This is a genomic window from Aeromonas sp. 102P, assembly GCF_051920345.1.
In the GTDB taxonomy this organism is placed as follows: domain Bacteria; phylum Pseudomonadota; class Gammaproteobacteria; order Enterobacterales; family Aeromonadaceae; genus Aeromonas; species Aeromonas veronii.
In genome coordinates this window covers 1,188,420-1,244,307 of record NZ_JBQBCZ010000001.1, presented here as the reverse complement: position 1 = coordinate 1,244,307, position 55,888 = coordinate 1,188,420, and the positions used below count along the sequence as shown (strand labels likewise).

Sequence of the window (55,888 nt, the reverse complement as noted above, 5' to 3'; positions counted from 1 at the left end):
AATTTCACCTGCCGCACACGCCTTGGCGATATGGCCAAGGGTGTTGGCGCCCACATCTCCGAACTTGTCGGCGTCGGCAGCTGCGCCAATACCGAAAGAGTCCATCATCAGAATAAAGGTACGTTTCATGGGTCTTCCCCTTGTTACAAATCGGCCAGGGTGATACGGCGGTACACTTCAGGCAGTGCCTCCGGCCGCTCGCCACCAATCCGGACAGCCGCCTGCACCATGCTGGCAGCCTGAGCATATTGCTCTTCAGTCTGAGCGTGGATCATCGCGATCGGCTTGTCAGCATCAACACTTTGACCCAGGCGGATAAAGTCGGTCAGACCGACCGCATAATCAAGTTTGTCACCGGCAGCGCGGCGACCACCGCCCATCGCCACCACGGCCAGACCCAGCTCGCGGGTATCCATGGCGGTCACAAAACCGCTGTTGGCCGCGAAGACCGGGCGTACGATGGCGGCCTTGGGCAGGTAAGCGTCGTAACGCTCCATAAAATCGGCCGGGCCACCGAGACCAGTCACCATGCGACCGAAGATCTCGGCCGCCTTGCCGTTATCCAGCACCGCCTGCAGCTTGGTGCGGGCATCGCGCTCGTCGCTGGCCAAGCCTGCAGAGATAAGCATCTCGGCGCACAGCGCCATGGTCACTTCGTGGATCCGCGGGTTGCGGTATTCACCGGTCAGGTAGCGCACCGCTTCACGCACTTCCACCGCGTTACCGGCGCTGGAGGCCAGCACCTGGTTCATATCGGTCAAGAGCGCAGAGGTGCGGCAACCGGCACCGTTGGCCACGGCCACAATGCTCTTGGCCAGCTCTTCGGACGCTTCGAAGGTCGGCATAAAGGCGCCGGAGCCCACTTTCACATCCATCACCAGCGCTTCCAGCCCGGAGGCGAGCTTCTTGGAGAGGATGGAGCCGGTGATCATCGCGACAGATTCGACGGTGGCGGTGATGTCCCGTACTGCATAGATACGCTTGTCAGCCGGGGCGAGATCGCCGGTCTGGCCGATGATGGCGACACCCGCCTCTTTCACCACTTTCAGGAAGCGGTCGTTGTCGACCGAGGTCTGGTAGCCGGGAATGGCGTCCAGTTTGTCGAGGGTGCCGCCGGTGTGGCCCAGACCACGGCCGGAGATCATCGGCACGAAACCGCCGCAGGCTGCGACCATCGGGCCAAGCATCAGGGAGACAACATCACCCACACCACCGGTGGAGTGCTTGTCGACAATCGGGCCACCCAGATTGAGGTGATCCCAGGTCAATACCATGCCGGAGTCGCGCATGGCGCAGGTCAGGGCAACCCGCTCATCCATGGTCATGTCTTTGAAGTAGACCGCCATCGCCAGGGCGGCAATCTGCCCCTCACCGATGGTGTTGTTGGTAATGCCCTGAACGAAGAATTGAATTTCTTGGGTACTGAGCGCTTCACCGTTGCGCTTCTTGCGAATAATTTCTTGAGGCAAAAACATCTTTCATTCCCTCCGCCATTGCTGGCGTTACACAAGCCTGAATCCTTGCCCACACACCGCATGGTGGGGGCTAATAGGGCGGACAGCCGTCCGCCCTCTCATCAACCTATTAGTAACCGCTGGTGTTGGCCGGCTTGTCGCCATGCCCCAGAGTGGCCAGCAGACTGGCCAGCAGGCTGGATGCACCAAAGCGGAAGGTACGGGCGGATACCCAGTCGTTGCCGAGGATCTCTTCGGCCATGGCCAGGTACTGACCGGCAACGGCGGCATCTTTCACGCCACCAGCTGGCTTGAAGCCGACTTTCGGATTCTTGGCCTTGATCACTTCCATCATGATGCGTGCCGCTTCCGGGGTCGCATTGACCGGCACCTTGCCGGTGGAGGTCTTGATGAAGTCGGCACCGGCATCGATACAGATTTCGGAAGCGCGACGGATCAGCGCCTCTTCTTTCAGCTCGCCGGTCTCGATGATCACTTTCAGCAGCACGTTGGCACCGCAGGCCTCTTTACAGGCTTTGACCAGATCAAAACCGATCTGTTCATTGCCAGCCATGAAGGCGCGATACGGGAACACCACGTCCACTTCGTCAGCACCGTAGGCGACAGCGGCACGGGTCTCGGCCACGGCGATCTCGATGTCGTCGTTGCCGTGCGGGAAGTTGGTCACGGTCGCAATGCGTACGTCGGCTGCGCCGATCTCACGCAGGGTTTTGCGAGCGATAGGGATAAAACGGGGGTAGATGCAGACAGCGGCGGTCAGGCCAGCCGGTGACTTGGCCTTATGGCACAGGTCGATCACCTTCTGATCGGTGTCGTCATCGTTCAGGGTGGTCAGGTCCATCAGGTTCAGGGCGCGCTGAGCGGCCACTTTCAGATCAGTCATTCTGTTCTCCAAAGTCTCGATTTAATCCAGATAACCGGGCACCACCATACCATCCAGCGATGGATGCACAGGCAGTAATCCCCAGCTATACGGGAATGGAATTACAGTGCGAAGGCACCGGCACTATCGGGATGCTATTCAAAACACCCTGCAGGCACTGCGACTGTAAATAAGGCAAGAGCCCTGTCACTTTCTTACAAAAGTGCGGACTTGGTTCCATGAAGACTTGAGAAAGGCCGACAACATCTGACCTGACTTCCCAATCAATTCCATTTGACCGCCAACACCCGATTTCATCGAGTATTAGTCATTGCCAGCACCCTGCTGGCAACGCCTATTTCAGCCGAGATACCCCCTGTTTGCAAGCCGGATTTGCCAATTTCAGAGGTACCTCACATCTGGCAAATCCAGGTCTAAAAAAGCCTTACGAAAAGAAACGGGTCAGGATCCAGGAATAGGCCAATCCCCCCAGATAGACCCCGACGATCCCCATTACCCCGGACAAAACGGGAGGCGCCGGGATCGGCAATTTGAGGAAAGAAAACAACAAACCAACTATAAAGCCGGCCACCATCGCCAGTAGCACTTCATTCATATAACCTCCGATTTGACTCATTTTATTATTAGTTTAGATAGGAAAACGGTTGTCACCGCTCCATACGCGAACGCCACGGCAGATGCCGTGGCGTTCGTGTTTATACCCTGTCAGTCAGGCGGCGATTACATGCCGGACAGTGCCAGGAAGAAGCCTGCGATAGTGGCAGACATCAGGTTGGACAGAGAGCCAGCCAGTACGGCTTTCAGACCAAAGCGTGCAATGGTGCCGCGGCGGTTCGGCGCCATGGACCCCAGACCACCCAGCAGGATGGCAACAGAGGATAGGTTGGCAAAACCACACAGCGCGAAGGAGATGATCGCCTTGGTGTGATCGGACATGGCCACACCGTTGATCAGCACTTCGTCTTTCAGGTACGGAGCGAAGTTCAGGTAAGCCACGAACTCGTTCACTACCAGCTTCTGACCGATGAAGGAACCAGCAACCACTGCTTCATTCCAGGGCACACCGATCAGGAAGGCCAGCGGGGAGAAGATCCAGCCCAGCAGCAGTTCCAGAGAGAGTTGCGGATAACCGAACCAGCCACCCACACCGGAGAAGATGCCGTTGATCATGGCGATCAGACCGATGAAGGCCAGCAGCATGGCGCCGACGTTCAGGGCCAGTTGCATACCGGCAGAAGCGCCAGCAGCAGCAGCGTCAATGACGTTGGCAGGCTTGTCATCCAGCTCGGCATCGGCAGAGCTCTCGTCGTAGTTCGGGGTCTCGGTCTCGGGAACCAGCAGCTTGGCGAACAGCAGACCACCCGGTGCAGCCATGAAGGAGGCAGCAATCAGGTACTCCATCTTCACGCCCATGGAGGCGTAACCGGCCAGTACGGAACCGGCAACGGAAGCCAGACCACCACACATGACGGCGAACAGCTCGGAGTCAGTCATCTTGGCGATGTAAGGACGAACCACCAGCGGCGCTTCGGTCTGACCGACGAAGATGTTGGCAGTTGCAGAGAGGGATTCGGTGCGGGAAGTACCCAATACTTTCTGCAGACCGCCGCCCAGCAACTTGATGACCATCTGCATGATGCCCAGGTAATAGAGCACTGCAATCAGGGAAGAGAAGAAGATGATGACCGGCAGAACACGGAAGGCAAAGACAAAGCCGCCGCCACCGAACACTTCAAACATCTTGTTGCTGACCAGACCGCCAAACAGGAAGTCGATCCCGTTCTGGCCGTAGCTGATCACGCTGGATACCGCGTCGGACACGCCGACCAGGATATCGCGACCAACCGGAACATAGAGAACAAATGCCCCCAGACCGGCTTGAATTGCGAACGCACCGACAACGGTACGGACGTTGATTGCCTTGCGATTGCTGGAGAACAGCACCGCGATAAGGACGAGCGTCGCCATCCCTACCAGACCCATGAACAAATTCATTATTATCTTCCTCTAGTAGCACCTGACTTGTTAGCGAGTTGTTATTAAACCCAACTAATCAAGGGGAGCGCATTATACTAATTAAAGTCCGATAAAATAGAATGCTGGTCACATTTTATCGTTATCAAAATGTCCAAGTGTCACAAAATTAGACAGCAAACGATTTTTACGCTCATTTTTTTTCCTGACAACTAAATCAGGTGTTGCGAATTTGTTTCATGGCTATTGGTCGTGATGGAAAATATGCCGGGCAGTTTCAAATAACACCTCGGCAACATCTGCCGATGGTTCATCCCGCAAGGTCATCAATATTTCCGCTATTTTCGGCAGCGCTTCCGGGGTATTCCGGGTGCCTTGTGCGCCTTGCAACGGCATATCGGGCGAATCGGTTTCCAGCACCAGAGCCTCGAGCGGCATGGCCCGAAATACCTCTCGCGTCTTGTTCGCCCGTTCAAAACTGATAACCCCGCCCACCCCGAGTCGAAAGCCCAGTTGCCAGAAGGCCTCCGCCTGCTGCAACGAACCGCTGAAAGCATGGATCACCCCGCCACGAGGCGGCTTGAAGCGGCGCAACAGCTTGGCCACAGTGTCATTGGCACGCACCGAGTGGATCATCAGGGGGAGCCCGGCCTCTGCAGCCAGCCGGATCTGAGCCTCAAACAGCGCAAGCTGCCCCTCCTGCGGCACGTGAGAGCGCAGGTCCAGCCCACACTCGCCTATGGCCACCAGCCCGGCAGGCTGGCTCATTACCAGCGTTCGCAACCGCTCCATCACCCCCTCCCGCTGTTCACCTGCATACCAAGGATGAATGCCCAGACCATAAAAGAGGCCGTCATGCTGATCTGCCAGTGCCATCACACGAGTCCAGTTATCCTCTGCGATGGCAGGAATGATATACTCCGTCACCCCCAATGCCCGACAACGGGCCAGCAGTGCCTCCCTGTCCTGGTCGAACACCGGAAAGTCGAGATGGCAATGGGTATCTATCAGCTGCATATCACTCACACCTGTTTGCGGTATTTAATGGGTCATTGAACATGATGAACAACAGAAACAACGGCTTTACCCTGATTGAACTGGTGCTGGTGATCATAGTGCTGGGGATCCTGGCCGTCACCGCCCTGCCCCGCTTTATCAATATCAAGGATGATGCCCTGAAAAGCACGGTCTCGGCGACCGCAGGCAGCTTTGCCAGTGCGGTACAGCTTGCTCATGCTGGCTGGGCGGTGAAGGCGAAGGGGGAGCCGCTGGCACTCTATAACTTTAGCGGCATGGGCAAGCAGGATCTCGACATCAACAGCTACGGCTGGCCGGTGGGCACCAAGGAGGATCAGAATGGTCAGGGGCCTGATGTCATATTTCCCGGTGGCGACAGCGATAAGATCTCCGTCAACAGCCGGGATGACTGCGAGAGCCTGTTCGGCGCCCTGCTCGACACCGATCTGACGGCGGTCGATGAACTCCATACCGATTCAAAGAGTGATTACATCTCCCGACTCATCCAGGCAAACGGGCAGGCTGATGGCACGCTTCGCCACGATAACTGCCGCTACATCCTGCGCGACTCAATCAACCGCTTCCAGACCAACCCGGATTATCGAAACGGCCTCGGCTTCGAGTACAACAGCGTTACCGGTGCCGTGACCCGCAATTTTGATTGAGCTCAGCCTCTTCTGTGCAAGCTCGCTCTTTGCTTGAATCATCATCATAACGAACCGGCGTGCAGCAGCGCCGGTTCTCCTGAGTGAGTCCCCACTCCTCGCACCATGCATCGTAACGGGCCAGCCAACGCAGCAATATCCCTTTCATCGTCACACCTACGCCAACGGATTCGGTTCAAAAACCATCCTAATCAGAGTCGGCAAGGGGAGCAAGTCATCCCCATAATCGCGATCGGGCGGAATAATAAAGAGCCGGTCAGCATGGCTGACCGGCTCTTTTAACATTCCCTGAAGAGGTTATCCGATGAGCGACAGCTCATCAGCCTCACAGACTCTTCAGCTTCTCTTCCGGCAGGGCCAGCTCGTCGTTGTGGTTAACGCCGACACCGCGCTCCAGCACATGACGGGCGATGGCGTGCGCCTCTTCCAGCGAGTGCATGCTGTAGGTGCCGCACTGATACTCGTTCAGCTCGGGGATCTTGGCCTGATCCTGCACGGTCAGCACGTCGCTCATGGCCGCCTGCCAAGCTGCACCAACACGGGCTTCGTCCGGCGCGCCGATCAGGCTCATGTAGAAGCCGGTACGGCAACCCATAGGAGAGATATCGATGATCTCCACGCCATTGCCGTTCAGGTGATCACGCATAAAACCGGCGAACAGGTGCTCCAGCGTATGGATACCGCGCTCGGAGAGGATCTCCTGATTCGGTACGCAGAAACGCAGGTCGAACACGGTAATAGTGTCCTTGTTCGGGGTCTGCATGGTCTTGGCCACACGCACCGCTGGCGCTTCCATACGGGTGTGGTCAACGGTAAAACTGTCCAATAGCGGCATTTCTGACTCCTGATTTGGTTACCAGAACCAGCCCCCACGGGAGAGCTGATCCTTGCATTGACGGTACTGGGCGCCGTAGCGCTGGGCGCGAGCCTCTACCTTGCGAGAGGTCTTCATCAACCACCCCTTGCTGCGATAGCTGCCACGCCGGTAGCCACCCCACCCTTCGTGATAGTTGAGGTACTGGCCATAGGCATCCCACTTGGAGGTGCCATTGAGCCGCTGGGCTTTGTTAGTGTACCAACCCATAAAATCGATGGCGTCGGCAAAATCATCGCGGTCACTCCAGCTGTTGCCGGTTTCTCGCTGGTAATCCGCCCAGGTTTCATCTTTGACCTGAGCATAACCATAAGCCGAACTAGCCCGCCCGGTCGGGATGAAGAGGAAATACTGCATCGGCGGCTGGGCATCATGTACGTAAGAGGACTCCTGATACATCATGGCCATCACCACATGGATCGGCGTCCCCCACTTCTCGTTCATCTTGAGCGCGGCCTTGTGCCAGTCCGGCTTCTCGCGAAAGATCTGGCACAGATTCTCCGGCTGGGCCGGTGGACGGGTACTGCAAGCAGTCAGGCCCGCCAACAGGCTGGCCACGACCACAAAACGCATCCACCCCATCAAATGAGGTCGCGCTTCACGCCGCTGGTCAGGTAAAGAGATAGCCAAGGTCAGATCGCGTCTTCGTTCTCTTCGCCGGTACGGATACGAATGACACGCTCCACCTCGCAGACGAAGATCTTGCCATCACCAATCTTGCCGGTACGGGCGGTGTTCTGGATCGCTTCCAGACAGGCATCGAGATCCTCGTCCTGCACCACCAGCTCCACCTTCACTTTCGGCAGGAAGTCGACCATATATTCGGCACCGCGATAGAGCTCGGTATGGCCCTTCTGGCGGCCGAAGCCTTTGACTTCGGATACGGTCATGCCGTTGATGCCGATCTCGGCCAGGGCCTCGCGCACATCGTCCAGCTTGAACGGTTTGATGATGGCTTCAATCTTCTTCATGGTGACTCCTTACCAGTTCTGTTTACCGAACCCGGATGTAATGGGGTAACGGCGATCCTTACCAAAGTTGCGAGCCGTAATGCGGGGCCCGACCGCCGCCTGACGGCGCTTGTATTCGTTGAGATCCACCAAGCGGATCACCTTGCGCACCACCGCTTCCTCGAAGCCTTCTGCCACCATGTCGGCGACCGAGGCATCCTCTTCCACGTAACACTTGAGGATGGCATCCAGGATGTCGTATGGCGGCAGGCTGTCCTGATCCACCTGATCCGGTGCCAGCTCTGCTGAAGGGGGGCGGTCAATAACCCGCTGCGGGATCACATAGTCGACCGAGTTGCGATATTCGCACAGTTTGAAGACCAGCGTCTTGGGCACATCTTTCAACACATCGAAGCCACCGGCCATGTCGCCGTACAGGGTGGCATAACCGACCGCCATCTCACTCTTGTTGCCGGTAGTCAACACGATGCGGCGACGCTTGTTGGAGAGCGCCATCAGCAGTACACCGCGGCAGCGGGCCTGCAGGTTCTCTTCGGTGGTATCGCGGGCGGTGCCTTCAAAAAGCGGCGCCAGCTGGGTCATAAATCCTTCGAACATCGGCTCGATGGAGATGATGTTGAACTCAACCCCCATCCGCTCGGCCTGCTCCTTGGCATCTTCCACACTCATCTGGGCGGTGTAGCGGAACGGCATCATCACCGCCTGCACCTTGTCGGCCCCGATGGCATCGGCCGCGATGGCCAATGTCAGCGCCGAGTCGATCCCACCGGAGAGACCCAGCACCGCGCCGTGAAAGCCGTTCTTGGTGACATAGTCGCGCACTGCCAGCACCAGCGCCTGATAGGTCTCGGCCAACGGCTCCAGCAGCGCAGCGGGTTCCCGCTCCTTCACCGGCTGGCCATCAGCAAAACGTACCAGCGCCAGCTCTTCGGCAAACGGGGCCAGCTTGTGAGTCAACTCACCCTGGCTGCTGAACACCTTGGAGCAGCCGTCGAAAATCAGCTCATCCTGACCGCACACCTGATTGAGGTAGACCAGCGGCAGACCGGTCTGATCGCAGCGCTCCGCCATCAGCTCGCGGCGGATCCAGGGTTTCTCCTGATCGTAGGGCGACGCATTGATGGTGAGCAGCAGCTCGGCACCTGCCGCCTTGGCGGCCAGCGCCGGACCCGGCTGCCACAGGTCTTCACAGATGAGCAGCCCCAGCTGGTGACCACGGAACGGCACCACGCAGGTCTCGGTTGCCGCGGTGAAGTAGCGCTTCTCATCAAACACGCCGTAGTTGGGCAAGTCCTGCTTGAAGTAACGGGCAATCAGCTTGCCCTGCTCATAGAGTGACGCCGCGTTGTAGAGCGCATCTCCTTCACGCCAGGGATGCCCTACCAAAATGGCACAGTTGCCCTGCCATTCGGCAACACGAGCCAACGCGGCTTCGACCCGCATCATCAGATCGGCGCGCAGCAGCAGATCTTCCGGTGGATAGCCGGTCAGGGCCAGTTCGGAGCAGACCAGCAGATCGGCACCTTGCTGCTCGGCCTGAGCTGCCGCAGCGAGCACTTTGTCAGTGTTATCTTCGATGGCGCCTACCGTCAGATTCAACTGGGCAAGCATCAGAGAGAGGGCTTTTGCCATGGCGATGCATCTTGAATTCGAAAATGATGGGGAATGATAAAGAAAAGGGGGGCAATCTGCCAGTTCAAGACAGGCGTAACCGTGTGACAGCAACCAGTGAGAAGGATAAGCTGTAGATAGTCACGGAACGACAGGCCTTCGCAGATATGAAAAACGCCGGATTTACCCTGATGGAGTTGATGATAGCCATTGCGCTAGGCGTCATTCTGTTGGGGATTGGTATTCCTTCCCTCTCTAACCTGCTTGGCAGTAATAATTTGGCGACCCAAGAAAAAAGCCTTCTAAACCACTTAAACTATGCCAGACAACAGGCTATCTCTAACCAGCAAACGGTTACTCTCTGCCTGACCACTATCAATAATTCTGTAGAAGAGTGCGTTACTGCCAATCAAAATGGAGCGACCCGGCAGATCGCTTTTATCGATACTAATAACGATCAGAAGCTCAATGGCAGCGAAACAACTCTGACGGCAAGTCCCGAGTTTCCTGCAGAACTGGCCATTTCTGCAGATGCACAGGCGCTTCACTTCACCCCTGATGGCACCATTACGTCTGATAGCGAGGTCATCTTTTCACTCTGTGTAAGCGGTGAAAAGGGCATTGAGATTGCAGTTATGCCTGCCGGGCGTGCCCATAGCCAGGCAAGTGGTGCTGTATGTCCATGACCTGCGCTAACTACCGCGAAACACACACGAGCACAAAAGGATCCATTTCAATCCAATAGCTATGCTTAGAGTCTCCTTTGAACAAGGACTCATACGCTATGGCACGAAATGGATTTACCCTGCTTGAGTTTTTAATATCTGCAAGCCTGACAACCATCCTGCTGACCTTGGGACTGCCGTCATTGGCAAATCTGCTGACATCTACCGACAGCGACATCTACACAAGAAACCTGCAGGACCACCTGATCTTCGGCCAACGGCAAGCTATCACACAGCAGCAACCCGTCACAGCCTGTCTTGCCATGCCTGTCATAAACTCCACAAAAGAAGGCTGTGTACTCGCAAATCAAACCGGCGCCCAGCGCATGCTTGTCTTTATCGACATCAATCAGGATCGCCAATTCGATATTGCAAGTGGCGATATCTTGTTATCAGCAACAGAACCCTTTCTTGAAAAACATACCGTGACGGCCAATCGACAATTTGTGCGATTCAGTCCAGATGGCACTGCGATTGGCACCAACATGACACTCCGGTTTTGTATCGACCAGGCCCCCCGAGTCGATATCATCGTTTCCCCATCCGGCAGAAGCAGAAGCGAAAAAAAGGGGCTGAGTTGTTCTTAGCCCCTTTACCCTACTCAATAACCAACGTTATCTGGGTTGGATTTCATCTTGTTTTTTTGCATCAGCCAGCGAAAAGGTGGCCGCCAAAGGAACGCACTCGATTACCTCTGTGACAAGATGCACCACCCCATCAATCTCATAACCTTTCTGTTTAAACACCCTGACCAGATTTGCCTTGCTCGTATCAGTTACCGGTTGCTGCAACACCATCTGCACACCACCTTCCAGAGTGACATAACATTTTATGTCTTCCGTTTGGGCATGAACCAACAAGGGCAAGCCCACACACCAGAGCAGCATGCGTTTCATCCCTGTTCTCCTTCATAGAGATAGATTTTCTTGGGAGACATATCCATTTTTGCCTCTTCCGCACCTTGTGAGCATTCTCCTTCACCGGTACAGCGCTCAGGCTCTCCCTTCCCATCATCTTTGAGGATGACCTCCTTGCCCGGAGCACCACCTATAATCCTGATCCGGCCATCATCCCCACCATGAATAACCAGATCATCAGCAACCTTATTTTGCACCTCTACGTAACGCTGAATAACTTCCTGATTGTTGCTATCCAGTACATATTTGAAAGAAGTGCCATAGTGCATATCAATCATATATTGGCGCATGGCACCGATGGATTGGATGGTACACTGCTGGAAGTCCTGAACCTGAGGCAGGAAAGAGGTGAAATAAAGCTTGCCTTGCAACACCAAACCAGCCCCCATTGATTTTTCACCGCTTTCATTGAGCCAGAATTTCCATCCCAACTTGCTGGTCAACGCCTTGGTGGTGTTTACAATCTGCTCTTCATTCAAACCCGTAAAGGGATCGCTGGTCACATCGTAGAGATCGTTCAGTGTGATACTTGATGGCACCGCTGGTTCAGACGTTGCCCCAAACAAGGTTGGATTAACATTGTAGTCACGTAGCATCACATACAAATTTTGGGTTGTCGCCTCCGAGGAGGGGCGGTTTCTATCACCACTGCCTATCAATACGGCATCAAACGGACGCTCGCTGTAAAGATAATTTGTCCCATCATACTTCCAACCTTTATTGATGGTGCGCACCAATACGGGCTGGGTAAAGAAACGGCGATCATCTTCCAGCTTCTTGGCAGTTCCACTTAAATGTGCATTTCCCAAACTGGCAAACTTGATGGCCGTCCATTTGGATTTTTCTGTCCCCTTCATGTCGATGCGCCAGATCTGACCGCCGGTATCACCCGCATAAACCCGGTCAGATACACCATCTCCATCGCTGTCTAGCACAGAGACTGCGCCTGGCATGCTATAAACCATGCCTGCAACCTGCTTGTTGGTTGTACTGGTCGCATCCGGGGTAAAGCTGAACAACAGAGTGCCGGCCTCTGCATCCACGATATAAATGCCTAACCCTTCGCTGTCTTCAGCCCCCTGCCCCAAATAGCTCTTGGCCTGGTCATAACCACCAGAGAATATCAGGACAGGTTTATAGGTTTTTTTACCAGCGGTTTCTGTGTAATAACCGGGAATAAACGCAACCTCGGGGATCGACCAGGTTTCGCCCAGGTTGCTGAAACCGGCGCTGTTTTTATCCAACCGCCACACAAGCGAAGGGGAGTCCGGATCGGATATATTCAACGCATAATAGGCCTTGCCACCACCGCGCAACCCGGTAAATAACCACACTTTGTCACCTTGTGACGGCTTGATATGACCATCTTTGACTTGCTCATTGACCAGCACAGTGGGCGATGAATCTACACCATATAGATGAGCCGATGAATCCAGGTTTTCTCGCAGCGCTTTCTGATTGGCAATAAATTGATAGGGCATAACGGCCCAGCTTTCATCAACCGTGGTGCCGCTGTCTTTAAACATATGCAAGAAGCCGGCATTACTTCCCATCACAATGCGCAAGTCAGGTGTACATGTAGTCCGCGAATTCAACTTCGAAGTGCGACACTCGCCTATGCCGCCTGACGGTACTCTTCGAATACCTTGACAGGCTGCCTGAATCCGAGACATTTCCGAGGTCGTAGGTTGAGCCACTGCTCCGCTCTCCTGACATCCTCGTCCGTGACCTCTCTCAGGTCTGTTCCCTTTGGGATAAACTGCCTCAACAGCCCATTGCTGTTCTCGTTCAGACCGCGCTCCCACGAAGAGTAAGGGTGCGCAAAGTAAGTCTCGGCACCCAGCGCTTCCTCTATCGCCTTGTGTTCGGCAAACTCGCCGCCGTTGTCAAAGGTGATGGTATGCACCTGCTCGATGTAGGGCGTTAACATCTCGATTATCGCATCCCGCACCACCCCAGCCTGTTTGCTCGCGACCCGCTTGACCAGATAGAGCCGGCTCTTGCGCTCCACCAGGGTGACCAGTGCACCTGTGCCTTGCTTGCCCAGCACCGTGTCCGCCTCCCAATCACCGAGCCGCTCCCGGCTATCGACGATAGCCGGCCGTTCATCAATAGAGCGGGCTTCCTTGATGGGAGAACGCAGGCTGCTCGCCCCCTTGCGGTAGCGCTTGTGGCCCTGGCGCAGATGGCGGTACAACTGGCCACCCCGGGCTTTGTCGGCGGCCACATGGCGGTATATCCACTCGTGACTCACCATGAGGCCTATCTGCTTGCCCACCGCGCTTATCTGCTCCGGGCTCCACCACCAGGCGAGTGTCAGCTCGACAAACTGGATGACATCGGCAGATAGCCGAGATTTGGCCGCACTGGCCCGTCGGTGGGTGGCGTGCTGATGCGCATTGTCTGGCTGGTAGCCCTGCGGCCCGGCGTTACGACGCAGCTCCCGGTAGAGGGTGGAGCGATGAACGCCAATGGCGCGTGCGGTGGCAAGGATGGACATCCCCTGTGCGCGAAGCACCGATAACTGGTATCGTTGCCCCTCGGTCAACTGCTGATAGCTCATGGTGATACTGCTTTTACTTTGGCGAGCAGAAGGGTACCACCAATCAGCAGTTGGCCACCTCTCGCCATTCATCCATGAGTGTCGCACTTATTATCTGAATTCCCGGTCTGTCCTGTCGACTTTGTACAACCGTAGTTGATCACTAATGGCCGTGAATGCAACGGGTCACCAAGAATATGCTCCCGATTATCTGTTCTATCACCATCTTGATTCTCATCAAACGCATCAATACCCTTGGTCCAATTAAGCAGGTCATCCATGCTATCAGCACTATCAAGTTTCATGACAGTGCGTAGCTGCGTCGCCCCGCCTGCCATACCCTCAAGAGCAGACTTGCTAAAGGGAGTTAATGTATTAGTGGAAGGGGGAATAATATAAAGATTGCGATTGGTTTTAGCTGCCAGCATCTCCTGTACCCCACCCTCGGCAACCTTGTTACCATCAGTGGTGGATGACCAATAGGTTTTTGCTGACTCAAGAATTGTTCCGTCACTGGAAATCGCAGGTAATCCTATCTGAGGTTCTCCATTCTCATCTTCATATAGAGTACTGTCTACCACATAACCTTTCTCAGGTGCCAGCACCAGCTTTTTCAAATTTCCCTTCCATCGCGGGCCAGCTCCCGGTTCAAACATGGCGTAGTAGATATTATTAAGGCTGCGAGTTCGGTCAAAGTTATTGGTGGCAATGGCGGGAGAGACCAGCGAGGTATTCATTTTCAAAATAGCCAGCAATGATGACTTTAACGCTTCGTTAAGTTGGGTAGCATCAGTTGCTGGATAATATTTTCCGCCACCGCGACGGGCAGTTTCAGCCAATAGTACACCTGCCCCCTTAATTGCATCATCACCAAACCCAACGGTAAAGGTAGTGACCGTCTGCTTACCAGCAGCAGATGTATTGACATCATTGTTTTTCATATAACCAGCAAGTGCAGCAAGGTAACTTTTATCTTTTCCCGTCCCATAACCGACCGTGTCACTATAACTAGGCTTATTAGGATCTTTTGAGCTATTGAGCAATCCCGCTACCAAACTATCCGCAGCAGCATCATACGTTGGAGCACCATCAGTCATATAAATGACATAGCCATTATTAGAGCACTTATCATATGGAGACTTATACTTATTAGCTGTAGGAATTTCGGCATTAGGGTCTCGCTGAGGATTGCGACTCGCATCATCATCACCAAAGTAGATATCAAGCCCGCCAAAATAACGGTAGGCCTCATACAAGGTTTCGCACAAAGGCGTCCATGTCTCCGCCGCCAGACTATTTGATTTATCAATAAGATCCTGAGCGCCGGTTTTACCGCCAGCCAAGATGGCGTCATTACCCATGATGTGCCTAATGATACGACCACCATTTTTATTGGTACTGCCGTTACCATCATTTTGGTTAAACACCGCAAGGCCAAAGTCTACCGCTGGCGTAGAGCGAACCAACTCCCTCAGCGCCTGTTTGGCTACATTTAGTCTCGATGTAGTAATAGTGGAAGGTGCATGATACCAACGCAAATAGTTGGCGGTATATATGGTCAGCACTTCTGCCCCACCCGTATTCGGGGCGATAGGTGTAGCACTATCAACCCATGGAATACTAATGTTAGTATTGTTAGACCTATTTACTGGATAACCCTTGGTTGCTCCAGAGACAGACTGATACGAACCTGTAAAACCGCTGTTATCAACATTTTTTGCTGAAATATCCTGTTGACAATCCACTATATTGGTTGTGTTGGATGCATAGTTTTTTAATGGTTTCCACTCCCCTTTTCTGTTTTTGCCCGAACCAGATACCTCATAATTCCAATAGACAGATGAAAATAGTCCAATTTGGTTAAGAGGCTCCCGAGATGTGGCACAAGCATTTTTACTCGTTGAGAACCGTCTGGTATTGTTACTATCTAACGTTTGAGGGGGAGTTCCATTTGTTGAGTAATAGAGAAAACTGTTACTCCCATCATCATATGCTAACCTTGGATAAGGAAATTCAGGGTCATACTCTTCCTTTCCTAGCAAAGTTGTTTCGCCCATACTGCCTGAGTTATCGAATATAAATAGAACCTTTGGCCTAAAATCCCCGGCTTTGGCAAAGTCATAAATAAACAACTCGGTATCATCAGAATAGCCAGTCCCTACCGCTAAAGATGTGCCGGATATTCCGCTACACAATACCAGCAAGCTTGTTAATAAACAGTTCCTTATGTTCATTACTGGCTCCCTAATTGGCACTTAACAGGGGCTGTTCGACCCCGGCAGTAAAGGTCATTTGGCTATTCACCTTGCCATAAGCACTGGATGTAGTGGCTTCAGCATAACGACAAGCTGGCGTTACATTCTGGCTACTGGCTTCAAATTTTCGTTTGCATACACTTTCTGTATTGACTGTCAGGGTAGTAGCAGGAGTGGTAGTGCCTATTGCCGCCGAAGTACCAATTGCCTGCGTTGCAATTTGTGTTGAGAGAGAAGTATCGCTCAATGCAGACTCCAGAGTACCTTCAACTTCGTGTTCTGCCCGTTGCAAACTGGCACTAGAACCCGCCATCTTCAGACTCATACCACTGGATTGCATGACGACTACCGCAATCAAAGTCAAAGGAACCAGAATAACCAGTGCGACTATCAGTGCAATCCCTTGCTGTTGTTGAAACGATCTCATGTGCCACTCCGGGTAACAATTTGCGGGTTACGCAATGCGATGCTGCTTTCCAGCAATAGGCGGCGATAGCCATCGCCATTGCCTTTTATCGGGGGCAGATTGCCAAGTTGATAGGTGTTATTATTTTTGTAACGTGCAGACTCTTTCGCCGCTCTGATTAATAAAAACAACCGAACTCCCAATACTCGACCTTCATTCCAGAGCTGGGTGGTCATCTGGTCTGCTGAGAGATATCTGTCGATCCGCCCATCAGGGATAACAGAGTCATCGACACCGAACATCAGCACCATATTCTCTACCCCTTCAGCCATAGCGCCTCCAATCTCGAAAGAGCCACTATTAGCCGTCAAGTAACGTTTGCGCAGAACCGGAATACCATTATCTTGTGACAGGTAATAGATATAGTGCTGATATTCCCAAAGCTGACTTTCATTATTGGCCCCAAAGATCGGTCTGGTATTGCTACCCTTAATACCGCGAATAACTCTCGCCTCTTGGCTATTGGTCGCCATATAAAAACGATTTTCATCCAAATTTTCGGTCTCAGGAATAGGTCGCCCAACCAGCCGCTTTATACTGATCACGTCCGAATTAGCTACTCGGTCAGCCTCTTTAATACAGGTGAGTCCCTCTAGCGATTTGGTGGCCGAGACCCGACTCACCCATAGTCCCCTGATGGGCGCTTTATTTGATGGTAAGCTGCCAACGTCACGTTCATCCAAGCAGTCATCATCGTCATCAATTACAATGTCATTTCTTAAAGAAGGGCCAATCTGTACAGGCTGGCCGGTATAAGCTCCAAAAAAGCCAGCCCATTTGATATCCTGGCTGATCAACCGAATGGCCAATCGACCATTTTCCTGTAATTCACTTTGATCAAAGGCATCTTCAGAGCTGGAGCGAGACATCACAAAAACTGTGAATACCCCCGCTAACAAAAATAGACCGAGCAGCATAGCGACTAGCCACTCTACCAGCGTGAAACCGCGAGAATTCATAAAGTCGTCGTCAGAATAAACTGGCGCCTCGAAAGATTATTTGCTGTCGAGAGTTGACACTCATTGATCAGCGTTGCTGCGGCGGCAGCAGCCCCCCCATCAGATATCTCTTGCTTGCCAGCCCAGAATATCCCGACAGCCAATACATTATTGGCCCGCCGCACCACGCAACCTATCGGTGAATTCAAGGAAGATGCAGCCCCCGACACACTGGCCCCAAGCAAGGCTTGTTGCCAGTAGTGAAGGTCGGCGTTACGTAAATCTGCAGCACTGCACGCGCTAATTGTGCCATCTGCTGCGGCGCATGTCGGGCGTGGCAAGTTGGCAGCAAGATTAACGGTCACTGCACCGGATGCGGTCCAGCTATCGCGATTTATCCGTACTCGTTCGACCATATCGTTAGCCAGCCAGCTGGCAATAGTGCGCTGGCGAGCTTCATAACTGGCAAATTTTGAATGGGTTTGCAAAGCAACCAGACCAAGCAGCCCCAGCGACAGGATGACTGCGGTGATCATCACCTCCAACAGGCTGAATCCCCTCTCATGTGATGAAACATGAATGGCCATGACTATTCCCAACAGCTATTGCTAGCTGCACCAGAGGCACTTTTGACACCCAACTGATTAATGGAAAACACTGTGCAATCGGTATCGTTGGCTTGGGCCGTCGCCGCGCCAGCACTGGCTGACAAGGTGTAGGTGTTACCTGATACGGCAATGGATAATTGATACAGGCCATTCTCAGATGCACTACTGATACCAAGAGCAGCAGCAGAGGATGCATACTGATTGAAATCCATAAAATAGGTTTCTTGCCGATTGGCTGCATTGAGCAGCATGGCCTTGGCTTCGACACGATGACTGGTCAGCACATATTGCTGATAGGCGGGATAAGCGATGGTGCCAAGAATCGCCACGATGGCGATGACAATCATCAACTCAATAAGAGAAAAACCACGAAAGTATCCAATCATATCCCATCCTTGGTGACAGACTGCTTCATAAGTTTAACGCCGAGCCTGTCTCTTGAACAAACCCGGCGTCATTATCAACACACTTTATTCTTAAGCCTTCCTGGCTGCACTCAAATTATTCTAAGTTCGGGAGGAACCTCAAAGACTACGTTCTCTTCACGGCCAGGATGCTCGGCGACCACCTTGCCACCCAGCTCCCGCAGGCGGGCAATCACGTTTTGCACCAGCACCTCGGGGGCGGATGCACCTGCAGTGACGCCGATCGCCTTCACCCCTTCCAGCCAGCTCTCCTCGATCATCGACGCATCGTCGATAAGATAGGCTCTGGCACCCACCTTCTCGGCCAGCTCGCGCAGACGGTTGGAGTTGGAAGAGTTACGAGATCCCACCACCAGCATGGCGTCCACCAGCCCCGCCATCTCCCGCACCGCATCCTGACGGTTTTGGGTGGCGTAGCAGATATCGTCCTTGCGCGGCCCCTGGATCTTGGGGAAGTGCTTGCGCAGCGCATCGATCACGTCAGAGGTCTCATCCACGCTCAGGGTGGTCTGGGTGACGAAGCAGAGGTCATCCGGATTCTTCACCTTGAGCTTGGCCACATCTTCCGGCGTCTCCACCAGATACATGCCACCCTCACGATTCTCGTACTGCCCCATGGTCCCGATCACCTCGGGGTGACCGGCGTGGCCGATGAGCACCGCCTCGGAGCCCTTGCGGCTGGCGCGATGAACCTCCATATGCACCTTGGTCACCAGCGGACAGGTGGCATCGAATACCTTGAGGGCGCGGGACTTGGCCATCTCGCGCACTGTCTTGGCCACGCCGTGAGCAGAGAAGATGACGATGCTGTCATCCGGCACCTCATCGAGCTCCTCGACGAAGACCGCCCCCGCCTCCTTCAGCTTGTTCACCACATAGCGGTTATGTACCACTTCGTGGCGGACATAGATGGGGGCACCGAACTTCTCCAGCGCGCTCTCGACAATACTGATGGCGCGATCGACACCGGCGCAAAAACCGCGAGGGTTAGCGAGCAGAATATCCATTAATGCACCTTCTCCTCATCATCAACGCCCAGGATCTCCACCTCGAAGGTGACGGTATGACCGGCCAGCGGGTGGTTGAAATCGACCGTGACCGACATCCCGGCTACCGCCCGGATGATGCCCGGCAGCTCGCTGCCGTTGGGCTGATCGAACAGGATGATGGTGCCGACTTTTGGCTCCACATCGGCGCCAAACTTGGCACGGTCGAGATGGTAGATGTTGTCGGGGTTGGAGAGGCCAAAGGCCTCTTCCGGCGCCAGAGTAAAACTCTTGCTCTCCCCTTCGCACAGGCCCAGCAGACACTGTTCGAAGGTGGGGGTCAGGCTGCCATCGCCCATCCGCAGGCGGGCCGGTTTGCCGTGCAGCGCCGTGCTGTCGGCAACCGAGCCATCTTCCAGCTTGATGGAGAAGTGGAACAGCACGCTGCTGTTAGCGGTGATCTGCTGGCTCATGCCTGCTCCTTTTTCTCACCACGGAAACCGTCCAGCACAATCATGGCGGCCCCGATAAAGATAAAGCTGTCGGCCAGATTGAATGCCGGCCAATGCGCACGCTGCCAGTAGAAGTCGAGAAAATCGACCACATGGCCCAGCACCAGTCGATCAAAGACGTTGCCGAGGGCGCCACCGATGATGAGTGAATAGGCGATACCGCTCCAACGCTGGGTCACCGACTGCTTGCGCAGCCAGTGGATCAGCAATCCACAGATGGCAAAAGCCAGCACCGCGAAGAACCAGCGCTGCCAGCCCCCCTGATCAGCCAGGAAGCTGAATGCGGCGCCCTTGTTGTAGACGTGAACCAGATTGAAGAAGGGGGTGATCTCCACCCCCGGGTAACCAAATGGCAGCAACTTGACCACGGCAAGCTTGCTCGCCTGGTCTAGTACAAAGGCCAGCACTGCCAGCCACAGCCAACGCAGGCCGCTTTTATGTTGAGTCATGTTCATCAAGCAAATTGACGCGTTTCGCCGTCACCCTCAACGTTGGTCACACAGCGACCACAGATCTCTTCGTGACCCGCGATGGTGCCCACATCTTCTACATGGTGCCAGCAGCGGTCGCACTTGGCGGCAGCAGACTGGGCCACGCTCAGCCACAGGTCATCACGCTCGGTCGCCACAGAGCCTTCCGGCGCAGTGTCAGCCTCAACAACCTTGGCTTTGGAGGTGAGCAGCACGAAGCGCAGCTCATCGGCCAGGGCATTCAGGCGTGCAGCCAGCTCCGGCTTGGCGAACAGGGTCAGTTCGGCCTGCAGGGAACCGCCGATACGCTTCTCGCCACGGGCCACTTCCAGCGCCTTGTTCACTTCACCGCGCACGGTGAGGATCTCGGCCCAGAACTCGTCGTTGAGGGTTTCACCCGCTTCCAGCCCGAACAGGCCGTCGTACCACTCTTCGGTGAAGACGAACTCGCCGCGCTCACCCGGCAGCAGCGCCCAGATTTCATCAGCGGTGAAGCTCATGATCGGCGCCATCCAGCGCACCATGGCCTCGGCGATGTGATAGAGGGCGGTCTGGCAGGAGCGACGGGCCAGGCTGTCAGCCTTGGCGGTGTACTGGCGATCCTTGATGACATCCAGATAGAAGGAGCCCATCTCGATGGAGCAGAACTGCATCAGCTTCTGGGTTACGCCGTGGAAGTTGTACTCGTCGAATGCCGCCATGATCTCGGCCTGTACCGCTTTGGCACGACCCACGGCCCAGCGATCCACCACCACCATGTCGGCAGGCGTCACCATGTCGGTCGCCGGATTGAAGCCGTTCAGGTTGGCCAGCAGGAAGCGGGCGGTGTTGCGAATACGACGATAAGCATCGGCGGAGCGCTTGAGGATCTCGTCGGAGACAGTCATCTCGCCGGTGTAGTCAGTGCTCGCTACCCACAGACGCAGGATGTCTGCCCCCAGCTTGTTCATTACGTCCTGCGGGCTCACCACGTTGCCGATGGACTTGGACATCTTGCGACCCTGACCATCAACAGTGAAACCGTGAGTCAGCACCTGGTTGTACGGAGCCTTGTCTTTCATGGCCACGCCGATCATCAGGGAGGACATGAACCAGCCACGGTGCTGGTCAGAACCTTCCAGATACATGTCGGCCGGCTTGCCGTTGAACTCGGGACGGGCATCAACCACGGAAGCGTGGGTAGAACCGGAGTCAAACCAGACGTCCAGAGTGTCAGGCACCTTGTCATACATGTCGGCATCGCTACCCAGCAGCTCGGCCTTGTCCAGATCCCACCATGCCTGAATGCCGGACTGCTCGACCCGCTTGGCTACTTCATGCATCAGACGCACGGATTCCGGATGCAGTTCCTGGGTCTCTTTATGGACGAACAGGGAGATGGGCACACCCCAGGTACGCTGACGGGAGATGCACCAGTCAGGACGGTTCTCGACCATCGCCTGAATGCGGTTTTTACCCCAGGTCGGTACCCAGCCGCTCTGGCCTTGCTGGGCAATACCGTCTTTCTCGATGCGCTCGATCTCTTCCAGCGCGCGCTTGCGCAGACCCTTCTGCTCCATGCTGATGAACCACTGCGGGGTGGCACGGAAGATGATCGGGGTCTTGTGACGCCAGCAGTGCGGATAGGAGTGGTTGAACACCTTGTGGTGCAGCAGGGCGCCGCGCTCGGTCAGCACTTCGATCACGGAGGCATTGGCCTTGAACACATGCTGACCGGCAAACAGTTCGGTATCCGGCAGGTAAACGCCGTTGCTGCCAACCGGGTTGGCCACTTCCAGACCGTATTTCTGGCCGACCACGAAGTCTTCCTGACCGTGGCCAGGGGCGGTGTGAACGGCACCGGTACCGGCATCCAGGGTGACGTGATCACCCAGTACCACAGGCACGTCGAAGCTGTAGAAGGGGTGGTTGAAGCGCAGCAGCTCGAGCGCGGCGCCCTTGGCGTAACCCAGATTGTGGAACTTCTCGATACCGGCGCGATCCATGACGTCCTTGACCAGCTCGGCGGCCAGGATCAGACGCTCGGGGTGCTCACCTTCAACCTGCACCAGTGCGTAATCCAGATCGGCGTGCATGGCGATGGCGCGGTTGGCTGGCAGGGTCCACGGAGTGGTGGTCCAGATCACCGCAGAGATCGGGCCCTTGCCGGTGTGGCCTTCGGCGCAGTCAAACTTGGCGGCAACAGATGCCTCATCAACGGCCTTGAAGCGCACGTCGATGGAGGGGGAGTTCTTGTCGTAGTACTCCACTTCGGCTTCAGCCAGCGCTGAGCCACAATCGGTACACCAGTGCACCGGTTTGGAACCTTTGTGCAGGTGGCCGTTTTCAACGATCTTGGCCATGGAGCGGATGATGTTGGCTTCGGTGCCAAAATCCATGGTCAAGTAGGGGTGTTCCCAGTCACCCAGCACGCCCAGACGGATGAAGTCGGTCTTCTGCGCTTCGATCTGGGTCTTGGCGTACTTGCGGCACTCGGCGCGGAATTCGGCAGCGGAGACCTTCTCGCCCGGCTTGCCGACCATGCCTTCCACTTTCAGTTCGATAGGCAGACCGTGGCAATCCCAGCCCGGCACATAGGGGGAATCGAAACCGGAGAGGCCCTTGGACTTGATGATGATGTCTTTGAGGATCTTGTTGACCGAGTGACCGATGTGAATGTTGCCGTTCGCATAGGGGGGGCCATCATGCAGAATGAAAGAAGGCTTGCCCGCTTTGGCGCGGCGAATAGCGCCGTAGAGATCCTGATCATACCAACGCTTCAGCATGTTGGGTTCGCGCTTGGCCAGATCGCCACGCATCGGAAACTCGGTTTCCGGAAGATTCAGGGTGTGTTTATAGTCGCTCATCAGTCCTGGGTTCCCTTCTTTTCTAAAAGAGTGCTGGGTAAATTGAATTGTGGCAGCCCGAACCAGGCTCGGGCCGCCAGGGCATCTCGTTCGATCTGCTCTTTCAAGGCAGTGAAAGAGGCAAACTTCTGCTCTTCGCGCAGCTTGTGGCGAAGCAGCACCTTGACCTGCTGACCATATAGATCACCAGAAAAATCAAATAGATGTACTTCCAATCTGGCTTGTGTACCGCTCAAGGTCGGCCGTACACCCACATTGGCTACACCGGGGAAGGTCTTGCCGGAACATATCACTTCCACCGCAAACACGCCACCGACCGGGATCACCTGGCGCTTGAGGGCCAGATTGGCGGTGGGAAAACCTATGGTGCGCCCCAGCTTGTCGCCGTGAGCCACCCGGCCGCTGATGGTATAGGGGCGGCCGAGCATCAGCTCAACCTCCGCCATCCGGCCCGCTTTCAGGGCCTCGCGTACGAGTGTGCTGCTGACCCGCTGCCGTTCGAGCTGGAAGCTCTGGGTACTGATCACCTCGAAGCCGAAGCGATGGCCCGCCTCCTCCAGCAGGCGGAAGTCCCCTTCCCGCCCCTTGCCGAAGCGAAAATCGTCGCCGACCACCAGATAGCGCACCCCGAGCTTCTCCACCAGTAACTGCTTGATGAAGGTCGAGGCCGCCTGCTCGGCAAAGCGGTGACTGAAGCGCACGCAGAGCATGCGGTCGATCTGCAGACCCTTGAGCGCTTCATACTTCTCCCGCAACCGGCTCAGCCGGGCGGGCGCAGCTGTGCCGGCAAACAGCTCCAGCGGCTGCGGCTCAAACAGCATGACGCAGGCGGGCAATCCCAGCTGGGCCGCTTTCTCCTTGAGACGTGCCAATACCGCATGGTGACCCTGATGAACCCCATCAAAGTTGCCAATGGTTAATACACATCCCCGGTGACGGGGCTTGAGATTGTGAATGCCGCGAATAAGCTCCATCAGTGCCTTGTGCGTTGCTGCCATGGAAATCGGCGGATTATATATCAGGCAGCAGGCAGGGTCAGCCCTCATAGCCTGATTTCAACTATCCGGGCCCAATCCCGCCCCTTGGCGGCGCCATGAGACACTATCCCCATGACGCCGCAGGATCACGGCTACTGCTGCCCCGATTTAAGGTGACGCGGCCGAATGCCCAACAGCAGCAACACCACGGCATAGACCGCAGCCCCCAGCGACAACAGCATGGTCAGTTGCAAACTGGCCTTGCCCATGCTCCATGCGCCCCACTGGGCCAAATCTGGCGACAGATAGGCGAGCACGCCCCCCATCAGCACGCTGGCGACCAGCAGCTTGAGGCAGAACACGCCAGTATGGCGGGAGGGACGATAGACGCTCTGCTGGTACAACCCCTTGAACAGCAAAGCCGCATTCAGAGTGCCCGAGCAGGCAGTCGAGAGCGCCAGCCCCACGTAACCGAGCGGGTAGATGAAGATGAGGTTGCAAGCCATGTTGGCAATCATCGACATCACCCCGATCCGCACCGGAGTCTTGGTATCCTGACGGGCGTAATAACCGGGGGCCAGCACCTTGATCAGCATCAGGGAGAGCAGACCGGTAGTGGAGGCCAGCAGGCTGGCGCTCGACATGCTCACTTCATGCAGGCCAAATTCGCCGCGCATGAACAGCACTCGCAAAATGGGCTCGCGCATGACCGCAATGCCTATCATGGCGGGCAGGCCGAGCAGCATCACCATCCGCACCCCCCAATCCATAGTGCGGGAGAAGTCCGCCGGATCGGCATCCACATGCTTCTTGGCCAGCGCTGGCAGGATCACGGTACTGATGGCCACCGCAAACAGCCCGAGGGGGAACTCCAGCAGGCGATCCGAGTAGTAGAGATAGCTGATGGCACCAGTCGCCAGGAAGGAAGCCAGCATGGTGTTGACCAGCAGGTTGATCTGGCTGACCGAGACCCCGAACAGGGCCGGGATCATCAGTGTGCGGATCTTCACTACCCCAGGGTGATTCCATCCCCACTTGGGCCATACCAGCATGTTGATTTGGCGCAAAAAGGGGTATTGGAACAAAAACTGCACCAAACCGCCCAAAAAGACACCAATCGCCAGCGAGATCTCAGGTTTGTCCATCAGTGGCGCAATCCACCAGGCCGCCGCAATCATGGTGATGTTGAGAAACACCGGCGTAAACGACGAGACCGCAAAGCGGCCGAAGGTGTTGAGGATAGCCCCCGCCATGGCGGTAAAGGTGATGAACCAGAGGTAAGGGAAGGTGATTTTGAGCATCAGACTGGCGAGCTCGAACTTCTCGGCCGCAGGGCCGTCATGCAGCCAGTCCCAGAACCAGCCCCAGCCAAACAGCGCGGTCAGCACACCCGACCCCAGCACACCGAGCAGGGTGACCACAGTCACTATGCCCCCCAACGTACCCGCCACCGCAGCCAGCAATTCACGCACTTCCCCCTCGTCGCCATTTTTCTTGTACTCCGTCATCACGGGAACAAAGGCCTGGTTGAAGGCACCTTCGGCGAACAGGCGACGCAGAAAGTTGGGAATGCGATTGGCAAAAAAGAAGACGTCGGCGGCCACCCCGGCACCAAGCAGATTTGCGATGACCACATCGCGAACCAAGCCCATTACGCGGGATGCCAGCGTCATTCCGGACACTATCATACCGGATTTGATCAATTTCTTACTCAAGACGAGGCCTCTGGAACTGTCAGAATGAAAAGAATGCTGCTAGAATCGGCCGACAGTTTAACCGTCTCCCTACTGACACACCACCGGGAGGCGGTGTTTATTTGCACAAATCATTTGACAATATGTGGTTGGAAGGGCATATTTCCGGGCCTTTTCAATACACTCGCTAAGACAGTTTTAGGAGTTTTACCTTGGCTAACATCAAATCTGCTAAGAAGCGCGCTCTTCAGTCAGAAAAACGCCGTCAGCACAACGCCAGCCGTCGTTCCATGACCCGTACCTACCTGAAGAAAGTCATTGCTGCTATCGCCTCTGGCGACAAAGCTGCTGCGACTGCCGCTTTCGCTGTTGCTCAGCCGATCATGGATCGTATGGCGACCAAAGGCCTGATCCACAAGAACAAAGCTGCTCGTCACAAGAGCCGCCTGTCTGCCCAGATCAAAGCTATGGCTTAATCAGCTTCTGCTGATCAAAGCTGAAAAAACCGGCCTTAGTGCCGGTTTTTTATTTATCTGCGCTGCAATAAAGTCGATGCAGCAAACTGATCATTTCACGCACCTCATGGCTGCGCAGCGAATAGTAGACCGTCTGGGCCTCTTTGCGCGTCGTCACCAGCTCATCCCGCCGCAGCAGCGCAAGATGCTGTGACAAGGCCGACTGACTCAATCCCAACCGCTCGTTGAGCTCCCCCACTGACAGTTCGCGCTCCAGCAACTGGCACAGAATAAACAGCCGCCGCTCGTTGGCCAGCGCCTTGAGCAAGGCCACCGCTTTACTCGCATTGGCTTCCATCTCTTCAAGTTGCATCACATCTCTCCTCTACCACTGATCGCCGATGATACGTGGTGACGGGTCGTTTTAAAACGACAGGGTGGCCGGCTGGATGGCGGAGAAGTTCTCCTGCCCGGAAAAGAGAAAGGTAAAATCGCTCTCGCAGACCCGCTTCACCGCCGGATGCTGGATCATCCGCTCGGCGAAGATGACGTAATACTCCTCCATCAGATCCTGAGTTTCCCCGATCAGCATCACCCCCTCCCCCTCGAGGATCTCCTCCCGATAGATGGTGGGGGCCATGAAAATCCCCTGATTGAAGAAGCCAAACGCCTTCATCAAGGCGGCATCATCAAACTCGCCAAGAATGCTGGGGGAGACACCCTGCTGCTCGAACCACTGAGTCAGCTGACGCCCCATGGCGGTACGGCGACCGGGGATCAGCAGCTTGCGCTCTTCCAGACAGGCAGGAAAGGGCTTTTCAGGCAGCGGCGCCTTGCAGAAGAAGCTGACGCCACAGCCGCCCAGCCGTTTGGAGAGCAGCCCCGCATGTTGGCTGGAGTCCACCGGACAGTCGGAGAGGATCATATCGAGCTTGTGCTCGCTCAGCTGCTCCAGCAGCAGTTCGTGGGTTGATTCAAAACAGCGCAGATGGATGGAACCATCATTGGGGATGACGGAGAGCAGCACGCGGCTTGCAAGGCGCTTGGAGAGGGCATCGGCGATGCCGACGTCGAACAGGATCTGGCTCTCCTTGCGGTAGTTGACGATATCGAGCATCTCGTAGGAGAGGCTGAACATCTTGTCGGCATAGCGAAACACCAGTTGACCCAGCTCGGTCGCCTCAAGGGAGCGCCCCTTGCGTTTGAGCAGCTTGCCACCGAGGCGCTGCTCCAGCAGCTTGATCTGGCCGGTGACGGTTTGCGGGGTCAAAAAAAGGGCTTCCGCTGCCTGGGTAACGGAGCCCTTCTTCTGAGTCATCCAGAAATAGTAGAGGTGGTTGTAGTTAAGGTGTGACATCCGATGGGGTTCCCGCTTGACGCGGACTCCGGTAGCAGCTGAGTTCAACCGCCAGAATGTCATACATGTCGCTAACCGAGTCAACCTTGTTCGCGCCAAACTGCTCCATCAGACTGGCCTTGAGGCGTGCCTTGTCCGGCATCCGGTCAGCGCAATAACGCTTGTTGGAGCGCTTGACCATCTCGCCAGCCCGGCTGCTCAGCGCCCGCTCGGAGAAGGTCTCGCCAAAGCGCGCCTTGGCCTGCTTGTCCCCCAGCAGCAGGGCGCTATCTACCACCCCGTTAAGATAGGCAGAGCAGTTCGCCGAAGTGGCGTCCTGCTTGCAATCCTCCAGCCCGCCGGCCCATGCCGCGGGGCTCAACAACAGCATCAACAACCCTGTATGCAGCTTCATAGTCCCTCCGTACTCTGTTCCCCTTCACCCTTGGGAAGGGCCATGCGCAAGGCCAGATAGCCGACTACCGCCGCCATGGTGGAGCCCACCAGGATCCCGAGGCGAGAGTAGCTGCCGTAATCCAGCCCACCGTGCTCGAAGGCGAGAGACGCGATAAACATCGACATGGTGAACCCGATGCCACAGAGGATGCTGACCGCAAAAATCTGCTTGAAGTTGACCCCGGGCGGCAACTGGGCGATGCCCAGCTTGACCGACAGCCAGCTGATGGTGAACACCCCGAGCGGCTTGCCGATAAACAGCCCCAGCATGATCCCCATAGGTACCGGACTCAGCAGGGAGGAGAGACCAATCCCTTCCAGCGATACCCCTGCGTTGGCAAAGGCAAACAGCGGCAGGATCAGATAGGCACTCCAGGGGTGCAGTTGATGCTCCAGATACTTGAGCGGCGAGGCGTAACGCTTGCCGTTAAGCGGAACCATAAAGCCCACCACTACACCCGCCAGGGTCGCATGAACGCCCGACTTGAGCACCGCAACCCAGAGCACCAGACCAACCAGCATGTAGAGGCTGATCCTGTCCTCACCACGACGATTCATCCAAAGCAGAGTGAGGGTTGCCAGAATACCGATGGCCAGCGCTTCCAGCGACAGCTGCTGGGTATAGAAGAGCGCGATGATGATGATGACGCCGAGGTCATCCATGATGGCCAACGCCAGCAGGAATACCTTGAGGCTCACCGGCACCCGCTTGCCAAGCAGCGCCATCACCCCGAGGGCAAAGGCGATGTCGGTCGCAGCCGGGATCGCCCAGCCAGCGCGCGCCACTTCGTCCGAGTAGTTGAAAAAGGCATAGATCAATGCCGGAGCCAGCATGCCGCCCACCGCCGCGATGGCCGGAAAAGTCGCTTGCACCCGAGAGGAGAGCGCCCCCTCCAGCATTTCACGCTTCACTTCCAGGCCAACCAGCAGGAAGAAGATCGCCATAAAGCCATCGTTGATCCAGAGCAGCAGCGGCTTGTTGATGTCGAGAGCCGCGATGCGCACCTGCACCGGCGTGTCGAGAAACGCCTGATACCCGCCAGCCAGCGCGGTATTGGCTAAAATCATTGCCAGCATGGCAGCCATGATCAGAATAATTCCGGAGGCGGCCTCCAGCTTCAGGAACTTTTTGATTACGTCACTCATGGTTAAATTTTCCACCGTATTGCTTTGGTTTGAGTCTATCCCTTGCAACAACCAATGGAAAATCGTTTCTTGCTGCTCAATACAACGAAAAAACCGAAGGCAAAATAGAACATACCTGCTATGAGCAGGTTTTTCCTCGTCTCTGGCTACCGTCTTATTAATCAATAAAATGAATTTTCAATTATTTAACTGCATAAAAAAGGCGCCCTGAGGCGCCTTGCTATCAGATGGCGACGGGCGCCTTGATGCCGGGATGGGGGTCATAACCCTCGATCTCGAAATCCTCGAACTTGTAGTCGAAGATGGAGTCAGGTTTGCGCTTGATCACCAGGGTCGGCAGCGGGCGCGGCTCGCGGGAGAGCTGCATAGCTGTCTGCTCCATATGGTTGGAGTAGAGATGCACATCACCGCCAGTCCAGACGAAGTCACCCACTTCCAGATCGCACTGCTGGGCCATCATATGGGTCAGCAGGGCGTAGCTGGCGATGTTGAACGGCAGGCCGAGGAACACATCACAACTGCGCTGGTAGAGCTGGCAGGAGAGCTTGCCGTCCGCCACATAGAACTGGAAGAAGGCGTGGCAGGGAGCCAGCGCCATCTTGTCCAGCTCGCCCACGTTCCAGGCGGAGACGATGATGCGGCGCGAATCCGGGTTGTGCTTGATGTCATCCACCGCCTTCTGGATCTGGTCGATGACAGACCCGTCAGCCGCAGGCCAGGAGCGCCACTGAGCACCGTAAACCGGCCCCAGATCGCCATTCTCGTCGGCCCACTCATCCCAGATGCTGACGCCGTTTTCCTTCAGATAGGCGGTATTGGTATCGCCATTGAGGAACCAGAGCAGCTCGTGAATGATGGAGCGCAGGTGGCACTTCTTGGTGGTCACCAGCGGGAAACCTTCCGCCAGATTGAAGCGCATCTGATGGCCGAACAGGGAGACAGTACCGGTGCCGGTACGGTCTGACTTGACGGTCCCCTCATCGAGGATTTTCTGCATCAGGTCGAGATAAGCTCGCATTATTTCGCCTCCTTCACGGCATTACCAAACAACTGCGGACGCTTGTAGGCGGCCCAAATCATCAGGGCACCGGCGATAATCATCGGGGTGGAGAGGATCTGGCCCATGCTGATCTCCTGGAAGTAGAGACCGAGCTGGCTGTCCGGCTGGCGCACAAACTCCACCAGGAAGCGGAACAGGCCGTAGAACAGCAGGAACATGCCGGAGATGGCGCCGCGCGGCGGATTCTTGCGCCAGAACAGGTTGAGGATGATGAACAGCACCACCCCTTCCAGTGCGAACTGGTAAAGCTGGGAGGGATGACGCGGCTCGGGGCCGGCCTCCGGGAAGATGATGGCCCAGGGCACATCGGTGACCCGGCCCCACAGCTCGCCGTTGAGGAAGTTGCCGATCCGGCCAACGCCGAGACCAAACGGAATGAGCGGTGCCACAAAGTCGGCCACGGTGAAGAAGTGGCGCTTGGTCTTGTGGGCAAACCAGATCATCGCGGTGATCACCCCGATCAGGCCACCGTGGAACGACATGCCGCCGGTCCAGATCTTGAACAGGTAGGTGGGATCCGCGAGGAAGAGATCGAAGTTGTAGAACAGCACGTAACCGACACGGCCACCGAGGATCACCCCGAGGAAGCCGTAAAACAGCAGGTCCGACACCTCGTTGCGGGTCCAGCCGCTGTTCGGCGCATCGGCGCGACGGCCAGCAAGCCACATGGCAAACGCGAAACCGAACAGGTACATGAGACCATACCAGCGTACCGATAGTGGTCCCAAACTGAATGCTACGGGATCAATCTGCGAGAAAACCCAATATCCATCGTGCTGCATATGCGGCCCCAGTCAAAATAAAAGCCGCATTTTCCGATCATTCGTCAGCAGGGACAAGGCATGATTATCAATCACTCTGTTTCGATTTATGACCGGCTCGCAGCAAACCGCCCAAACCATGCTCCTCCAGATAGCGGGCAAACAGGCCGCGCAGTACGTGGGGGTTGTCATGTTTGAGGCCATCGGCCATCAGTTCGGTCAACTCGCTCAGGGTGGATTGACGCAGCACGTACTTGATCCGGGCGATGTTGTGGGTATTCATACTGAAGCGGCGATAACCCATAGCAAGCAGCAACAGTACGCCGACCGGATCACCGGCCAGCTCGCCACACACCGACACCGGCTTCTGGTAGCGATGGGAGGCATCAACCAGCTGTTGCAGGGCGCGGATCACCGCAGGATGGAAGGCATCGTAGATGTTGGCAACCCGAGAGTTGTTGCGATCCACCGCCAACAGGTACTGGGTCAGGTCGTTACTGCCCACCGACCAGAAATCGATGAGCGGCGCCATCTCCGGCAAAATAAAGAGGGCTGAGGGCACCTCGATCATCACCCCGAGGCTGGGGTAGCGGATCACTGCATCGCGGCTCGCCGCCTCTTCCGACACTTCCCGCCATGCCTGATCCAGCAGACGACGGGAGGCTTTGATTTCGCTGACGCTGCTGATCATCGGCAGCATGATGGCCAGATTGTCCAGCCCTTCACTGGCCCTCAGCATCGCCTTGAGCTGCACCAGAAACAGTTCGGGGTGATCCAGGGTGATCCGAATCCCCCGCCAGCCAAGGAAGGGATTTTCCTCGACGATGGGGAAATAGGGTAACGGCTTGTCGCCGCCCACATCCAGCGTCCGCATGCAGACCGGCCGGTTGCGGTAGGTCTCCAGAATGCCGCGATAGCGGGCAGTCTGCTCCCACTCGGAGGGGAAGCTCTCCTGCAGCATAAAGGGGATCTCGGTGCGATAGAGCCCGACCCCGTCCGCCAGCTGGTTGAGGGAGATCTCGGTATCGGCGCTGAGACCGGCGTTGAGCAACAGGGAGACCTTGGTGCCGTCGGCCGTCTCGGATGGCAGGTTGTCGACGCTGCGCACCAGGGTATCGAGCGCCCGCTCTTCGCTCAGCAGCTGACGATACTCGGTCAGGATCACCTGATTGGGCTCGATGAAGAGATCGCCGCTGTAGCCATCGACGACCAGCATGCGACCGCCAATGTCGCCAAGAGGCAGATCCACCCCCATGATGGCGGCAACCCCCATGGCACGGGCCAGAATAGCCGCGTGGGAGTTGGTCCCCCCCTTGAGCGATACCACCCCGGTCAGATACTCGCGAGGTACTTCTGCCAGAATGGTGGCGGTCACCTCATCGGCAACCAGCACCACCGGCTCACCGATGGAGATATGTTCCGGTTCATTCTGCACCAGTCGGCTGATCAGCCGCTGGGCAATATCCTTCACGTCGGTGGAGCGCTCCTGCAGGTAGGGATCCTTCATCCCCTTGAACTGCTCGATCAAGCGATCGCTGATCAGCTTGACCGCAGATACTGCAGTCCAGTGCTCCTTGCTCACCTTGTTGCGAATGGGCTTGATATAGCCTGGATCGTTCAGCAGATGGAGGTAGATATCGAAAATCGCCACCGAATCCTGGCTGTAGCTCTCGCGAAAACGCAGCGCCAAACTCTCCAAGTCGTGACGCACTTCCTCAACCGCCAGCTCCAGCCGCGCCAGCTGGCTGGCATGGTCTTCATCCTTGCGCGGGGTAATGGACGAGAGCGCCTTGCGGGGCCGCCACACCCAGGCTTTGGCCATGGCGATGCCGCAGGCACCGGCGATACCGCGCAGCGGCTTGCTCCAGTCGGTCTTCTGCAACCACCCCTTGGCCTGAGCCTGGGCGATCCGCGCCGCCAGCTGGGCCGCCAGGGTGACCATGAAGGACTCTTCCCCCTCATCGAAGCGGCGACTCTCCTTCTGCTGCACCACCAGAATGCCGACCACCTGACGCTGATGCATGATGGGGGCACCGAGGAAGGAGCGGAACGCCTCTTCGGCAACATCGGGCAGGAATTTGAAGCTGGGATGCGCGGGGGCATCAGCCAGGTTGATCAGCTCTTCCCGCTGACCGACCAGACCGACGATGCCCTGCTCGTAGGGCAGGGTCACCTTGCCGACCGCGGACGGGGCCAAGCCGTCGGTAGCCGCCAGGCGATAGCGGCGCACCTCGGGTTCCGAGACATAGACGGAGCAGCAGTCCACTGCCATGGCGTGCCGGGTCTGGCTCACCAATGCCTGTAAGGCCTGCTCGAGGGTATTGGCCTCGGCCATGCTCTCGACGATACGTCTCAGTTCCGTTAACAACTAATCTGTGCTCCTTAACGGGCGCGATTGCGTCGCCCATCCTTCTTGTTGACCTGCACTACCGGCACTGGCATCGCCAGCGGGGCAAACTCTTTCATGACCCGGCGGTAAACCTCCCGCTTGAACGAGACGACCTGCCGCACCGGGTACCAGAAGCTGACCCAACGCCAGTCGTCAAATTCGGGATGGCCATGACAGCCGAACTGGATCCGCGACTCCTTGCCCGAATTCAGCTGTAACAGGAACCATTTTTGTTTTTGGCCAATACAGACCGGTGAACTGTCCCAGCGGACAAGACGTTTGGGTAAACGGTACTTTAGCCAGTTACGACTGGTGGCCATGATGGTCACATCTTCGGGCTTGAGGCCAATCTCCTCATACAGCTCTCGATACATGGCCTGCTCTGGCGTTTCACCATCATCAACCCCCCCCTGCGGAAACTGCCAGGAGTGCTGCCCATAGCGTTTAGCCCACAACACTTGTCCTTCACGGTTACAGATCACGATACCGACATTGGGACGAAATCCGTCGCCATCAATCACGTGATCACCTTATAAAGGCTGAATCTATAAGGAGATTGTTCCACATTCACCCCGTGGCAGCAAACAAGGAGTGAATCCCCTGTTTCATGAATAACTTTCAATTTCAAACATACTTATAAACAAATCCAAGGATCCGCGCCCCCAAGTTGCCCACCCAGGCTGTGCATAAAGCTGTTAGCAAACGGGTATATACAGTACTTTTTAACTGTACGCGAAAAGTGCCCCTCCGTATCACCACACGACATGAAATATAAAAAATCATTATTTTTTATAAGCTTGAGATAAAACAACTGGATCTAGATCCATGTTCCACCAAGAGCCAGATCCATGATCCGGATTGTGAACAAGTTCAACTGCTCAAAGATCCACCGCGGCGAAATTATCCACAGGAGTGGCACAATATCTACCCCGTTTACCCTGTAAAAATGGGGTGGCATTCACAATTTTTTGTAACATATCAGCGACTCCAACCACTTTCATCCACTTATCCAAGATTTCTGTGGATAACTGTGTGTAACATCATGCACAAACCCTTGGACAACTATTTCGAGGTCAAACCAGACCAGGATCACTACTCGATAAAATAGACAAAATCCTTTAAAATCATAATGATGAGCTGATAGCCACCAAATTCTCTGCATTTGCTCTTATCCACTCAGGATCGGTTATAAAAACAGCGATCCTTCTCGGGATCCTCCCCTGTTAGAATATGGCGAGCAAGATGGAGCCAACTATGCCAAGCAATCCCCAATCCGAGCAGGAGTTATTGAGCCGTGCCTATGCCATGGCTGGCTTCACGCTGGCGCAGCTGGCCGCCGAGGCTGGTGTCGCAGTGCCCAAAGACCTGCGCCGTGACAAGGGGTGGGTCGGTCAGTTGATCGAGCTGCAACTGGGAGCCAGCGCAGGGAGCAAGCCGGAGCAGGACTTCCCGGAGCTGGGGATCGAACTCAAGACGATCCCCGTTGATCCTCAAGGCAAACCGCTGGAGACCACCTTCGTCTGCGTCGCCCCGCTGATCGGCGTCAGCGGCCAGCGCTGGGAGGAGTCCAACGTGCGCAACAAGCTCTCCCGGGTGCTCTGGATCCCGGTGGAAGGCAGTCGCGAGATCCCGGTTGGCGAGCGGCGGGTCGGCATGCCGCTGATGTGGAGCCCGAATGAAGAGGAAGATCGACTACTGCGTCAGGACTGGGAGGAGCTGATGGACATGATAGTGCTGGGAGAAGTGGAGCAGATCAGCGCCCGCCACGGCCAGGTGCTGCAACTGCGCCCCAAGGCGGCCAACAACAAGGCTCTGACCCGGGCCATCGGCCGCAACGGCCAACCGATCATGACCCTGCCCCGCGGCTTCTATCTCAAGATCGACTTCACCCACAGTTTGCTGCAACGCTATTTTGCCTTGCCGACTTGATCTGCCTTATCAACATCTTTGTCATATGATGGTATAAAAATAGACAGGAGCCATTTTTAACTCACTGACAAGGAGGCGTCATGCCACTGATCAAACAGTTTTTGAAGTCCAAGCCCGAGGTCAAGGTGACCTTTGCCGTAGAGAAGGAGGCGGCTGCAGGAGCGGAACAGGTGATGCTGATCGGCGAGTTCACCCAGTGGCAACCGGTCGAGCTGAAACGCATGAAGAGCGGCGAGTTCAAAGCCACCCTCAATCTGCCGACCGACGGCCCGGGTTACTTCGAATATTGCTACCAGCTCATCACCCCGGCAGGGGAAACCCTCTACGAGAATGACTGGGCAGCGGATGACTATGTGCCAGGCCCCTTCGGGCGAGACAACTCGGTAGTTCGGGTCATCCAGTAACGGCTCCCAGATAGCCAATAGACGGATACAAAAAAGGCTCGCCATTGGCGAGCCTTTTCACTACCTGTCGAGCTATTTGCCGACATACCGACACCAATTCGAATCGAATTAGTTGAGCTTCTCTTTGATACGAGCAGCTTTGCCGGACAGGTTGCGCAGGTAGTACAGTTTGGCGCGGCGAACATCACCACGACGCTTCAGTTCTACACTGTGGATCAGCGGAGAGTGAGTCTGGAATACACGCTCAACACCTTCGCCGTTGGAGATCTTGCGAACGGTGAAAGCAGAGTGCAGACCGCGGTTACGCTTGGCAATAACGATGCCTTCGAAAGCCTGCAGACGCTCTTTACCACCTTCTTTAACACGAACTTGAACACGTACAGTGTCGCCCTGGGCAAAAGCCGGGATGTCGGTACGCAGTTGCTCTTGTTCAAGCTGCTGAATAATCTTGCTCATTGTCTTTCCTTACCTAGGATAAACTGAAAACTCTACTTAACGCTGTCACGCACTTCGCGGACATACTCGGCAAGAAGTGATTCTTGCTCGTCAGTCAGAGCTAGGTTGTTAATAAGTTCCGGCCTTCTTTGCCAGGTTCGTCCGAGCGACTGCTTGAGACGCCAGCGTCGAATCACTTCGTGATTGCCGCTTGTCAGCGCCTCGGGCACCGCCAATCCATCCAACACCTCCGGCCGAGTATAGTGGGGATGATCCAGCAAGCCATCCGTAAAGGAGTCTTGCTCGGCACTGGCCTGATCGCCCAAAACCCCAGGGACCAGACGCGAAACCGCATCGATCAGGGTCATGGCAGGCAACTCGCCACCACTTAACACGTAATCCCCGATAGACCACTCTTCGTCGACTTCGGTTTGTATCACGCGTTCATCGATACCTTCGTATCGACCGGCTACCAGAATCAGTTTCTGATTCGTCGCCAACTCGGTTACGCCCGCTTGAGTCAGCTTGCGTCCCTGAGGAGAGAGATAGATGACTTTCGCCCCGTCTCCCGCCGCTTGCTTGGCTGCATGAATCGCGTCACGCAGCGGCTGAACCATCATTAACATGCCGGGCCCACCACCATAAGGACGATCATCGACCGTACGGTGTTTATCGTGGGTAAACTCCCGGGGGTTCCAGCACTCAATCTGCAGCAGGCCACTCTTGACGGCCCGACCCGTTACCCCGTGCTCGGTAATGGCTCGGAACATTTCAGGGAAGAGGCTAATGACCCCAATCCACATAAGAAACCTCCGGCACCCGTGTTAGCGCGGGAAACTAGAAACCAGGATCCCAATCAACTTCGATTGTTCGAGCAGTCAGATCAATATTCTTGATCACCTGCTCTTCCAGGAACGGAATCAACCGCTCCTTTGCACCAAAGGCATCTTTTACATTGGCCTCAACCACCAACACATCGTTGGAGCCGGTTTCCATCAATTCGGTCACCTTGCCCAGGTCATATCCCTTGGTGGTCACCACGGAGCAACCAATCAGGTCACGCCAGTAGAACTCACCTTCAGGCAACGCAGGCAACAGATCGGCGGGTACGCCAATCTCGACATTGGTCAATGCCAGGGCATCTTCGCGCACATCGATACCATCGAGTTTGCAGATCAGACCCTTGTTGTGACGTTTCCAGGATGAAACCCGAATTTCACGCCACGCCCCGTTCTGATTAATCAGCCAGGGGTTGTAATCGAAAATCGCTTCGGCAACATCGGTGAAGGAGTTCACTTTAAGCCAGCCCTTGATGCCATAAACGGTACCCAGGGTGCCCAGAACTACAGGTTTTTCCACCTTAACTCCTTACCGTTGGGCTGATTAAGCAGCTTTTTTAGCGTCTTTGATCAGCTTGGCAACGCGGTCAGAAACAGCGGCACCAGTAGCAACCCAATGCTCGATACGAGCCAGGTCCAGGTTCAGCTTTTCAGCTTGACCAGCAGCAACCGGGTTGAAGAAACCAACGCGCTCGATGAAGCGACCGTCACGGGCGCAACGGCTGTCAGAAACTACTACCTGGTAGAACGGACGCTTTTTCGCGCCACCACGTTGTAAACGAATGGTTACCATATCGTCCTCATTAACATCTAATGAACAAGGCCCGCAAACACGCGGACCCTAGCTTAAAATAAGCCGCGTAATTCTACTTGGATTCGTAATAATTGCAACCAAGCCAGCCATTTTTTGCGCAGAGCGGCAATGAAAAGGGGCCTGCCACTGCAGACCCCCATCAACACGCAGGCCGGATCAGAACGGGCCGCGACCGCCACCGAAACCGGGGGGCATCATGTTCTTCATCTGGCTCATCATCTTGCGCATACCGCCCTTGCCGGACATTTTCTTCATCATGCGCTGCATCTCGGTGAACTGTTTGAGCAGCTTGTTCACATCCTGCACCTGCATGCCGGAACCTGCGGCGATACGGCGTTTGCGGGAACCCTTGATGAGATCGGGGTGGGCGCGCTCCTTGGGCGTCATGGAGCTGATGATGGCCTCCATCCGCACAGTGAGCTTGTCATCCATCTGATCTTTAACGTTATCCGGCAGCCCGGACATGCCGGGCAGCTTGTCGAGCATGCCCATCATGCCGCCCATGTTGCGCATCTGGGCCAGCTGCTCGCGGAAATCTTCCAGATCGAAGCCTTTGCCACTTTTGACCTTACTGGCCAGCTTGGCCGCTTTCTCTTTATCGACGTTGCGCTCAACTTCCTCGATCAGAGAGAGCACATCGCCCATACCGAGGATGCGGGAGGCGAGACGATCCGGGTGGAACGGCTCCAGCGCATCGGTCTTTTCACCCATACCGATAAACTTGACCGGCTTGCCGGTGATGTGACGCACCGACAGAGCAGCACCACCACGGGCATCGCCGTCCGCCTTGGTAAGGATGACACCGGTGAGCGGCAGCGCTTCATTGAACGCCTTGGCGGTGTTGGCGGCATCCTGACCGGTCATGGCATCGACCACGAACAGGGTCTCAACCGGCTTGATGGTGGCATGCAGATCCTGAATCTCGGCCATCATCTCGCTATCGACGTGCAGACGACCGGCGGTATCGACGATCACCACGTCATAGAATTTCTTGCGCGCCTGATCGATAGCGGCGGTGGCGATATCGACCGGCTTCTGGCTGGCATCGCTCGGGAAGAAGTCGACGCCGATGTCGCTGGCCAGGGTCTCCAGCTGCTTGATCGCCGCAGGGCGATAGACGTCGGCACTGACCACCAGCACCTTCTTCTTGCTGCGCTCTTTGAGCAGCTTGGCCAGTTTGCCAACCGTGGTTGTCTTACCGGCCCCCTGCAGACCGGCCATCAGGATGATGGCGGGCGGCTGGGCAGCCAGGTTGAGCTGTTCGTTGGCCTCCCCCATTACGGTGACCAGTTCACCGTGCACAATCTTGATGAATGCCTGGCCCGGGCTCAGGGATTTGGCCACTTCCTGCCCGACTGCGCGCTCTTTGACACGCGCGACGAAATCCCGCACGACCGGCAGGGCGACATCCGCCTCGAGCAGCGCCATGCGGACTTCGCGCAGGGTTTCCTTGATATTGTCTTCGGTCAGGCGACCACGGCCACTGACATTGCGCAAGGTGCGCGAGAGTCGTTCAGTCAAATTCTCAAACATGACGGATTCCGGTTCTTGGCGTAATAAATTGGGGGCATTATAACCCAGAGCGGGCGCGAGGACGATTATTCACCGCACCGCAGCAGCAGGGACCTTCTCCCTATATATGGGCAGATCGGCCGTTGCACAACTGGCGAGCACTTCTCGTGCAAGGTATACTGCCCCTCTTACCCTCAAAAGCTTGTGCAACAACGACCTGGTTATGATCGTAATCTCTGTTCTGGCCCTGGCGTTTTATCTGCTGGCCATCATCGCCTCCCTGCATCTGTTACTGAGCGCCAAGCCGGTGGGACAGCGCTCCCTGTTTGCCTGTATCGGATTGGCCCTGATCGCCCACGCCAGCGCCCTCGGTTCAGAGGTATTGCAGAGTTACGGCCAGAACCTGAGCATGCTCAACGTTGCCTCGCTGGTCAGCCTCATCATCAGTTGCTTCATGACTTGCGTAACCCGCCGCTTCAACGGCTGGATCCTGCTGCCGGTAGTCTACAGCTTCTCGGCCCTGTTGCTGGCTGCCAGCGCCTTGATCCCAGGTCGCTACATAACCCATCTGGAGGCCCATCCCCAGCTGTTGCTGCACATCGGCCTCGCCCTGATGGCCTACTCGGTATTGATGATCGCCTGTCTGTTTGCGCTGCAACTCGCCTGTCTGGACAAGCAGCTTAAATCTCGAAAAATCAGCAACCTGCCAGCCATGCCGCCACTGATGACGGTGGAAAAACGGCTGTTCCAGTTGATCTCTGCGGGGGTGCTGCTGCTGACACTCTCCATCGCCTCCGGCCTCTTCTTCCTCGAAGATATGTTCGCTCAGGGCAAGTCTCACAAGGCAGTGCTCTCCATCCTGGCATGGTGTGTCTACGTGTTGCTGCTGTGGGGTCATCACACCTATGGCTGGCGCGGCCGTAAAGTCATCACACTCAGTCTGATCGGCAGCTTCATCCTGACTCTTGCCTACTTTGGCAGCCGCTTCGTCAAAGAAGTGCTGTTGAGCTGACACCTATACTCTTTTAGCCATACCATCCAACAGGAGCCCTTTTTGGACAGCATCTCAACGAGTACATTACTGATTGTTCTCGTTATCTTGATCCTTCTTTCCGCCTTTTTCTCCAGTGCCGAAACCGGCCTGATGTCCATCAACCGCTACAAACTACGGCATCTGGCACAGACCAAACACAAAGCCGCACGTCGCGTCGAGCAACTGCTCGCCCGCCCCGATCGCCTGCTGGGACTGATCCTGATCGGCAACAATCTGGTCAATATTCTCGCCTCCGCCATCGCCACCATCGTCTGTATCCGGCTGTTTGGTGATCTCGGGGTCGCCATCGCCACCTTCGGGCTGACCCTGGTGGTACTGGTATTCGGTGAAGTGACCCCCAAGACCCTGGCCGCCATGTTTCCGGAGAAGATCGCCTATCCCGCCTCCTGGATCCTCAAAGGGCTGATGGTGCCGCTCTCGCCGCTGGTCTGGCTGATCAACGGCATCACCAGCGGCCTGCTCAAGATGCTGAAGATCAATCCCAACAAGGATGACTCCCTCAACACCGAGGAGCTGCGCACCATCGTCAATGAGGCGGGTAACCTGATCCCCCAGCGTCATCAGGAGATGCTGCTGAGCATTCTGGATCTCGACAAGATGCTGGTCGAGGACATCATGGTGCCACGCAGCGATATCTACGCCATCGACATCAACGATGACTGGAAGAGCATCCAGCGCCAGCTGGCCCACTGCGCTCACACCAAGATCCTGCTCTATCGCGACAATATCGACGACGTTGTCGGCTTTTTGCACGCGCGCGATGCCCTGCGACTGGTAGCCAGGGATCAGTTCAACAAATCGAGCCTGTTGCGGGAAGTGGACGAGATCTACTTCATTCCGGAAGGAACGCCGCTCAACGTGCAGCTGGCCAAATTCCAGCGCAACAAGGAGCGAATTGGCCTGATCGTCGACGAATACGGCGACATTCAGGGGCTAATCACTCTGGACGATATTCTGGAAGAGATCGTCGGCGACTTCACCACCTCCATGACGCCAGCGCCGAGCGACGAGATCCATCCCCAGTCAGATGGTTCTTATCTGGTCGAAGGCTCAGCCAATATTCGTGAGCTGAACAAGGAGATGAACTGGCACCTGCCCATCGACGGCCCGCGTACCCTCAACGGTCTGATCCTCGAATATCTGGAGGAGATCCCCCAGCCCAACATCGGGATCCGGCTGGCCGGTTATCCTATCGAGATCCTCGATGTGGAGAACAACATGGTGAAGATGGCGCGGATTATGCCGGCATCGTACCGGGCGGAGTCGGATTCGCAAGATTGAAAAAGGGCTGCCAGTGGCAGCCCTTTTCTATTGCTCATCGTCACTGTTCATCTTCATCATCCGGCTCCAGCACCAGCGTCGGGATCAACTCGCCAAACACCCTCTGTAGCTCGTCACGGTTGGCCAGCAGGTCTTGCAGCGTATAGCTGTCCATCACCGCCAGAAACGCATCCATCGCCTCTTTCAGCGCACTCTTGAGCAGACAGACAGAGACGATGTGGCAAGCGGGCGAGCCGCAGTCAATACCGTCCAGATTGCCTTCCAGCGCCCTGATCACCAGCCCGATATTGATGGTGGCGGGATCGCAAGCCATGCGAATACCGCCATTCTTGCCCCGCTGGGATTGCAGATAGCCCAGCTTCACCAGCTGATTGACCACCTTCACCATGTGGTTGCGGGAAACGCCATACAGGGCCGATACCTTGGCAACGCTCGACAACTCCCCTTCCGGCAGGGTGGCAAGATAGAGCAGGGCTCTCAATCCGAAATCTGTATAACTGGTTAGTCTCATAAAACCTGATTAGCGCGATGCGAAAAGTGGAGTATTGATTCAAATCAAATAAACATCTAGGATGCCACTTATTAAATGACATTTTATATGTTCAATTAGAACGAGGCCCCTATGCTAGATCAAACCACCGTTGCCGTCATCAAAAGCACCATTCCGCTGCTCGAATCGGCAGGCCCTGCCCTCACCCAGCACTTCTATCAGCGGATGTTCAGCCATAACCCGGAGCTGAAAGATATCTTCAACCTGGCCCACCAACGCAGTGGCGGCCAGCCACTGGCCCTGTTCAATGCAGTCGCCGCGTATGCAAAGAATATCGACAATCTGGGGGCTCTCGCCGGTGCGGTCGAGCGGATTGCACACAAACATACCGGATTCCTGATCCAGCCGGAACAATATCACATTGTAGGTAGTCATCTCTTGGCCACGCTCAAAGAATTGGGCGGAAGTGCGGTCACCGACGAGGTGCTGGAGGCATGGGGCAAGGCGTATGGCGTGCTGGCAGACATCTTCATCGGCCGCGAGCGAGAGATCTATCAGGAGAAGGCAAGCCAGGATGGCGGCTGGCAAGGAACCCGCACCTTCATCATCAAGGAGAAGCGGGCCGAGAGCGCCCTCATCACCTCCTTCCTGCTGGCGCCGGAAGATGGCAAGCCGGTATTGACCTTCAAACCGGGCCAATACCTCAGCATCAAGCTGGTTCACCCCAAGCTGGAATATCAGGAAATCCGCCAGTACTCCCTCTCCGATGCCCCCAACGGGCAGGATTACCGCATCAGCGTCAAGCGTGAGCCGCAGGGTCAGGTCTCCAATCTGCTGCACGATCACCTGCAGGCGGGTGACAAGATCGAGGTGATGCCCCCTACCGGCGATTTCTACCTGAAAGCTGACAGTCAGACCCCGGTCGTACTGCTATCCGCCGGTGTCGGCGTGACGCCGATGATGAGCATGCTCAACCAGCTGCTGGCGAGCGGCCATCAGGCTGATATCACCTGGCTGCACGCCTGCGAACAGGGCGCTGTACACGCCTTCCGGGAGGATATTCAGCAAAAATCCCGCCAGCATCCCAACTTGCTGAGCCGGGTCTGGTATCGGGAGCCGGAGGCCAGCGATGTACAGGGTGAAGATTACGACCTGGTCGGCACCATGGATCTGACTGCCGTGAAGGAGCGCATCACGCCGCAGGCCCACTACTACTTCTGTGGCCCTGTCGGCTTCATGCAAGAGATCAAGCGGCAGCTGCTGGCGGCTGGGGTGCCAGCGGGGCAGCTCCATTACGAAGTTTTTGGCCCCCATCAAGATCTCTAAGGCGCGGGCAGCCATATAACAGAGGGAGGTTCCGGCCTGTCATGGCACGGCGGCTGGAACCGGACCCACAGGTGCAGACCTGTGGGTCATTTTTTTGGATCAGTGCATCGCCTTGGCGCGGGCCACCACGTTGGCCGGCATCCGGTTGCCAAGACGGCTGAGCAGAGTCGCCGCCTTCTGGTGCAGCGCCTTGTCACCTATGACGGAACCATGGAGCCAGCGATAGGCATCCTCATAATCGAGCGGACTGCCCATCCCCTGCAACAGCATCTCGACCCACTCGATGCGAGCCCGCAGAAAACCGAGGCTGGCCGCCTCGCGCATCAGGGTCTCGGCTCGCACCAGATCCTTCTGCACCAAAGTTCCTTTCCAGTAGTAGCGGCCCAACTGCTCCAGCGCCGGAGCCAACCCCTGATTGGCCGCCTCCCACATATATTGCACCCCGAGTTCGGCATTGGGTTTGGTACAGACACCCCACGCCAGCATATCCCCCCAGAGGAATTGATAGGCCGGGATCTTCATCACCGAGGCGCGCGCTTCGATATCCTGAGTCAGCTGACAGCGATCCTGTTTAACCTGAGTGAGGTGGCGCCCCTGCTCAATCCAGTTGAGCAGCTCGTCCTGACGATAGAGCGGCACCGCCTGCAACTCGCCAGCGGCCAGAGGTGCGGGAGGCGCAACCACAGCAGCAGGTTCCGCCGGTTTTGGCAGCGGCGCGGCCCCCTCGCCACTGCTGGCAACGGGCGTGACCGGCTCGGCCGGAAGCAAGACGGGGACGGCCTCAGAGGGCGCTGGCGTAGCAGCAGAGACAGGCGCCGTTGCCACCGCAGCACTGCTTGTGGTCGGTACCGATGCACTTGCTGCAGGCGCATCGCTCGATACGGCAGCCGATACCGCTTCGGCACCATAGAGGGGCGCGGTGAATGCACCGACAAGAATGAGTAGGGTAAGGGGTTTCATCATAAGGATCTCCTGCTGCACTCTGTTATCGGCACCAAGCCCCATCCCCTTAGCCTGTCGGGCGGATCTCATCAATACAAAAGGGAGCCGAAGCTCCCTTGTTGGCAGGGTTGACCCGCTTACTTGACGAAATCGACACCCAGCTGGATATCGGCTTTCAGGGTAGCCAGCATGCCTTCCATCGCTTCCTGCTCGAACGCGCTCAGCTTGCCGTAATCCAGTACGGTTTCGACGCCGTTCTTGCCCAGCAGTACCGGCTGCGCGAAGAAGGTGGCGTGTTCGCCGTTGCCTTCCACGTAGGCGCACTCGACAACGTTGGCTTCGCCCTGCAGACCCTTGATGAGGGAGAGACCAAAACGGCAAGCCGCCTGACCCATGGAGAGAGTAGCAGAACCGCCACCGGCCTTGGCTTCAACCACTTCGGTACCGGCATTCTGGATGCGCTTGGTCATGGCAGCCACTTCTTCAGCAGTGAAGGAGGCACCTTCAATCTGGGAGAGCAGCGGCAGAATGGTGACGCCACTGTGACCACCGATCACATTGACGCGAACCTTGTCGATGTTCAGCCCTTTGGCAGCGGCAACGAAGGTCTCGGCGCGGATCACGTCCAGAGTGGTGACACCGAACAGGCGACGCTTGTCATAGACACCGGCTTTCTTCAGCACTTCGGCGGCGATGGCAACGGTGGTGTTGACCGGGTTGGTGATGATGCCGATCAGCGCTTTCGGGCAAGTGGCCGCGCACTTCTCGACCAGATTCTTGACGATACCGGCGTTGATATTGAACAGGTCGGAGCGATCCATCCCCGGCTTGCGTGCCACACCGGCGGAGATCAGCACCACATCGGCCCCAACCAGCGCAGGAGTCGGATCTTCACCGCAGAAGCCCTTGATGGCGACGTCGGTAGGAATATGACTGAGGTCAACGGCCACACCCGGAGTAACCGGGGCGATGTCATACAGGCTCAGCTCGGAGCCAGCCGGCAGACGGTTTTTCAACAGCAGAGCGAGGGCTTGACCGATGCCACCAGCGGCACCCAGAACGGCAACTTTCATGATCAACTCCATGTTTAAGCGTAGGTTTAAGGTTGTTTGTTGTTGTGCGCCCAACCTTAATGGATCCCCCCATAAAAAACAATCTGATAACAGTTGCAGTCACGGGTTCTGTGAGCCACGAAACATGCGGGAGCAAAAATTGGAGGGAAATACAAAAAGTTGGAGGAGATGCACAGTTTTTCTGCACTTCTCCTTACCATAAAGAGGTAGATTTGAAGGTCTCAGGATTGGAATGCCAGCGCCCGTTTTTCACACCAGCGAAAACCAATTGTTAACAATCCGTTCATCGCCAGATAAAGCCCGCCTGCCACCCCGAACACCGCCAGGGTATCGTAGGTCTGGGCGTTCAACCCCTGCGCCAGCCCCATGATGTCCATGATGGTGATGGTACTGGCGAGGGAGCTCCCCTTGAGCACCAGGATCACCTCGTTGGAGTAGGCAGGCACCAGATGACGGGCAGCATGACGCACCTTCATCCACAAGGTCTGGCGGCCGTTAAAGCCAAGCGCACGACACGCCTCTACCTCACCGGCCGGGATGGCATCGAGCGCGCCCTTGAACAACCGGGTGGAGTAGGCCGCCGTGTTGAGACCCAGCGCCAGCACGGCGCAGAACCAGGGCTGCTTGAGCAGCGGCCAGAGCGGGCTGGCTTTCAGCCACTCAAACTGGCCCGGCCCGTAGTAAATCAGGAAGATCTGAATGAGCAGCGGCGTGCCGGTAAAGAGCAGCACCCACAGCTGCACCAGCTGGGTCGCTACCGGCAGGCGCAACTCCAGCACCCAGGTCATCAGGGCCGCCAGCACAATCCCCAGCAGCAGGCTGAACAGGGTCAGCTCCAGCGTGGTGACCAGACCGCCCAGCAACGTAACGAGATACTCTTGCATCAGTTAGCCTCCGTAGCGGTGGGTGTAGCGGGCAGCCAGCCCGAGGCCGTACTCGCTCACCAGACTGATGGCCAGATAGATGAGGGCGGCGGCGGCATACCAGGTGAAAGGCTCATAGGTACTGGCCGAGGCCATCTGGGCCTGACGCATCATCTCGTTGACCCCGATAAGCGACACCAGCGCGGTATCTTTCAGCAATACCAGCCACTGGTTGCCGAGGCCCGGCAAGGCGTGGCGCCACGCCTGCGGCAACACGATGCGAAAGAAGATGTGGCTCTTGCTCAAACCCAGCGCCAGCGCCGCCAGCCGTTGACCTGAAGGCACCGCATTGAGCGCCGCCCGCAGGGTCTGGGTCGCATAGCTGGCGAACAGCAGGGAGAGCGCCAGCACGCCACAGGCGAACGGGCTGAACTCCACATACTCGCCAGTGATGAGGAACAACACCTGGGTCGAGCCGAAGTAGATGAACAGCACCACCAGCAACTCGGGTAGGCCACGGATCAGCGTGGTCAGGGTGGCCACCGGCCACACCAATGCACGCTGCTTGCTGAGCTCGGCGGCACTGAACGCCAGTGCCAATACCATGCCCCCGACCAGTGATGCCAAGGCCAGCCCGAGGGTCATCCAGGCTGCATCCAACAACAGGCTCAACATGGCTTACTGCGCGAAGTATTTGTCGAAGATTTTCTGATAGGTGCCGTTGGCCTTGATCTCGGCCAGCCCCTTGTTCAGCTGGGTCAGCAGCTCCTGATTGCCCTTGGCGACCGCGATGCCAAAGCCGGTACCGAAGTACTTGGCATCGGTCACCGGCGCACCCACCACCGCATACTCCTTGTGCTGCTTCAGCCAATCGGCAGCAACGGCGGTATCGGCAAAGACACCGTCGGTACGGCCATTCATCATGTCGAGGAAGGCGCTCTGGTAGCTGGCGTACGGCACGGTCAGCAGACCCTTGCTCACCCAGTTATCCACCAGATAGGACTGGTGAGAGGTACCGTTCTGCACACCGACTGTCTTGTCGACCATCTCTTCCGGCCCCTTGAAGGCCCCTTTCTTGGCGACGAATACTGCCGAGTTCTCGTAATAGATGTCGGAGAAATCGACCTGAGCGGCCCGCTCCGGGGTCACGTCCATGGCGGCGATGGCTGCATCATAGCGACGGAATTTCAGGCTGGGGATCAGGCTGTCAAAGGCCTGGTTATGGAAGCTGCACTCCAGCTTGGCCTGCTCGCAGATGGCGCGCGCCAGATCGATGTCAAAACCCTGAAACTCGTTCTTGTCATCCAGGTATTCGAACGGTGGGTAGGTGGCCTCGGTGGCGAACTTGATCTCTTTGGCCATGACGGAGGTACTCAACAGGCCCATGGCAGCAACCAACAACAGACTCTTTTTCATGACAGCTTCCTTATCGATTCAATATCAATGCATCAAGAATTCGGCAAACCGGCTGGTTTGCGGGGATTGGAAAATGGCGGCGGTGCCGGATTCGATGATCCGCCCCTTCTCCAGATAAATCACCTGGCTGGCCACCTTGCGGGCAAAGTCGACCTCGTGGGTCACCACCACCTGGGTAATGCCGGTCTGGCTCAGGTTGCGGATGATCTCGGCCACCTCCTTGGTGATCTCGGGATCGAGGGCAGCAGTCGGCTCGTCAAACAGCAACACTTCCGGGTCCATCATCAGAGTACGGGCAATGGCCACCCGCTGCTGCTGACCGCCGGAGAGACGTGCCGGCCAGGCATCGCGCTTGTCGGCCAGTTGCAGCTGGGCCAGCAGGAAGGCCCCCTTCTCGATGGCGGCCTCCTTGCTCATGCCGAGCACCTTGACCGGCGCTTCAATCAGATTCTCCATCACAGTGAGATGTGGCCAGAGATTGTACTGCTGGAACACCATCCCCACCTTGCGACGCAGCAGTTGGGACTGGCGGTTGAATTCGGCAGCAGAGAGGGAGTTCGGGAAAGAAAATTCACTTTCACCAATCCGCAGAACACCCGCATCCGGGGTATCCAGCAGGTTCATCATTCGTAGCAGGGAACTCTTGCCAGCACCGCTCGGGCCCAGCAACACCAAGGTTTCACCGGGGGATGTCCGAAAGCTGACCTGTTGCAGAACCGGCACCTTGTGCCAGGACTTCTCGATACCTATTAATTCAATACCCATACAGCCCAATTGAATAAGTTTTCAAAATTTCATCCCGATTCTATCCCTAATAAAGGTTGATGCAAGCCATTTTTGAATCAATATGCAGAACAAGCGCCGCTTCCTTGCAAAAAACGGCATATGAATGCAAAATGGCCCCGCTGTTCGTATCTGCCGCCTGTATCGCACAGGCCGCCACACCTCCTCATTCGTGAGACCAAGATGAAACACAACGACAAGCAAGAAAAACTGGCCAAGGCCTTTAAAGCCTTGCTGAAAGAAGAGCGCTTTGGCTCCCAGGCAGAAATCGTCACCGCCCTGCAAGAGCTGGGCTTCGAGAACATCAACCAGTCCAAGGTATCGCGCATGCTGAGCCGCTTCGGCGCCGTTCGCACTCGCAATGCCAAGATGGAGATGGTCTACTGCCTGCCGGTGGAACTGGGCGTGCCCACCACCTCCAGCCCGCTCAAGAATCTGGTACTGGACGTCGATCACAACGGCGCACTGGTGGTGATCCACACCAGCCCTGGCGCAGCCCAGCTGATCGCCCGCCTGCTCGATTCCCTCGGCAAGGCAGAGGGGATCCTCGGCACCATCGCCGGTGATGACACCATCTTCATCACCCCGACCAGCGACACCGATATCGAAGAGCTCTACCTCTCCGCCCTCGAGCTGTTCGAACAGACGCCGTAATGGCCTCCACCGCGTCATAGCGGTCACGCCAGAACGAAAAATCCCGGCCAAGGCCGGGATTTTTGTTTTCTCAGTCTTCGCCAGGCGGGCTTATTTGCCCTGCGCCATCAGAAAACCTTCCGATGGGGCGAAGAAAGCCGCGCCGGTCACTGCCTTGGTGAAACGCAGCAGGTGGTCGAAGTGGCTGCCCTCCCCCTTGTACATGCTGGCCAGCATGGCGTTGAAGTGCTGCGGTGTGCGGCAGCAGGAGATGAAGTAGAGTCCCTGCTCGGTCATGGTGCCCCAGGGCATGCTCTGGCGCAGGATCTCCATGGACTCCCCTTTCGGGGTCTTGAGATTGACCCGCTTGATGTGGGCGGTAAGCGGCTTTGCGGCAGATTCATACTCGATATTGTCGGGCTTGGTACGACCGATAATGTCTTCCTGCTCTTTCTGCGCCAGCTTCTCCCAGTCGCTCATGGCGTGGACCCAGCGCTGGACGTGAATGTAGGAGCCACCGGCAAACTCGCCATCGGCCAGCAACGCCACTTCGGCACGGTGTTCATCCTGCGGGTTCTCGGTGCCATCGACGAAACCGGTCAGGTCACGGAAATCCAGATTGCGGAAACCGCGCACCTCTTCGGCCAGCTCGACCAGTCCGGCCAGCAGCGCCATTACACGGTGACCGGCGTGGTGCAGCACATCCACCCGATCGGCGCGCAGCTGAATAAAGAGATCAAACGGGGTGTTGGGGGCTTCCTGACCGTTGGCGGATTGCGCCATAAAGCTGCGGAACTGGGGCGGACGGGCGGCAGGGTAGAGACCATCCCAGGCATCGGCGCCAACGGCAACCAGACCGCTGAAACCGGCATCGGGGAAATCGGCGGCGACCGCCTGCCACAGGGCGGGCAGTTTGGCCAGACGGCCGACCAGTTCGGCGGCATCGCCGGTACGATTGAACATCAGATAGAGGGCGTGCAGATTCGGCTCTGCGCAGATCCCGGCTTGGGCTTTCATATATCTCTCCCCTGAGTAGGCGTTAGCGTTACGGGCTATTTGCGTTGCGCGATTATAAACCAGAGTGGATCCAGTTCTTTGATTTCACGACGATATCACGCGTTCAGGGCAAAGGGTCAAACAACACCAATCCATGGGGAGCGACCTTGATCCGTGCCCGCATCCCATCAAGGGGCTCGCCAATGCTCGCCTCCAGCTGCAGATCGCCACACTCGAACAGCACCCGGCAGTGGTGGCCGAGGAACTGCTGTTCCACCACCTTGAGCTCCCCATCTGCGGCGCTCTCCAGCAGCAGTTGCTGGGGTCTGAGCATCAGCTGCAACTGCTCGCCCACCACCTGGCCATGGGGCTCGCTGCCACAGATGACCCCGAGCGCCGTCTGCACGCAGTGGCTGTCCACCACCTCGGCAGCCAGATAGTTGACCCCGCCGAGAAACTCCGCCACGAAGCGGTTTTGCGGGCGGCGATAGAGCTGCTCAGGCTGGCCCACCTGCTCGATGTGACCGGCGCGAAACAGCGCCAGCCGATCGGCGAAGGCAAACGCCTCTTCCTTGCTGTGGCTGACGAAGATGGCGCCGATCCCCTGCTGCTTGAGCAGGGCGCGGATCTCGAGGATCAGCTTCATACGCACCTGGGTATCGATGTTGGAGAAGGGCTCATCCAGCAGCATCAGCCGTGGCTTGCACACCAGCGCCCGGGCGATGGCTACCCGCTGCTGCTGGCCGCCGGAGAGCTGGTGAGGATAACGATCCCCCAGCCCCTGCAGATTGACCAGCGCAAGCGCTTCGTCCACCTGCTGCTGGCGGGCACTGCGGTCGAGTTTGGTCAGCCCGAAACCGACGTTGTCGGCCACCGTCAGGTGGGGAAAGAGGGCGTAATCCTGAAAGATCATGCCGATGTTGCGCGCCTCGGGCGGCACGCTGGCACCCGGCCCGTCGAGCAGGGTATCGCCGAGGCGAATCGAGCCCTCTGCCAACGGCAGCAGCCCGGCGATGGCCTTGAGCAACGTGGTTTTGCCGCAGCCACTGGCTCCCAGCAGGCAGACGATCTCGTTGTCTGCCACCGTCAGGGAAAGCTGCTCCAGCACATTGCGGCCGTTGTAACGGCAGCTGACATTTTCAACCTGCAAACAGGACAAGGCTGACTTCCTCTCGTTTCTGGCGGCGCGCTGCCTTTCGGTTCAGCACACCGCATGCAATTTCATTGGCCGACGTGGCGACTCAGTGACCCGGACTGTCTAGAGTGCGGTTGACCCAGATCAGCGGCAACAGCCCCACCAGCACGATGACGATAGCGCCCAGGGCACCGCGCTCCAGCATCTCGTCCGAGACGAACTGGTAGACGTGGGTCGCCAGGGTATCGAAGTTGAACGGCCGCAGCAGCAGAGCGGCGGGTAGCTCCTTCATGGATTCGATGAATACCAGCATGGCACCGGCAAACAGACCACGGCGCACCAGCGGCAGATGGACACGGCGCAGCATGCCGCCATCCCCCTGCCCCAGGGAGCGGGCAGCCATGTCAAGGCTGGGGGAGATCTTACCCATGCTGCTCTCCACCGAGCCGATGGCGATGGCCACGAAGCGCACCAGATAACCGAACACGATGGCGGTGATGGTACCGGTCAGCAACAGCCCCGGCCCCTGACGTCCCAGCCACTCGGCCAGATCGTTGATGGCAAAATCGAGGGCGGTAAGCGGCACCAGCACGCCGATGGCGAGCACGGTACCCGGCATGGCGTAGCCCATGGCGGCGATGCGCAGGGGCAACAGACTCTTTATCCCGCCATCGAGGCGGCGGAAGAAGCCGAGCAGCAGGGCGATGCCCATCGCCAGCAGTGCGGTCAGCGCCGAAATGAGGAGGCTGTTTCCGGCGAAGCGGACGAACTCCGGCGTCCACGACAATTCGAAGTAGCGCACCCCGTAGTCGAGCAGGATGACGAATGGCAGGCCGAAACCGGCCAGCACCAGCCCCCAGCACCAGAGACCGGCCAGCCAACGACTCATCCCCCTGAGCGGATAGCGCAGCGGCTGCTCATGGCCCATCGACTTCTGGAACACCTGCTGCCGACTGCGCGAGCGACGCTCCAGCGCGATCAGCAGCACCACTGCCAGCAACATCAAGCAGGAGAGTTTGGCCGCGGTGGCCAGACTGCCATAGCCGAGCCAGGTGTCGTAAACCGCCGTGGTCAGGGTGTTGATGGCAAAGAAGTGGACGGTGGCGAAATCGGCCAGCGTTTCCATCGCAACCAGGGATACCGCCACCATGATGGCCGGGCGCGCCAGCAGCAGACTGAGACGACGAAAGCTCTGCCACGGCGTACAGCCGAGCAGGCGGCTGGAGTGGATCAGGCTGACTGACTGCTCGAGAAAAGAGGCGCGGGTCAGCAGATAGACATAGGGGAACAGCACCAGCGCCAGCACCCAAGCAGCGCCGCCAAGGGAACGAATGGCAGGAAACCAGTAATCGGCAGGGTTGTTCCAGCCAAAGAGCGCTCGCAACCCGGCCTGTAGCGGGCCCGAGTAGTCGAGCAGGTCGGTATAGACGTAGGCGACGATATAGGAGGGCATCGCCATTGGCAGCATCAAGGCCCATTGCAGGGCACGGCGCCCCGGCACCTGACACATGGCCACCAGCCAGGCGGTGGGTACGCCAAACAGCAGGCTGAGCAATACTACGCCGACCACCAGCCCCAGGGTATTGCCGAGATAATCGAGCAACACGGTATCGGCGAGGTGGCGAAACAGCTCCCCCTCAGCCGAGAAGGCAGAGAAAAGCAGAGCAATCACCGGTAAACCCAGCAGCAGGGCGATGGCCCAGCTGCCGGTCATCCATCCAAAATTTTTCATGAGACCACAGATGTTGATGGGGCCGTTGGCCCCATCTGATTACAAGTCGAACTTCACTTCATCCAGCAACTGCAAGGCGTCCTTGCGGTGCTTGGCGTAATCGCTGACCGGTAGTGCGTCAGACTTGAAACTGCCCCAAGACTTGACCATGGCGGAAGGCTCGACCCCGGCCTTGACCGGATATTCGGCGTTCACGTCCGCATACATGTGCTGGGCGGTGTCACCAGCCAGAAACTCCATCAGCTTCTGGGCCTCGGCCTTGTTCTTGGCATATTTGGTCATGGCCACGCCGCTCACGTTGACGTGGGCACCGCGGTCAGCCTGGTTCGGGAAGTTGATATAGACCGCATCCGCCCAGGACTTCTGCGCCGGATCTTTCAACATGGCGCCCAGATAGTAGCTGTTGCCGAGTGACACGTCACAGATACCATCCTTGATCGCCTTGACCTGATCCCGGTCGTTGCCCTGCGGCTTGCGCGCCAGGTTGGCCTTGACCCCTTCCAGCCAGGTTTTGGTCTCGGCCATGCCGTGATGGGCAATCATGGAGGAGACCAGCGCCACATTGTACTCATGCTTGCCGCTGCGGGTGCAGATTTTCCCTTTGAATTCCGGTTTGGCCAGATCTTCGTAGCTGATGGTGTCGAGCTTGCCGAGGCGCTCCTTGCTGGAGTAGATGGCGCGAACCCGGGTGGTCAGGGCGAACCAGCGATTCTCCGGATCACGATAGATGGCGGGGATGCTCTCCTGCAGGATCTTGCTATCCACCGGCTGCACCAGCCCCTTGTCCACCAGATCGGTCAGACGGCTGATATCGACGGTCAGCATCAGGTCGGCCGGAGAGAGCTTGCCTTCCCGCTCCAGACGCTCGTTCAATCCCTCTTTGGCGAACACCACGTTCACCTTGATGCCAGATTCCTCCTCGAACTGCTGGATGATGGGCTTGATCAGCTCATCCTGCCGGTTGGAGTAGACATTCACTTCCCCGGCCGCCAATGCCGACTGAGCTGCCAACGCAGAGAAAGCCAGTGCCAACATCTTCATTTTCATCATCCATTCCTTGATTAGCTATACAGAGTGATAACGATTTCCGTTTGCATTCTGCATACATCTTATAAGCGGATCAAGAAAGCTCGCCGTCGCCACATCACATATTTAATCGCCCATAAATGAAAAGGGCCGGATGGAATCCCATTCGGCCTCTTCTGAGCAAAACGTTATGTTGATCAGGCTTCAATAAGCGCTCACTCCCTCGGGATGCCCGAGGTCGGGAGGTCAACAGATCTGTACGTCACTGATGCGGTTCATCACAGCGCCTCGTCGTCACTCTCGCCGGTGCGGATGCGCACCGCTTGCAGCAAGTCGTAGACAAAAATCTTGCCGTCGCCGATCTTGCCGGTATAGGCCGCCTTGCAGATCGCCTCAATCACCCCTTCCACGTTATCATCGGCGGTGGCAATCTCCAGCTTCACCTTCGGCAGGAAGTCGACCTGATACTCGGCTCCCCGGTATAATTCGGTGTGTCCCTTCTGGCGGCCAAATCCCTTGACCTCGGACACGGTCAGCCCTTCCACCCCCAGGTTGGCAATAGCCTCGCGGACATCGTCCAACTTGAACGGTTTGATAATCGCACTAATCAGCTTCATCTGGTTGCTCCCAATCCATGGTGTGTCATGAATCGGGTTTCAATTCTTATGCCAAGTATTTTTATTGTTTTATTTCATATGGATAGAGTTTAATGCCTGCGCCATTCGCCAGGCACATCCCCATAACCGGCCAGCACGCCCCATAATGAGGCACCATGCTGCAGCGGTCAGCGGGTATGCACCAAACAAGAGCAAAACAGCATGTTAGTTATCTCCAACAGCGTCACGATTCCCTGGCATGAGCTGCAATTTCAGACCATGCGGGCACAGGGCAACGGTGGACAGCACGTCAACAAGACCGACTCCGCCGTCTGGTTGCGCTTCGATTACCGCAACTCTCCCAGCCTGACGCCCCTCTACAAGGAGGGTCTCGACAAGCTGAGCGACAGCCGGGTACACGATGGCTTTATCCTGATCCGGGTCGAGAGCCATCGCAGCCAGGACATGAACCGCAAGGAGGCGATGAGCCGTCTGGTGGAGTTGCTGAAGAAAGCAGCCTGGCGACCCAAGGCTCGTCATGCCACCAAGCCGACCCGCAGCTCCCAGCGCAAACGGGTCGATGCCAAAAAGCGCAAGGGGGATATCAAATCCGCCCGCGGCAAACCGGTACTGGACTGAGCCCCCCCAGCCCCCAAAGGATGTCAGCCGATGAGATACAGTTTTTGCGACAGCGCACGCGGCCCCCTGCTGGTCGCCATCGATCAGGATGGCCTGCGCTATGTGGAGTTCGTCCAGGGGGAGCAGCCGGTAACTCCGACCGATGAGTGGCTGCGTGATGACCTGACTCTTGCTCCTTTCGTCGAGCAGTTCACCGCCTATTTTGCCGGAAAATTGCAGCAGTTCGATCTGCCCATGGCAGCGAAGGGCACCCCGTTCCAGCAAACGGTGTGGAACGCTTTGTGTGATATCCCCTATGGCGAGACCGTGAGCTATCTCGAGATTGCCCAGGCTATCGGCAATCCCAAGGCAGTGCGAGCAGTAGGCGCTGCCAATGGCCGCAATCCGCTGAGCATCATAGTACCCTGCCATCGGGTGATCGGACGCAGCGGCGAGCTGACCGGCTATGCTGGCGGCATTCCCATCAAGCGCTGGTTGCTGGCACTGGAACAGACAGGCACAACATTCGAGCTGGCCCCATGACACGATGAGCCCCC

60 protein-coding genes and 1 pseudogene (1 of these 61 running past the window's edge) are annotated in these 55,888 nt (G+C 56.7%); 12 read left to right on the top strand and 49 right to left on the bottom strand.

What is annotated here, in order from left to right; genetic code table 11:
- The 6 genes from ACTG1K_RS05995 to ACTG1K_RS05970 all read right to left on the bottom strand — a co-directional run.
- Positions 1-129, bottom strand: partial view of a phosphopentomutase gene (locus ACTG1K_RS05995; protein ID WP_440004944.1) — the 5' end (the start) only. The gene continues 1,080 nt to the left of window position 1, outside the view; the window shows 129 of its 1,209 coding nt (coding positions 1-129); the start codon lies at positions 127-129; its stop codon lies off the left edge, out of view.
- A 14-nt stretch (positions 130-143) separates the two neighbouring features.
- A complete protein-coding gene (gene deoA, locus ACTG1K_RS05990; RefSeq protein ID WP_042030712.1) occupies positions 144-1,475 on the bottom strand; it encodes a thymidine phosphorylase in 1,332 nt (443 codons plus the stop codon).
- A 109-nt stretch (positions 1,476-1,584) separates the two neighbouring features.
- Positions 1,585-2,358, bottom strand: a complete 774-nt coding sequence (gene deoC / locus ACTG1K_RS05985; RefSeq protein WP_005340468.1) for a deoxyribose-phosphate aldolase — start codon at positions 2,356-2,358, stop codon at positions 1,585-1,587.
- Positions 2,359-2,782: 424 nt separating this feature from the next.
- Complete coding sequence (locus tag ACTG1K_RS05980) at positions 2,783-2,953, bottom strand: XapX domain-containing protein (RefSeq protein WP_005340467.1); 171 nt, start codon at positions 2,951-2,953, stop codon at positions 2,783-2,785.
- Between the two features lie 125 nt (positions 2,954-3,078).
- A complete protein-coding gene (locus ACTG1K_RS05975; RefSeq protein WP_005340466.1) occupies positions 3,079-4,353 on the bottom strand; it encodes a NupC/NupG family nucleoside CNT transporter in 1,275 nt (424 codons plus the stop codon).
- 222 nt (positions 4,354-4,575) lie between these two features.
- Positions 4,576-5,349, bottom strand: coding sequence for a TatD family hydrolase (locus ACTG1K_RS05970; RefSeq protein ID WP_139441881.1), 774 nt, complete (start codon positions 5,347-5,349; stop codon positions 4,576-4,578).
- A gap of 41 nt (positions 5,350-5,390) precedes the next feature.
- Here ACTG1K_RS05970 and tppF point away from each other — a divergent pair, with 41 nt between their 5' ends.
- Positions 5,391-6,014 carry a type IVa pilus pseudopilin TppF gene (gene tppF / locus ACTG1K_RS05965; RefSeq protein WP_275065977.1) on the top strand — a complete coding sequence of 208 codons (624 nt, stop codon included), beginning with the start codon at positions 5,391-5,393 and terminating at the stop codon, positions 6,012-6,014.
- 325 nt (positions 6,015-6,339) lie between these two features.
- On the opposite strand, the gene luxS is transcribed toward tppF, so the two are convergent.
- From luxS to ACTG1K_RS05945, 4 genes are read right to left on the bottom strand one after another with little or no spacing between them, the layout of a single operon-like run.
- Positions 6,340-6,849, bottom strand: coding sequence for an S-ribosylhomocysteine lyase (luxS, locus tag ACTG1K_RS05960; RefSeq protein WP_042038845.1), 510 nt, complete (start codon positions 6,847-6,849; stop codon positions 6,340-6,342).
- 18 nt (positions 6,850-6,867) lie between these two features.
- A complete protein-coding gene (locus ACTG1K_RS05955) occupies positions 6,868-7,461 on the bottom strand; it encodes a transglycosylase SLT domain-containing protein (RefSeq protein WP_272502552.1) in 594 nt (197 codons plus the stop codon).
- Positions 7,462-7,520: 59 nt separating this feature from the next.
- Positions 7,521-7,859 (bottom strand): nitrogen regulatory protein P-II, encoded by a 339-nt coding sequence (gene glnB / locus ACTG1K_RS05950; protein WP_005308848.1) that lies wholly within the window; start codon positions 7,857-7,859, stop codon positions 7,521-7,523.
- Positions 7,860-7,868: 9 nt separating this feature from the next.
- Positions 7,869-9,491, bottom strand: coding sequence for an NAD+ synthase (locus tag ACTG1K_RS05945; protein ID WP_440004943.1), 1,623 nt, complete (start codon positions 9,489-9,491; stop codon positions 7,869-7,871).
- 146 nt (positions 9,492-9,637) lie between these two features.
- On the opposite strand from ACTG1K_RS05945, the gene ACTG1K_RS05940 reads away from it, so the two are divergent.
- Positions 9,638-10,156, top strand: a complete 519-nt coding sequence (locus ACTG1K_RS05940) for a GspH/FimT family pseudopilin (protein ID WP_440004942.1) — start codon at positions 9,638-9,640, stop codon at positions 10,154-10,156.
- Positions 10,157-10,254: 98 nt separating this feature from the next.
- Positions 10,255-10,782, top strand: coding sequence for a GspH/FimT family protein (locus tag ACTG1K_RS05935; RefSeq protein ID WP_201980486.1), 528 nt, complete (start codon positions 10,255-10,257; stop codon positions 10,780-10,782).
- A gap of 27 nt (positions 10,783-10,809) precedes the next feature.
- Here ACTG1K_RS05935 and tapY2 read toward each other — a convergent pair whose 3' ends face one another.
- From tapY2 to murJ, 14 genes and pseudogenes are all read right to left on the bottom strand, one after another.
- A complete protein-coding gene (gene tapY2 / locus ACTG1K_RS05930; RefSeq protein ID WP_043826141.1) occupies positions 10,810-11,091 on the bottom strand; it encodes a type IVa secretion system protein TapY2 in 282 nt (93 codons plus the stop codon).
- Positions 11,088-12,701, bottom strand: a pseudogene (locus ACTG1K_RS05925) (pilus assembly protein); the annotation flags it as partial. The gene tapY2 and the pseudogene ACTG1K_RS05925, both read right to left, overlap by 4 nt.
- A gap of 26 nt (positions 12,702-12,727) precedes the next feature.
- Positions 12,728-13,675, bottom strand: a complete 948-nt coding sequence (locus ACTG1K_RS05920; RefSeq protein ID WP_019706001.1) for an IS30-like element ISAs2 family transposase — start codon at positions 13,673-13,675, stop codon at positions 12,728-12,730.
- 68 nt (positions 13,676-13,743) lie between these two features.
- Positions 13,744-15,888 (bottom strand): hypothetical protein, encoded by a 2,145-nt coding sequence (locus tag ACTG1K_RS05915; RefSeq protein WP_440004941.1) that lies wholly within the window; start codon positions 15,886-15,888, stop codon positions 13,744-13,746.
- A 10-nt stretch (positions 15,889-15,898) separates the two neighbouring features.
- A complete protein-coding gene (gene tppD / locus ACTG1K_RS05910) occupies positions 15,899-16,336 on the bottom strand; it encodes a type IVa pilus pseudopilin TppD (RefSeq protein WP_101530169.1) in 438 nt (145 codons plus the stop codon).
- Positions 16,333-17,334: a PilW family protein gene (locus ACTG1K_RS05905; protein WP_101530170.1), complete on the bottom strand. Its 1,002-nt coding sequence runs from the start codon at positions 17,332-17,334 to the stop codon at positions 16,333-16,335. Before ACTG1K_RS05905 ends, tppD begins: the two co-directional genes overlap by 4 nt.
- Positions 17,331-17,900, bottom strand: a complete 570-nt coding sequence (pilV, locus tag ACTG1K_RS05900) for a type IV pilus modification protein PilV (protein ID WP_005348939.1) — start codon at positions 17,898-17,900, stop codon at positions 17,331-17,333. The genes ACTG1K_RS05905 and pilV overlap by 4 nt, the downstream gene beginning before the upstream one ends.
- Before the next feature lie 2 nt (positions 17,901-17,902).
- A complete protein-coding gene (locus ACTG1K_RS05895; RefSeq protein ID WP_429145781.1) occupies positions 17,903-18,307 on the bottom strand; it encodes a type IV pilin protein in 405 nt (134 codons plus the stop codon).
- Between the two features lie 110 nt (positions 18,308-18,417).
- Positions 18,418-19,353, bottom strand: coding sequence for a 4-hydroxy-3-methylbut-2-enyl diphosphate reductase (gene ispH / locus ACTG1K_RS05890; RefSeq protein ID WP_005348935.1), 936 nt, complete (start codon positions 19,351-19,353; stop codon positions 18,418-18,420).
- Entirely contained in the window at positions 19,353-19,805 is a 453-nt protein-coding gene (gene fkpB, locus ACTG1K_RS05885) for an FKBP-type peptidyl-prolyl cis-trans isomerase (protein ID WP_042059691.1), read from the bottom strand. Before fkpB ends, ispH begins: the two co-directional genes overlap by 1 nt.
- The gene (gene lspA, locus ACTG1K_RS05880) at positions 19,802-20,299 is read right to left on the bottom strand and encodes a signal peptidase II (protein ID WP_005340447.1); all 498 of its coding nucleotides are present in this window, start codon (positions 20,297-20,299) and stop codon (positions 19,802-19,804) included. Before lspA ends, fkpB begins: the two co-directional genes overlap by 4 nt.
- A complete protein-coding gene (gene ileS / locus ACTG1K_RS05875; RefSeq protein WP_440004940.1) occupies positions 20,299-23,160 on the bottom strand; it encodes an isoleucine--tRNA ligase in 2,862 nt (953 codons plus the stop codon). The genes lspA and ileS overlap by 1 nt, the downstream gene beginning before the upstream one ends.
- Positions 23,160-24,134, bottom strand: a complete 975-nt coding sequence (ribF, locus tag ACTG1K_RS05870) for a bifunctional riboflavin kinase/FAD synthetase (RefSeq protein WP_440006803.1) — start codon at positions 24,132-24,134, stop codon at positions 23,160-23,162. The genes ileS and ribF overlap by 1 nt, the downstream gene beginning before the upstream one ends.
- A 155-nt stretch (positions 24,135-24,289) precedes the next feature.
- Positions 24,290-25,852, bottom strand: coding sequence for a murein biosynthesis integral membrane protein MurJ (gene murJ / locus ACTG1K_RS05865; RefSeq protein WP_440004939.1), 1,563 nt, complete (start codon positions 25,850-25,852; stop codon positions 24,290-24,292).
- Positions 25,853-26,043: 191 nt separating this feature from the next.
- On the opposite strand from murJ, the gene rpsT reads away from it, so the two are divergent.
- Positions 26,044-26,307, top strand: a complete 264-nt coding sequence (rpsT, locus tag ACTG1K_RS05860) for a 30S ribosomal protein S20 (protein ID WP_005308808.1) — start codon at positions 26,044-26,046, stop codon at positions 26,305-26,307.
- A gap of 49 nt (positions 26,308-26,356) precedes the next feature.
- Here the strand turns inward: rpsT and ACTG1K_RS05855 are convergent, their stop codons facing one another.
- From ACTG1K_RS05855 to rppH, 8 genes are all read right to left on the bottom strand, one after another.
- Positions 26,357-26,659 (bottom strand): ArsR/SmtB family transcription factor, encoded by a 303-nt coding sequence (locus ACTG1K_RS05855; RefSeq protein WP_013724128.1) that lies wholly within the window; start codon positions 26,657-26,659, stop codon positions 26,357-26,359.
- A 51-nt stretch (positions 26,660-26,710) separates the two neighbouring features.
- On the bottom strand, positions 26,711-27,643 hold the full coding sequence (gene nhaR, locus ACTG1K_RS05850; RefSeq protein ID WP_005340434.1) for a transcriptional activator NhaR: 933 nt from the start codon (positions 27,641-27,643) through the stop codon (positions 26,711-26,713).
- Positions 27,630-28,037 carry a hypothetical protein gene (locus tag ACTG1K_RS05845; RefSeq protein ID WP_005348920.1) on the bottom strand — a complete coding sequence of 136 codons (408 nt, stop codon included), beginning with the start codon at positions 28,035-28,037 and terminating at the stop codon, positions 27,630-27,632. The genes nhaR and ACTG1K_RS05845 overlap by 14 nt, the downstream gene beginning before the upstream one ends.
- Positions 28,034-29,224: a Na+/H+ antiporter NhaA gene (gene nhaA / locus ACTG1K_RS05840; RefSeq protein ID WP_064338810.1), complete on the bottom strand. Its 1,191-nt coding sequence runs from the start codon at positions 29,222-29,224 to the stop codon at positions 28,034-28,036. The genes ACTG1K_RS05845 and nhaA overlap by 4 nt, the downstream gene beginning before the upstream one ends.
- 223 nt (positions 29,225-29,447) lie before the next feature.
- On the bottom strand, positions 29,448-30,242 hold the full coding sequence (gene thyA / locus ACTG1K_RS05835) for a thymidylate synthase (protein ID WP_440004938.1): 795 nt from the start codon (positions 30,240-30,242) through the stop codon (positions 29,448-29,450).
- Positions 30,242-31,066, bottom strand: coding sequence for a prolipoprotein diacylglyceryl transferase (lgt, locus tag ACTG1K_RS05830; RefSeq protein WP_031227775.1), 825 nt, complete (start codon positions 31,064-31,066; stop codon positions 30,242-30,244). Before lgt ends, thyA begins: the two co-directional genes overlap by 1 nt.
- Positions 31,067-31,133: 67 nt before the next feature.
- On the bottom strand, positions 31,134-33,413 hold the full coding sequence (ptsP, locus tag ACTG1K_RS05825; protein ID WP_227095783.1) for a phosphoenolpyruvate--protein phosphotransferase: 2,280 nt from the start codon (positions 33,411-33,413) through the stop codon (positions 31,134-31,136).
- Positions 33,414-33,427: 14 nt separating this feature from the next.
- A complete protein-coding gene (gene rppH / locus ACTG1K_RS05820) occupies positions 33,428-33,955 on the bottom strand; it encodes an RNA pyrophosphohydrolase (protein ID WP_005357996.1) in 528 nt (175 codons plus the stop codon).
- 733 nt (positions 33,956-34,688) lie between these two features.
- Here rppH and mutH point away from each other — a divergent pair.
- On the top strand, positions 34,689-35,363 hold the full coding sequence (mutH, locus tag ACTG1K_RS05815) for a DNA mismatch repair endonuclease MutH (protein WP_227095782.1): 675 nt from the start codon (positions 34,689-34,691) through the stop codon (positions 35,361-35,363).
- Between the two features lie 80 nt (positions 35,364-35,443).
- The gene (locus tag ACTG1K_RS05810; RefSeq protein WP_005348910.1) at positions 35,444-35,767 is read left to right on the top strand and encodes an isoamylase early set domain-containing protein; all 324 of its coding nucleotides are present in this window, start codon (positions 35,444-35,446) and stop codon (positions 35,765-35,767) included.
- A 108-nt stretch (positions 35,768-35,875) separates the two neighbouring features.
- On the opposite strand, the gene rplS is transcribed toward ACTG1K_RS05810, so the two are convergent.
- The 5 genes from rplS to ffh all read right to left on the bottom strand — a co-directional run bounded on the left by rplS (position 35,876) and on the right by ffh (position 39,388).
- Positions 35,876-36,223 carry a 50S ribosomal protein L19 gene (rplS, locus tag ACTG1K_RS05805; RefSeq protein WP_005313505.1) on the bottom strand — a complete coding sequence of 116 codons (348 nt, stop codon included), beginning with the start codon at positions 36,221-36,223 and terminating at the stop codon, positions 35,876-35,878.
- 32 nt (positions 36,224-36,255) lie between these two features.
- Positions 36,256-37,005, bottom strand: a complete 750-nt coding sequence (gene trmD, locus ACTG1K_RS05800; protein ID WP_005340400.1) for a tRNA (guanosine(37)-N1)-methyltransferase TrmD — start codon at positions 37,003-37,005, stop codon at positions 36,256-36,258.
- 34 nt (positions 37,006-37,039) lie between these two features.
- Positions 37,040-37,561: a ribosome maturation factor RimM gene (gene rimM, locus ACTG1K_RS05795; protein WP_005340394.1), complete on the bottom strand. Its 522-nt coding sequence runs from the start codon at positions 37,559-37,561 to the stop codon at positions 37,040-37,042.
- A 24-nt stretch (positions 37,562-37,585) separates the two neighbouring features.
- A complete protein-coding gene (gene rpsP, locus ACTG1K_RS05790; protein WP_005340392.1) occupies positions 37,586-37,834 on the bottom strand; it encodes a 30S ribosomal protein S16 in 249 nt (82 codons plus the stop codon).
- A gap of 177 nt (positions 37,835-38,011) precedes the next feature.
- The gene (ffh, locus tag ACTG1K_RS05785) at positions 38,012-39,388 is read right to left on the bottom strand and encodes a signal recognition particle protein (protein WP_005340391.1); all 1,377 of its coding nucleotides are present in this window, start codon (positions 39,386-39,388) and stop codon (positions 38,012-38,014) included.
- Between the two features lie 202 nt (positions 39,389-39,590).
- Between ffh and ACTG1K_RS05780 the strand changes: the two genes are divergently transcribed.
- Positions 39,591-40,379: a cytochrome C assembly family protein gene (locus ACTG1K_RS05780; protein ID WP_005340390.1), complete on the top strand. Its 789-nt coding sequence runs from the start codon at positions 39,591-39,593 to the stop codon at positions 40,377-40,379.
- Positions 40,380-40,421: 42 nt separating this feature from the next.
- Positions 40,422-41,702: an HlyC/CorC family transporter gene (locus tag ACTG1K_RS05775; RefSeq protein ID WP_005348906.1), complete on the top strand. Its 1,281-nt coding sequence runs from the start codon at positions 40,422-40,424 to the stop codon at positions 41,700-41,702.
- Between the two features lie 40 nt (positions 41,703-41,742).
- Here ACTG1K_RS05775 and ACTG1K_RS05770 read toward each other — a convergent pair whose 3' ends face one another.
- Entirely contained in the window at positions 41,743-42,213 is a 471-nt protein-coding gene (locus tag ACTG1K_RS05770; RefSeq protein ID WP_227095781.1) for an Rrf2 family transcriptional regulator, read from the bottom strand.
- Positions 42,214-42,324: 111 nt separating this feature from the next.
- Between ACTG1K_RS05770 and hmpA the strand changes: the two genes are divergently transcribed.
- The gene (gene hmpA, locus ACTG1K_RS05765; RefSeq protein WP_227095780.1) at positions 42,325-43,518 is read left to right on the top strand and encodes an NO-inducible flavohemoprotein; all 1,194 of its coding nucleotides are present in this window, start codon (positions 42,325-42,327) and stop codon (positions 43,516-43,518) included.
- 99 nt (positions 43,519-43,617) lie between these two features.
- On the opposite strand, the gene ACTG1K_RS05760 is transcribed toward hmpA, so the two are convergent.
- The 6 genes from ACTG1K_RS05760 to ACTG1K_RS05735 form a co-directional block, all read right to left on the bottom strand.
- On the bottom strand, positions 43,618-44,202 hold the full coding sequence (locus ACTG1K_RS05760) for a tetratricopeptide repeat protein (RefSeq protein WP_227096605.1): 585 nt from the start codon (positions 44,200-44,202) through the stop codon (positions 43,618-43,620).
- Positions 44,203-44,597: 395 nt separating this feature from the next.
- Positions 44,598-45,533 (bottom strand): malate dehydrogenase, encoded by a 936-nt coding sequence (mdh, locus tag ACTG1K_RS05755; RefSeq protein WP_005340384.1) that lies wholly within the window; start codon positions 45,531-45,533, stop codon positions 44,598-44,600.
- Between the two features lie 221 nt (positions 45,534-45,754).
- Positions 45,755-46,417 (bottom strand): arginine ABC transporter permease ArtM, encoded by a 663-nt coding sequence (artM, locus tag ACTG1K_RS05750; protein WP_005348902.1) that lies wholly within the window; start codon positions 46,415-46,417, stop codon positions 45,755-45,757.
- Between the two features lie 3 nt (positions 46,418-46,420).
- On the bottom strand, positions 46,421-47,071 hold the full coding sequence (gene artQ, locus ACTG1K_RS05745) for an arginine ABC transporter permease ArtQ (protein ID WP_440004937.1): 651 nt from the start codon (positions 47,069-47,071) through the stop codon (positions 46,421-46,423).
- Positions 47,072-47,074: 3 nt separating this feature from the next.
- On the bottom strand, positions 47,075-47,812 hold the full coding sequence (locus tag ACTG1K_RS05740) for a transporter substrate-binding domain-containing protein (protein ID WP_440004936.1): 738 nt from the start codon (positions 47,810-47,812) through the stop codon (positions 47,075-47,077).
- 24 nt (positions 47,813-47,836) lie between these two features.
- On the bottom strand, positions 47,837-48,577 hold the full coding sequence (locus ACTG1K_RS05735) for an ATP-binding cassette domain-containing protein (RefSeq protein WP_101530180.1): 741 nt from the start codon (positions 48,575-48,577) through the stop codon (positions 47,837-47,839).
- 201 nt (positions 48,578-48,778) lie between these two features.
- Here ACTG1K_RS05735 and argR point away from each other — a divergent pair, with 201 nt between their 5' ends.
- Positions 48,779-49,249: a transcriptional regulator ArgR gene (argR, locus tag ACTG1K_RS05730; RefSeq protein ID WP_005340378.1), complete on the top strand. Its 471-nt coding sequence runs from the start codon at positions 48,779-48,781 to the stop codon at positions 49,247-49,249.
- Positions 49,250-49,339: 90 nt separating this feature from the next.
- Here argR and ACTG1K_RS05725 read toward each other — a convergent pair whose 3' ends face one another.
- The 5 genes from ACTG1K_RS05725 to glnK all read right to left on the bottom strand — a co-directional run bounded on the left by ACTG1K_RS05725 (position 49,340) and on the right by glnK (position 54,734).
- A complete protein-coding gene (locus tag ACTG1K_RS05725; RefSeq protein WP_136502300.1) occupies positions 49,340-50,245 on the bottom strand; it encodes a Dyp-type peroxidase in 906 nt (301 codons plus the stop codon).
- Positions 50,246-50,348: 103 nt separating this feature from the next.
- Positions 50,349-51,383, bottom strand: a complete 1,035-nt coding sequence (locus ACTG1K_RS05720; RefSeq protein ID WP_274160554.1) for an ABC transporter ATP-binding protein — start codon at positions 51,381-51,383, stop codon at positions 50,349-50,351.
- A gap of 82 nt (positions 51,384-51,465) precedes the next feature.
- Complete coding sequence (locus ACTG1K_RS05715; RefSeq protein ID WP_440004935.1) at positions 51,466-53,091, bottom strand: ABC transporter permease; 1,626 nt, start codon at positions 53,089-53,091, stop codon at positions 51,466-51,468.
- A 39-nt stretch (positions 53,092-53,130) separates the two neighbouring features.
- Positions 53,131-54,138 (bottom strand): Fe(3+) ABC transporter substrate-binding protein, encoded by a 1,008-nt coding sequence (locus ACTG1K_RS05710; protein ID WP_101530184.1) that lies wholly within the window; start codon positions 54,136-54,138, stop codon positions 53,131-53,133.
- A 257-nt stretch (positions 54,139-54,395) separates the two neighbouring features.
- Positions 54,396-54,734 (bottom strand): P-II family nitrogen regulator, encoded by a 339-nt coding sequence (gene glnK / locus ACTG1K_RS05705; RefSeq protein WP_005341406.1) that lies wholly within the window; start codon positions 54,732-54,734, stop codon positions 54,396-54,398.
- 201 nt (positions 54,735-54,935) lie between these two features.
- Here glnK and arfB point away from each other — a divergent pair, with 201 nt between their 5' ends.
- Together arfB and ACTG1K_RS05695 are read left to right on the top strand one after the other, a co-directional pair.
- On the top strand, positions 54,936-55,352 hold the full coding sequence (arfB, locus tag ACTG1K_RS05700; RefSeq protein WP_021230947.1) for an alternative ribosome rescue aminoacyl-tRNA hydrolase ArfB: 417 nt from the start codon (positions 54,936-54,938) through the stop codon (positions 55,350-55,352).
- Between the two features lie 30 nt (positions 55,353-55,382).
- A complete protein-coding gene (locus ACTG1K_RS05695) occupies positions 55,383-55,874 on the top strand; it encodes a methylated-DNA--[protein]-cysteine S-methyltransferase (RefSeq protein WP_101530185.1) in 492 nt (163 codons plus the stop codon).
- Positions 55,875-55,888 lie beyond the last annotated feature (14 nt).

What these genes read in the sequence shown, in the direction of transcription:
- ispH (WP_005348935.1), bottom strand. Translation starts at nt 19,353, where the DNA reads ATGGATATTCTGCTCGCTAACCCTCGCGGTTTTTGCGCCGGTGTCGAT.
- ACTG1K_RS05935 (WP_201980486.1), top strand. Translation starts at nt 10,255, where the DNA reads ATGGCACGAAATGGATTTACCCTGCTTGAGTTTTTAATATCTGCAAGC.
- artQ (WP_440004937.1), bottom strand. Translation starts at nt 47,071, where the DNA reads ATGTTGAGCCTGTTGTTGGATGCAGCCTGGATGACCCTCGGGCTGGCC.
- mdh (WP_005340384.1), bottom strand. Translation starts at nt 45,533, where the DNA reads ATGAAAGTTGCCGTTCTGGGTGCCGCTGGTGGCATCGGTCAAGCCCTC.
- lspA (WP_005340447.1), bottom strand. Translation starts at nt 20,299, where the DNA reads ATGAACATGACTCAACATAAAAGCGGCCTGCGTTGGCTGTGGCTGGCA.
- tppD (WP_101530169.1), bottom strand. Translation starts at nt 16,336, where the DNA reads ATGAGATCGTTTCAACAACAGCAAGGGATTGCACTGATAGTCGCACTG.
- deoC (WP_005340468.1), bottom strand. Translation starts at nt 2,358, where the DNA reads ATGACTGATCTGAAAGTGGCCGCTCAGCGCGCCCTGAACCTGATGGAC.
- argR (WP_005340378.1), top strand. Translation starts at nt 48,779, where the DNA reads ATGAAACACAACGACAAGCAAGAAAAACTGGCCAAGGCCTTTAAAGCC.
- ACTG1K_RS05740 (WP_440004936.1), bottom strand. Translation starts at nt 47,812, where the DNA reads ATGAAAAAGAGTCTGTTGTTGGTTGCTGCCATGGGCCTGTTGAGTACC.
- glnB (WP_005308848.1), bottom strand. Translation starts at nt 7,859, where the DNA reads ATGAAGAAGATTGAAGCCATCATCAAACCGTTCAAGCTGGACGATGTG.
- ffh (WP_005340391.1), bottom strand. Translation starts at nt 39,388, where the DNA reads ATGTTTGAGAATTTGACTGAACGACTCTCGCGCACCTTGCGCAATGTC.
- ACTG1K_RS05725 (WP_136502300.1), bottom strand. Translation starts at nt 50,245, where the DNA reads ATGAAAGCCCAAGCCGGGATCTGCGCAGAGCCGAATCTGCACGCCCTC.
- rplS (WP_005313505.1), bottom strand. Translation starts at nt 36,223, where the DNA reads ATGAGCAAGATTATTCAGCAGCTTGAACAAGAGCAACTGCGTACCGAC.
- ACTG1K_RS05715 (WP_440004935.1), bottom strand. Translation starts at nt 53,091, where the DNA reads ATGAAAAATTTTGGATGGATGACCGGCAGCTGGGCCATCGCCCTGCTG.
- ACTG1K_RS05920 (WP_019706001.1), bottom strand. Translation starts at nt 13,675, where the DNA reads ATGAGCTATCAGCAGTTGACCGAGGGGCAACGATACCAGTTATCGGTG.
- glnK (WP_005341406.1), bottom strand. Translation starts at nt 54,734, where the DNA reads ATGAAGCTGATTAGTGCGATTATCAAACCGTTCAAGTTGGACGATGTC.
- nhaA (WP_064338810.1), bottom strand. Translation starts at nt 29,224, where the DNA reads ATGAGTGACGTAATCAAAAAGTTCCTGAAGCTGGAGGCCGCCTCCGGA.
- ACTG1K_RS05975 (WP_005340466.1), bottom strand. Translation starts at nt 4,353, where the DNA reads ATGAATTTGTTCATGGGTCTGGTAGGGATGGCGACGCTCGTCCTTATC.
- artM (WP_005348902.1), bottom strand. Translation starts at nt 46,417, where the DNA reads ATGCAAGAGTATCTCGTTACGTTGCTGGGCGGTCTGGTCACCACGCTG.
- hmpA (WP_227095780.1), top strand. Translation starts at nt 42,325, where the DNA reads ATGCTAGATCAAACCACCGTTGCCGTCATCAAAAGCACCATTCCGCTG.
- luxS (WP_042038845.1), bottom strand. Translation starts at nt 6,849, where the DNA reads ATGCCGCTATTGGACAGTTTTACCGTTGACCACACCCGTATGGAAGCG.
- ACTG1K_RS05905 (WP_101530170.1), bottom strand. Translation starts at nt 17,334, where the DNA reads ATGAATTCTCGCGGTTTCACGCTGGTAGAGTGGCTAGTCGCTATGCTG.
- pilV (WP_005348939.1), bottom strand. Translation starts at nt 17,900, where the DNA reads ATGGCCATTCATGTTTCATCACATGAGAGGGGATTCAGCCTGTTGGAG.
- ACTG1K_RS05970 (WP_139441881.1), bottom strand. Translation starts at nt 5,349, where the DNA reads ATGCAGCTGATAGATACCCATTGCCATCTCGACTTTCCGGTGTTCGAC.
- arfB (WP_021230947.1), top strand. Translation starts at nt 54,936, where the DNA reads ATGTTAGTTATCTCCAACAGCGTCACGATTCCCTGGCATGAGCTGCAA.
- ACTG1K_RS05940 (WP_440004942.1), top strand. Translation starts at nt 9,638, where the DNA reads ATGAAAAACGCCGGATTTACCCTGATGGAGTTGATGATAGCCATTGCG.
- ACTG1K_RS05845 (WP_005348920.1), bottom strand. Translation starts at nt 28,037, where the DNA reads ATGAAGCTGCATACAGGGTTGTTGATGCTGTTGTTGAGCCCCGCGGCA.
- ACTG1K_RS05810 (WP_005348910.1), top strand. Translation starts at nt 35,444, where the DNA reads ATGCCACTGATCAAACAGTTTTTGAAGTCCAAGCCCGAGGTCAAGGTG.
- mutH (WP_227095782.1), top strand. Translation starts at nt 34,689, where the DNA reads ATGCCAAGCAATCCCCAATCCGAGCAGGAGTTATTGAGCCGTGCCTAT.
- ACTG1K_RS05855 (WP_013724128.1), bottom strand. Translation starts at nt 26,659, where the DNA reads ATGCAACTTGAAGAGATGGAAGCCAATGCGAGTAAAGCGGTGGCCTTG.
- ribF (WP_440006803.1), bottom strand. Translation starts at nt 24,134, where the DNA reads ATGGAGCTTATTCGCGGCATTCACAATCTCAAGCCCCGTCACCGGGGA.
- ACTG1K_RS05980 (WP_005340467.1), bottom strand. Translation starts at nt 2,953, where the DNA reads ATGAATGAAGTGCTACTGGCGATGGTGGCCGGCTTTATAGTTGGTTTG.
- ACTG1K_RS05895 (WP_429145781.1), bottom strand. Translation starts at nt 18,307, where the DNA reads ATGATTGGATACTTTCGTGGTTTTTCTCTTATTGAGTTGATGATTGTC.
- ACTG1K_RS05780 (WP_005340390.1), top strand. Translation starts at nt 39,591, where the DNA reads ATGATCGTAATCTCTGTTCTGGCCCTGGCGTTTTATCTGCTGGCCATC.
- tapY2 (WP_043826141.1), bottom strand. Translation starts at nt 11,091, where the DNA reads ATGAAACGCATGCTGCTCTGGTGTGTGGGCTTGCCCTTGTTGGTTCAT.
- ACTG1K_RS05945 (WP_440004943.1), bottom strand. Translation starts at nt 9,491, where the DNA reads ATGGCAAAAGCCCTCTCTCTGATGCTTGCCCAGTTGAATCTGACGGTA.
- ACTG1K_RS05915 (WP_440004941.1), bottom strand. Translation starts at nt 15,888, where the DNA reads ATGAACATAAGGAACTGTTTATTAACAAGCTTGCTGGTATTGTGTAGC.
- nhaR (WP_005340434.1), bottom strand. Translation starts at nt 27,643, where the DNA reads ATGTCACACCTTAACTACAACCACCTCTACTATTTCTGGATGACTCAG.
- tppF (WP_275065977.1), top strand. Translation starts at nt 5,391, where the DNA reads ATGATGAACAACAGAAACAACGGCTTTACCCTGATTGAACTGGTGCTG.
- ACTG1K_RS05955 (WP_272502552.1), bottom strand. Translation starts at nt 7,461, where the DNA reads ATGCGTTTTGTGGTCGTGGCCAGCCTGTTGGCGGGCCTGACTGCTTGC.
- deoA (WP_042030712.1), bottom strand. Translation starts at nt 1,475, where the DNA reads ATGTTTTTGCCTCAAGAAATTATTCGCAAGAAGCGCAACGGTGAAGCG.
- lgt (WP_031227775.1), bottom strand. Translation starts at nt 31,066, where the DNA reads ATGCAGCACGATGGATATTGGGTTTTCTCGCAGATTGATCCCGTAGCA.
- ileS (WP_440004940.1), bottom strand. Translation starts at nt 23,160, where the DNA reads ATGAGCGACTATAAACACACCCTGAATCTTCCGGAAACCGAGTTTCCG.
- ACTG1K_RS05710 (WP_101530184.1), bottom strand. Translation starts at nt 54,138, where the DNA reads ATGAAAATGAAGATGTTGGCACTGGCTTTCTCTGCGTTGGCAGCTCAG.
- ACTG1K_RS05735 (WP_101530180.1), bottom strand. Translation starts at nt 48,577, where the DNA reads ATGGGTATTGAATTAATAGGTATCGAGAAGTCCTGGCACAAGGTGCCG.
- trmD (WP_005340400.1), bottom strand. Translation starts at nt 37,005, where the DNA reads ATGTGGATTGGGGTCATTAGCCTCTTCCCTGAAATGTTCCGAGCCATT.
- thyA (WP_440004938.1), bottom strand. Translation starts at nt 30,242, where the DNA reads ATGCGAGCTTATCTCGACCTGATGCAGAAAATCCTCGATGAGGGGACC.
- rpsP (WP_005340392.1), bottom strand. Translation starts at nt 37,834, where the DNA reads ATGGTAACCATTCGTTTACAACGTGGTGGCGCGAAAAAGCGTCCGTTC.
- ACTG1K_RS05695 (WP_101530185.1), top strand. Translation starts at nt 55,383, where the DNA reads ATGAGATACAGTTTTTGCGACAGCGCACGCGGCCCCCTGCTGGTCGCC.
- ACTG1K_RS05770 (WP_227095781.1), bottom strand. Translation starts at nt 42,213, where the DNA reads ATGAGACTAACCAGTTATACAGATTTCGGATTGAGAGCCCTGCTCTAT.
- fkpB (WP_042059691.1), bottom strand. Translation starts at nt 19,805, where the DNA reads ATGAGCCAGCAGATCACCGCTAACAGCAGCGTGCTGTTCCACTTCTCC.